The 57,671-nt window shown below is 53.6% G+C and carries 53 protein-coding genes and 1 other RNA gene; 47 read left to right on the top strand and 7 right to left on the bottom strand.

All coding sequences use genetic code 11. The features are described 5' to 3' along the window. Positions 1–117 precede the first annotated feature (117 nt). The 19 genes from H569_RS21355 (at position 118) to H569_RS0110470 (ending at position 19,436) form a co-directional block, all read left to right on the top strand. A complete protein-coding gene (locus H569_RS21355; protein WP_157833514.1) occupies positions 118–1,743 on the top strand; it encodes a GGDEF domain-containing protein in 1,626 nt (541 codons plus the stop codon). A gap of 112 nt (positions 1,744–1,855) precedes the next feature. After that, positions 1,856–2,653, top strand: coding sequence for a ComF family protein (locus tag H569_RS0110555; RefSeq protein WP_034630263.1), 798 nt, complete (start codon positions 1,856–1,858; stop codon positions 2,651–2,653). 344 nt (positions 2,654–2,997) lie between these two features. Beyond that, entirely contained in the window at positions 2,998–3,195 is a 198-nt protein-coding gene (locus H569_RS0110550) for a cold shock domain-containing protein (protein ID WP_027364975.1), read from the top strand. Between the two features lie 165 nt (positions 3,196–3,360). After that, positions 3,361–3,888, top strand: coding sequence for a ribosome hibernation-promoting factor, HPF/YfiA family (gene hpf / locus H569_RS0110545; RefSeq protein WP_027364974.1), 528 nt, complete (start codon positions 3,361–3,363; stop codon positions 3,886–3,888). A gap of 222 nt (positions 3,889–4,110) precedes the next feature. Continuing rightward, positions 4,111–6,735 carry a preprotein translocase subunit SecA gene (gene secA, locus H569_RS0110540; protein WP_027364973.1) on the top strand — a complete coding sequence of 875 codons (2,625 nt, stop codon included), beginning with the start codon at positions 4,111–4,113 and terminating at the stop codon, positions 6,733–6,735. Between the two features lie 107 nt (positions 6,736–6,842). Next, a protein-coding gene (gene prfB, locus H569_RS0110535; RefSeq protein ID WP_114679288.1) for a peptide chain release factor 2 occupies positions 6,843–7,944 on the top strand; the annotation gives its coding sequence in 2 pieces (ribosomal slippage) (positions 6,843–6,911 and positions 6,913–7,944; 1,101 coding nt in all). Between the two features lie 91 nt (positions 7,945–8,035). Further along, complete coding sequence (locus tag H569_RS22535; protein WP_157833513.1) at positions 8,036–8,188, top strand: hypothetical protein; 153 nt, start codon at positions 8,036–8,038, stop codon at positions 8,186–8,188. 241 nt (positions 8,189–8,429) lie between these two features. Continuing rightward, complete coding sequence (locus tag H569_RS0110525; protein ID WP_027364971.1) at positions 8,430–9,290, top strand: YitT family protein; 861 nt, start codon at positions 8,430–8,432, stop codon at positions 9,288–9,290. A 40-nt stretch (positions 9,291–9,330) separates the two neighbouring features. Beyond that, positions 9,331–10,152, top strand: coding sequence for a transketolase (locus H569_RS0110520; protein ID WP_027364970.1), 822 nt, complete (start codon positions 9,331–9,333; stop codon positions 10,150–10,152). Between the two features lie 32 nt (positions 10,153–10,184). Beyond that, positions 10,185–11,129, top strand: a complete 945-nt coding sequence (locus H569_RS0110515; protein ID WP_027364969.1) for a transketolase family protein — start codon at positions 10,185–10,187, stop codon at positions 11,127–11,129. A gap of 196 nt (positions 11,130–11,325) precedes the next feature. After that, positions 11,326–12,012, top strand: coding sequence for a cell division ATP-binding protein FtsE (ftsE, locus tag H569_RS0110510; protein ID WP_027364968.1), 687 nt, complete (start codon positions 11,326–11,328; stop codon positions 12,010–12,012). Further along, positions 12,002–12,889, top strand: a complete 888-nt coding sequence (gene ftsX, locus H569_RS0110505) for a permease-like cell division protein FtsX (protein ID WP_027364967.1) — start codon at positions 12,002–12,004, stop codon at positions 12,887–12,889. Before ftsE ends, ftsX begins: the two co-directional genes overlap by 11 nt. Positions 12,890–12,974: 85 nt before the next feature. After that, complete coding sequence (locus tag H569_RS0110500; RefSeq protein WP_034630261.1) at positions 12,975–14,099, top strand: murein hydrolase activator EnvC family protein; 1,125 nt, start codon at positions 12,975–12,977, stop codon at positions 14,097–14,099. 131 nt (positions 14,100–14,230) lie between these two features. Beyond that, the gene (locus tag H569_RS0110495) at positions 14,231–15,391 is read left to right on the top strand and encodes a S41 family peptidase (RefSeq protein ID WP_114679287.1); all 1,161 of its coding nucleotides are present in this window, start codon (positions 14,231–14,233) and stop codon (positions 15,389–15,391) included. Positions 15,392–15,453: 62 nt separating this feature from the next. After that, positions 15,454–16,716, top strand: a complete 1,263-nt coding sequence (locus H569_RS0110490) for a PDZ domain-containing protein (protein ID WP_309294784.1) — start codon at positions 15,454–15,456, stop codon at positions 16,714–16,716. Positions 16,717–16,913: 197 nt separating this feature from the next. Then, positions 16,914–17,105, top strand: coding sequence for a CooT family nickel-binding protein (locus tag H569_RS0110485; protein ID WP_027364963.1), 192 nt, complete (start codon positions 16,914–16,916; stop codon positions 17,103–17,105). A 374-nt stretch (positions 17,106–17,479) separates the two neighbouring features. After that, positions 17,480–18,043, top strand: coding sequence for a non-canonical purine NTP pyrophosphatase (locus H569_RS0110480; RefSeq protein WP_027364962.1), 564 nt, complete (start codon positions 17,480–17,482; stop codon positions 18,041–18,043). Next, positions 18,037–18,849 (top strand): SIR2 family protein, encoded by an 813-nt coding sequence (locus tag H569_RS20055; protein WP_051273577.1) that lies wholly within the window; start codon positions 18,037–18,039, stop codon positions 18,847–18,849. The genes H569_RS0110480 and H569_RS20055 overlap by 7 nt, the downstream gene beginning before the upstream one ends. Before the next feature lie 11 nt (positions 18,850–18,860). Further along, the gene (locus H569_RS0110470) at positions 18,861–19,436 is read left to right on the top strand and encodes a uracil-DNA glycosylase (protein ID WP_027364961.1); all 576 of its coding nucleotides are present in this window, start codon (positions 18,861–18,863) and stop codon (positions 19,434–19,436) included. Here the strand turns inward: H569_RS0110470 and H569_RS20050 are convergent, their stop codons facing one another. Then, complete coding sequence (locus H569_RS20050) at positions 19,437–19,742, bottom strand: DUF2508 family protein (RefSeq protein ID WP_034630258.1); 306 nt, start codon at positions 19,740–19,742, stop codon at positions 19,437–19,439. Positions 19,743–20,013: 271 nt separating this feature from the next. On the opposite strand from H569_RS20050, the gene H569_RS20045 reads away from it, so the two are divergent. From H569_RS20045 to H569_RS0110430, 8 genes are all read left to right on the top strand, one after another. Continuing rightward, positions 20,014–21,036, top strand: a complete 1,023-nt coding sequence (locus tag H569_RS20045) for a sugar ABC transporter substrate-binding protein (RefSeq protein ID WP_034630255.1) — start codon at positions 20,014–20,016, stop codon at positions 21,034–21,036. Positions 21,037–21,048: 12 nt separating this feature from the next. Further along, complete coding sequence (locus tag H569_RS22530) at positions 21,049–21,549, top strand: hypothetical protein (RefSeq protein WP_157833512.1); 501 nt, start codon at positions 21,049–21,051, stop codon at positions 21,547–21,549. Between the two features lie 446 nt (positions 21,550–21,995). Continuing rightward, positions 21,996–23,486, top strand: a complete 1,491-nt coding sequence (locus H569_RS0110455) for an S-layer homology domain-containing protein (RefSeq protein WP_027364960.1) — start codon at positions 21,996–21,998, stop codon at positions 23,484–23,486. Between the two features lie 191 nt (positions 23,487–23,677). Continuing rightward, on the top strand, positions 23,678–25,705 hold the full coding sequence (gene uvrB / locus H569_RS0110450; protein ID WP_027364959.1) for an excinuclease ABC subunit UvrB: 2,028 nt from the start codon (positions 23,678–23,680) through the stop codon (positions 25,703–25,705). A gap of 182 nt (positions 25,706–25,887) precedes the next feature. Further along, entirely contained in the window at positions 25,888–28,701 is a 2,814-nt protein-coding gene (uvrA, locus tag H569_RS20035) for an excinuclease ABC subunit UvrA (protein WP_034630253.1), read from the top strand. Next, entirely contained in the window at positions 28,697–30,550 is a 1,854-nt protein-coding gene (gene uvrC, locus H569_RS0110440) for an excinuclease ABC subunit UvrC (RefSeq protein ID WP_027364958.1), read from the top strand. Before uvrA ends, uvrC begins: the two co-directional genes overlap by 5 nt. Positions 30,551–30,581: 31 nt before the next feature. Continuing rightward, entirely contained in the window at positions 30,582–31,391 is an 810-nt protein-coding gene (locus H569_RS0110435; protein ID WP_027364957.1) for a Cof-type HAD-IIB family hydrolase, read from the top strand. 4 nt (positions 31,392–31,395) lie between these two features. Continuing rightward, a complete protein-coding gene (locus H569_RS0110430; RefSeq protein WP_027364956.1) occupies positions 31,396–32,382 on the top strand; it encodes an ROK family protein in 987 nt (328 codons plus the stop codon). Between the two features lie 27 nt (positions 32,383–32,409). On the opposite strand, the gene H569_RS0110425 is transcribed toward H569_RS0110430, so the two are convergent. Continuing rightward, positions 32,410–33,816, bottom strand: a complete 1,407-nt coding sequence (locus H569_RS0110425) for a hypothetical protein (RefSeq protein WP_027364955.1) — start codon at positions 33,814–33,816, stop codon at positions 32,410–32,412. 407 nt (positions 33,817–34,223) lie between these two features. Here H569_RS0110425 and H569_RS20030 point away from each other — a divergent pair, with 407 nt between their 5' ends. From H569_RS20030 to H569_RS0110350, 15 genes are all read left to right on the top strand, one after another. Then, positions 34,224–34,979, top strand: coding sequence for a PHP domain-containing protein (locus H569_RS20030; RefSeq protein ID WP_051273576.1), 756 nt, complete (start codon positions 34,224–34,226; stop codon positions 34,977–34,979). Positions 34,980–35,034: 55 nt separating this feature from the next. Continuing rightward, entirely contained in the window at positions 35,035–35,898 is an 864-nt protein-coding gene (gene rapZ / locus H569_RS0110415; protein ID WP_027364954.1) for an RNase adapter RapZ, read from the top strand. 77 nt (positions 35,899–35,975) lie between these two features. After that, a complete protein-coding gene (locus tag H569_RS0110410; protein WP_027364953.1) occupies positions 35,976–37,307 on the top strand; it encodes a gluconeogenesis factor YvcK family protein in 1,332 nt (443 codons plus the stop codon). A gap of 152 nt (positions 37,308–37,459) precedes the next feature. Beyond that, complete coding sequence (locus H569_RS22525) at positions 37,460–37,633, top strand: hypothetical protein (RefSeq protein WP_157833511.1); 174 nt, start codon at positions 37,460–37,462, stop codon at positions 37,631–37,633. 313 nt (positions 37,634–37,946) lie between these two features. Next, positions 37,947–39,119, top strand: a complete 1,173-nt coding sequence (locus tag H569_RS0110400) for a cysteine desulfurase family protein (RefSeq protein WP_027364952.1) — start codon at positions 37,947–37,949, stop codon at positions 39,117–39,119. Between the two features lie 91 nt (positions 39,120–39,210). Next, the gene (thiI, locus tag H569_RS0110395) at positions 39,211–40,395 is read left to right on the top strand and encodes a tRNA uracil 4-sulfurtransferase ThiI (RefSeq protein ID WP_027364951.1); all 1,185 of its coding nucleotides are present in this window, start codon (positions 39,211–39,213) and stop codon (positions 40,393–40,395) included. Positions 40,396–40,421: 26 nt separating this feature from the next. Then, positions 40,422–41,405 (top strand): DNA-binding protein WhiA, encoded by a 984-nt coding sequence (whiA, locus tag H569_RS0110390; RefSeq protein WP_027364950.1) that lies wholly within the window; start codon positions 40,422–40,424, stop codon positions 41,403–41,405. 189 nt (positions 41,406–41,594) lie between these two features. Further along, a complete protein-coding gene (gene rpoN / locus H569_RS0110385) occupies positions 41,595–43,001 on the top strand; it encodes an RNA polymerase factor sigma-54 (RefSeq protein ID WP_027364949.1) in 1,407 nt (468 codons plus the stop codon). Positions 43,002–43,281: 280 nt separating this feature from the next. Continuing rightward, positions 43,282–44,313 carry a type I glyceraldehyde-3-phosphate dehydrogenase gene (gene gap, locus H569_RS0110380; protein ID WP_027364948.1) on the top strand — a complete coding sequence of 344 codons (1,032 nt, stop codon included), beginning with the start codon at positions 43,282–43,284 and terminating at the stop codon, positions 44,311–44,313. 141 nt (positions 44,314–44,454) lie between these two features. Further along, positions 44,455–45,642, top strand: a complete 1,188-nt coding sequence (locus tag H569_RS0110375) for a phosphoglycerate kinase (protein WP_027364947.1) — start codon at positions 44,455–44,457, stop codon at positions 45,640–45,642. Positions 45,643–45,766: 124 nt separating this feature from the next. After that, positions 45,767–46,528: a triose-phosphate isomerase gene (gene tpiA, locus H569_RS0110370; protein ID WP_027364946.1), complete on the top strand. Its 762-nt coding sequence runs from the start codon at positions 45,767–45,769 to the stop codon at positions 46,526–46,528. A 1-nt stretch (position 46,529) separates the two neighbouring features. Further along, positions 46,530–48,077 (top strand): 2,3-bisphosphoglycerate-independent phosphoglycerate mutase, encoded by a 1,548-nt coding sequence (gene gpmI, locus H569_RS0110365; RefSeq protein WP_027364945.1) that lies wholly within the window; start codon positions 46,530–46,532, stop codon positions 48,075–48,077. A gap of 38 nt (positions 48,078–48,115) precedes the next feature. Next, complete coding sequence (eno, locus tag H569_RS0110360) at positions 48,116–49,402, top strand: phosphopyruvate hydratase (RefSeq protein ID WP_027364944.1); 1,287 nt, start codon at positions 48,116–48,118, stop codon at positions 49,400–49,402. Between the two features lie 83 nt (positions 49,403–49,485). Then, positions 49,486–49,722 carry a preprotein translocase subunit SecG gene (secG, locus tag H569_RS0110355; protein WP_027364943.1) on the top strand — a complete coding sequence of 79 codons (237 nt, stop codon included), beginning with the start codon at positions 49,486–49,488 and terminating at the stop codon, positions 49,720–49,722. A 241-nt stretch (positions 49,723–49,963) separates the two neighbouring features. Next, positions 49,964–52,042 carry a sodium-translocating pyrophosphatase gene (locus H569_RS0110350; protein ID WP_407638082.1) on the top strand — a complete coding sequence of 693 codons (2,079 nt, stop codon included), beginning with the start codon at positions 49,964–49,966 and terminating at the stop codon, positions 52,040–52,042. 118 nt (positions 52,043–52,160) lie between these two features. Here the strand turns inward: H569_RS0110350 and H569_RS0110345 are convergent, their stop codons facing one another. Continuing rightward, positions 52,161–52,340, bottom strand: coding sequence for a hypothetical protein (locus H569_RS0110345; protein ID WP_027364941.1), 180 nt, complete (start codon positions 52,338–52,340; stop codon positions 52,161–52,163). A gap of 146 nt (positions 52,341–52,486) precedes the next feature. Between H569_RS0110345 and H569_RS0110340 the strand changes: the two genes are divergently transcribed. The 5 genes from H569_RS0110340 (at position 52,487) to ssrA (ending at position 54,859) form a co-directional block, all read left to right on the top strand. Further along, entirely contained in the window at positions 52,487–52,717 is a 231-nt protein-coding gene (locus H569_RS0110340; RefSeq protein WP_027364940.1) for a hypothetical protein, read from the top strand. A 208-nt stretch (positions 52,718–52,925) separates the two neighbouring features. Then, the gene (locus H569_RS0110335) at positions 52,926–53,351 is read left to right on the top strand and encodes a PaaI family thioesterase (protein ID WP_238492524.1); all 426 of its coding nucleotides are present in this window, start codon (positions 52,926–52,928) and stop codon (positions 53,349–53,351) included. A 17-nt stretch (positions 53,352–53,368) separates the two neighbouring features. Continuing rightward, positions 53,369–53,920, top strand: a complete 552-nt coding sequence (locus H569_RS0110330; protein ID WP_027364938.1) for an HD domain-containing protein — start codon at positions 53,369–53,371, stop codon at positions 53,918–53,920. A gap of 117 nt (positions 53,921–54,037) precedes the next feature. Continuing rightward, on the top strand, positions 54,038–54,493 hold the full coding sequence (smpB, locus tag H569_RS0110325; RefSeq protein ID WP_027364937.1) for an SsrA-binding protein SmpB: 456 nt from the start codon (positions 54,038–54,040) through the stop codon (positions 54,491–54,493). A 10-nt stretch (positions 54,494–54,503) separates the two neighbouring features. Continuing rightward, positions 54,504–54,859, top strand: a transfer-messenger RNA (tmRNA) gene (ssrA, locus tag H569_RS21815). Here ssrA and H569_RS22520 read toward each other — a convergent pair. From H569_RS22520 to H569_RS0110305, 4 genes are all read right to left on the bottom strand, one after another. Next, positions 54,838–56,373, bottom strand: coding sequence for a recombinase family protein (locus H569_RS22520; protein WP_034630244.1), 1,536 nt, complete (start codon positions 56,371–56,373; stop codon positions 54,838–54,840). The two genes, ssrA and H569_RS22520, sit on opposite strands and share 22 nt — an antisense overlap. A 44-nt stretch (positions 56,374–56,417) precedes the next feature. Next, positions 56,418–56,840: an ImmA/IrrE family metallo-endopeptidase gene (locus tag H569_RS0110315; protein ID WP_027364936.1), complete on the bottom strand. Its 423-nt coding sequence runs from the start codon at positions 56,838–56,840 to the stop codon at positions 56,418–56,420. A gap of 132 nt (positions 56,841–56,972) precedes the next feature. Next, entirely contained in the window at positions 56,973–57,254 is a 282-nt protein-coding gene (locus tag H569_RS23630; protein WP_034630242.1) for a type II toxin-antitoxin system RelE family toxin, read from the bottom strand. Further along, the gene (locus H569_RS0110305) at positions 57,226–57,597 is read right to left on the bottom strand and encodes a hypothetical protein (RefSeq protein ID WP_027364934.1); all 372 of its coding nucleotides are present in this window, start codon (positions 57,595–57,597) and stop codon (positions 57,226–57,228) included. Before H569_RS0110305 ends, H569_RS23630 begins: the two co-directional genes overlap by 29 nt. Positions 57,598–57,671 lie beyond the last annotated feature (74 nt).

Below are 57,671 nucleotides of genomic sequence, written 5' to 3'. Positions count from 1 at the left end.
GCGGCCAGGTACAAAGGGTAACCCCTTTTTTTGTCGAAGTTACAAAAATGAGGTGAAACAAGTTTGCGCAAATCCAGGAGTTTTTCACACGTAATATATACCTGGCTGGTTATTTTTTTGGGTTTATGGCTCTTAAAATATACTTTTCCCGTGCTGGACCTGGATCACGGTGAGGAGCTGTTAATCATGGTTGCTCTGGCGGTATTGGCCGAGTGGCTGGCCGTGGTTTTCCCCCAGGGCCAGCTTTCCGGAGGCTTTGCCGTTATTATGGCCACCTACCTGATTTATGGTCCTGTGGCCACGGCATGGGTTAATTGCATTGCCACCGCCCTGGGGCAGGGGGTGGCCAACCGTGGCAATCCCATGCGCACAACGCTGTTTAACGCTTTTCAGTATGTGCCCGTGGTGCTGGGGGCAAACTTGCTGTACAGTGTCAGCGGTGGACTGGTTGAGCGCAAGGTGGTTCTGGTAAACGCTGTGCCCCTGGCGGTTTTTGTTTTGGGGTATTTTGCATTTAATCAAATAATGGTTTATATTTATACCCTTCCCGCCCGGAGGGGTTACCCCCTTTTTGACTGGTGGGATGCTTTGCGCTGGGACGGATTGACCTACCTGCCGGCTGTTCCCTTCGGCCTTTTAATGGGCCTGCTGTATGCCAAAACAGGTATTTACGGCACGGCGCTGCTCTTCCTGCCGGTGCTGGCGGTGCAGTTTGTGCTTCGCTTCTATGTACACTTGGAGCTGGCCAACCGCGAGCTGCGGATTTTGTACGAGGTGGCCAGGCGGCTGGGCGGCAGCCTTAATCTTAATGAAATACTGGAACTGGTGCTGCGGGAGACCAGAAAGGTGATCAATTACCACACAGGTGTTATTTACCTGTGGTCGGAAGAGAAAGGTTACTACCAGGCCGGGGCGGTTTGCGGGCCCCACTCCGACCTGATCGCGGGTTCCGCCGTGCGCCGGGGTGAAGGTTTTTTGGGATTGGCTGCTGAACACGGGGAGGCGCAGCTGGTTTACGACACCAGGGACGATGTCCGCACCGCCGGGGATATCGGCCTGACCCAGGTGCACCGCTCAATGGTGGTGGTCCCGCTGCCGGCGGAGACCGAGGTGCTGGGACTGCTGGTGTTGGGTGATAAGCGGCCCGGCTTTTTTGAAGAGAGACACCTGCACACGCTGACTATTATCGGCGGCCAGACGGCCGTGGCCATAGCCAACGCCCAGCTGTACCGCAAGCTGGAGCAGGCTTCGATAACCGACGGGCTGACCGGACTGTACAACTACAGGTACTTTTACCACCGGGCGGTGGTGGAACTGGAGCGGGCCGGCCGTTATGGCGAGAACCTTTCGCTGGTGATGCTGGATATTGATCATTTTAAGCAGGTTAACGACCGCTGCGGCCACCTGGCGGGAGACACGGTGCTGGCCGGGGTGGCCGGCATTATCCGTTCCGAGGTGCGGGGTTGCGATATACCTGCCAGGTATGGCGGGGAAGAGTTCGCTATTTTAATGCCCGAGACGGGCCCGGCCGGGGCCAAACATGTGGCGGAAAGAGTGCGGCTGGCCGTGCGGGAAAGTATCTTTGAGGAAAACGGCCAGCGGATCCAGGTGCGCATCAGCGGCGGGATCGCCACTTTCCCCGCCCACGCCGGTGAAATTTCAGAGCTGGTCAAGGCTGCTGATTCCGCCCTTTACCAAGCCAAGGAATCCGGTCGCGACCGGACGGTTGTATACGAAAAGTAGGAAAGAGGCCAGGGGACACACCTCCTCTTTGGGGTCATGGCCCCGGGGTCGGAGGTATGTCCCCAACTTATAGCCGGCGGCTCTCCGCAAGTGATGAATGAGGTGTTATCCCATGCTGAAAACCTTATTCGAGGCGGCACTGGATATTATTTACCCGCCCCGGCAGGCTTGCCCGGTTTGCGCCGGACACAGCCCCGGCTGTGCCGTATGCCCGTCCTGCCGGGACTTGCTGGATAAATATGCCGGGGAAATTATTTGCCCGGTGTGCGGCGCTTTTGGCGGCGCTGCCGGCGCCTTTCCCCGCCCCGCTTCCGGTGTCACTTCCGGCGGTACTGCCGTTAACCGCCGGCCGAAATATATTATCTGCCCGCAATGCCGCGGGGGCGGGCGGGCCTTTGACCTGGCCCGCTCGGTGGGCCCGTACGAGGGCCCGTTGCGGGAAGCGGTGCACCGTTTTAAATACCGCGGCGCCCGGGGGCTGGCCGGGCCGCTGGCCGCGCTGATGGCCGGTGTTGCCGGCCGCCACCCGCTGTTTGGCCAAACCCGGGCGCTGGTGCCCGTTCCTCTTTCCCCGGACCGGGAAAGGGAGCGCGGATTCAATCAGGCCCTTTTATTGGCCAGGGAACTGGAGCAGCATTTTAAGGTTCCCGTGTTGGAGCGGGCAGTGGTTAAAATACGGGAAACTCCTCCCCAGGCGGAGCTTTCCCGGCAGGAAAGATTGGTGAATTTAGCGAATGCGTTTATTGTGCCGGACCGGGATTTAATAAAAGGCAAGAAAATTACTATTATTGACGATGTAATCACCACAGGCAGCACTGTTTCCAAAATATCCCATATATTACGACAAGCCGGCGCAGAGGTAATTACGGTGCTGACCTTTGCCGGTACGAGAATTAACGTCAAGAGTTGACAAAGGCTATGACATTTAAATTTTATAGTTTGACAAAGATTTACTAAAATTTTAGTTAATTCACAGCCCAAACCCCTTATTTTACGGGTTATTAACAGACTTATACACATTATCCACAGGTTTTGGCCCTGAAACCAGCTTTCAACAGTAAGCTTATTCGACATAAAATGTGCGGGGACCGCCGGCCCTCAACTGCAATTTTTCTTCGTGGAGACCGGCATTTTTATGCTTGCGCCTCATTCAATACCGGCAATGGCATCTCTTGACAGCCCAGGGGCGATGTGATATATTAACTCCACGTGAGTTGCAAGACCGCGGTATTATCTTTTAGGAGGAATGTTTTGGTGTTAGGTAAGGTCAAGTGGTTTAGCAAGGAAAAAGGTTACGGTTTTATTGAAAGGGAGGATGGAGGCGACGTATTCGTTCATTTCTCTGCCATCCAGGAAGACGGGTTCAAAACCCTGCTGGAAGGTCAGGAAGTGGAATTTGATATAGTCGAAGGCGCACGTGGTCCGCAAGCCGCCAATGTTACCAAGCTTTGATGCAAGTTTGATGCAAGTTTGATGCAATGGAATAATAACCCCGGCAGCAGCCGGGGTTTTATTGATTAGTAGTAAAAAATTATCAAATTGGCAGGATTTATCTCGTTTTTAGGGAATAATACTATTATTACTCACATTACTACTCGCTCGAAAGGAGTTGGGAGTATGAAGGTGCTGGTCAGAGGCAGAAACGTTGATGTAACAAACGCCCTGAAAGAGTATGTTGAAAAACGGGTGGGTAAGCTGACAAAGTATCTGGACGATATTGAAGAGGCCACTGTTATTCTGGTTGTGGAAGGCGACTCACACAAGGTTGAGGTGACCGTTCCTTTTAACGGCATGATTCTACGCGGCGAAGAAGCCACCGGTGATATGTACGGTTCCATTGATCTTGTGGTGGATAAGCTGGAAAAGCAAATTGAAAGATATAAAGGTAAAATTAATCGCAGGCGGGTCCAAAACGATGTTAAAATGCCCGTGGACAACAACAAACATGCGGTAGAAGATGAAGGCCCCAGCGTGGTCAAAACCAAGCGTTTTGCCGTAAAACCGATGCCCGTGGAGGAGGCCGTGCTGCAGATGAACCTGCTGGGCCATAGTTTCTTTGTTTTTTCCAATGCAGAAACCGAACAGGTAAATGTGGTTTACAAACGCAAGGACGGTAATTACGGATTAATCGAGCCCGAGTTCTAATTATGAGTATGGGCTAACCGGACCGGGTTTTAGCTTCGAGCCCAACTCCCGCCGGGCGCGCCCTGTTGCGGGACGCGCCTTTTTAGTCCGACCGGTTGCAGGGTTTTGAGCTTAATGTTAAAATATAATATGGCATAACTGGCGGTAACGGGAACCGAAAGGTTCCTTGCTTTATTTTTGCGCTTTTAAGTTAAGCGCGCTTTTTGAGAAAGGTGATTAATTATGCTTAAATTTATACGCAACTGGTTGGATGATAACGCAAAAGAAGTCAAGAAGCTGCAAAAAATGGTTGATAAGATAAATCAAATGGAACCGGAAATCAGCGCTCTTTCCGACGCCGGGCTGCAGGCCATGACCCCGCGGCTGAAAGACCGGCTGGAGCAGGGCGCAACGCCGGACGACATTTTGCCCGAGGCCTTCGCGGCGGTGCGGGAAGCGTCGCGGCGGGTGCTGGGCATGCGTCACTTTGACGTGCAGCTCATGGGCGGCATGGTGCTGCACCAGGGGAAGATTGCCGAAATGCGCACCGGTGAAGGTAAAACCCTGGTGGCCACGCTGCCGGTGTACCTGAACGCACTGGAGGGGCGGGGGGTGCACGTGGTTACGGTTAACGACTACCTGGCCCGGCGCGACAGCGAGTGGATGGGCCGGCTGTACAAGTTCCTGGGGCTTTCCGTGGGCCTGATCGTGCACGGGCTGGACTGGAATGATCGCAAACTTGCCTATAACTGTGATGTCACTTACGGCACCAACAACGAATTTGGCTTTGACTACCTGCGCGACAATATGGCGGTGCGGGCCGACCAGTTGGTGCAGCGGGAGCTTAATTACGCCATTGTGGACGAGGTTGACAGCATCCTGATCGACGAGGCCAGGACCCCGCTGATTATTTCCGGCCAGGCCGACAAGGCCACCGACCTGTACTACACTTTTGCCCGGCTGGTGCCGAGGCTCAAAAAGGAAGACGACTATGTCGTGGATGAAAAGGCCCACACCGTTGTGCTGACCGAGGAGGGCGTGGCCCGGGTCGAGCAAATGCTGGGCGTGGAGAACCTGTACGATGATGTGAATATGGAGCTGACCCACCACCTGAACCAGGCGCTGAAGGCCCATGCCCTGATGAAGCGGGACCGGGACTACGTGGTCAAGGACGGCGAAGTGATCATTGTTGACGAGTTCACCGGCCGCCTCATGTTCGGCCGCCGCTACAGCGACGGTCTGCACCAGGCCATCGAGGCCAAGGAGGGCGTCAAAATTGAGCGGGAATCCCAGACCCTGGCCACCATAACGTTTCAGAACTACTTCCGCATGTTCAGAAAGCTGGCCGGCATGACCGGCACAGCCGAAACAGAGCAGGAGGAATTCCGCAAAATTTACAACCTGGATGTAATCGTGGTGCCCACCAATAAGCCGATGATCCGCAAGGACCTGCCCGACGTGGTGTACAAGACCGAGCGGGCCAAGTTCGAAGCGGTGGTGGAAGAAATTGCGCGGCGCCACGCTACCGGCCAGCCCGTGCTGGTGGGCACCATTTCCATTGAAAAATCGGAAGTGTTAAGCGATATGCTGCGCCGCAGGGGTGTGCCGCACCAGGTGCTGAACGCCAAGTTCCATGAGAAAGAGGCCGAAATCGTGGCCCAGGCCGGTCGCTTCGGCGCGGTGACCATAGCCACCAACATGGCCGGACGCGGCACCGACATCCTGCTGGGCGGCAACCCGGAATTTTTGGCCCAGGCGGAGTTGAAGGGCCGGGACGATTTCGACCCTGAAGATCCCGCCGGCGCCGAAAAGTATAAGCAGGTGCTGGAGAAATATAAAGGTTTATGCGCAGAGGAGTACCGCAAAGTGGTGGAGCTGGGCGGGCTGCATATAATCGGTACCGAGCGCCATGAGAGCCGCCGTATCGACAACCAGCTGCGGGGCCGCGCCGGCCGCCAGGGGGATCCCGGGTCCAGCCAGTTTTTCAGTTCGCTGGAGGACGACTTGATGCGGCTGTTCGGCTCTGATAATATTGCAGGAATAATGGATAAACTGGGGTTAGAGGAAGATGTGCCCATTGAGCACGCACTGATCACCAGATCGCTGGAAAGCGCCCAGAAACGGGTGGAAGGCCGCAATTTCAGTATTCGCAAACACGTGCTGGAATATGACGATGTGATGAACCAGCAGCGGGAAGTTATCTACCGGCAGCGGATGAAGGTTTTGCTTGAGGAGAGCCTGAAAGACGTGGTGCTGCAGATGATTGCCGATGCGGTGGACCGGTCGGTGGAGATTTACGCGCCTGAGGGCGTTATTCCCGAGGAGTGGGATCTGGAGGGCCTGCTTACCCATGCCGAGCAGCTGTTCCTGCCCGGGCACCGGCTACAACCCGAAGATATTGAAGACATGGGCCGGGATGCGCTGAAGGAATTCTTTACCGAGAAATCCACCGAGGCCTACGAGGCACGCGAGGCCGAGCTGGGCGCGGAAATGATGCGGGAGCTCGAGCGGGTGGTGCTGCTGCGCATGGTGGATGAAAAGTGGATGGACCACCTGGACGCTATGGACCAGCTGAGGGAAGGCATCGGCCTGCGGGCCTACGGCCAAAAAGACCCGCTCATCGAGTATAAATTTGAAAGCTACCAGATGTTCCAGAACATGGTGGAGTCCATCCAGGACGACGTGGTCCGCTATGTCTTCCGGGTGAACGTGGTGCAGGCGCCCGAGCAGCGCCGGACCGTCGAGAATAAGTACCAGGAAGAGGAGCCGGCCAAACCGGTGCGCCGGGAAAACAAAGTGGGGCGCAATGACCCCTGCCCCTGCGGCAGCGGCAAAAAGTACAAAAAATGCTGCGGCCGTGCCGGGTAAACGGCGGCAGTCCTTTGTCATTGCAAGCATGGCGTTAATGTCATTGTGAGCGAAGCGAAGCAAAGCAATCTCAAAGCAATCATAAGGTATATAAGGAGTGAATTTGCTTGTTCAGCGAGTTGCGCAGAGAACTGGAACCCTTGAAAAAACGGGTGGCGGATTTGAGGGTTTCTCTTTGACATCGACAACAAAAAACTTAAAATAGACGAACTGGAAAAAGAAATGGCCAAACCGGGCTTTTGGGACGACCAGGCCCGGGCCCAGGAAGTTGCCCAGACCGTTACCAACTTGAAGGAACGTATTGAAATCTTTAATGATCTTTTCAGCGCGCTGGAGGACCTTGAAGTATTACTGGACCTTGGCGAGGAAGAGGATGACGGTTCGCTGGCGGGCGAAGCCGAAGCAGCGCTGAAAGATCTGCGCAAGCGGGTGTCCGACCTGGAGCTCCAGGTTATGCTGAGCGGCCCCTACGACGGCAGCAACGCCATTATTTCCATGCACGCCGGGGCCGGTGGAACCGAGGCCCAGGACTGGGTGCAAATGCTGCTGCGGATGTATACCCGCTGGGCGGAAAACCGCCGGTTTAAAGTTACCATTATGGATTTGTTGCCCGGTGACGAGGCCGGTGTTAAGAGTGTCACCTTCGGGGTGGCGGGCAAGAACGCCTACGGGTACTTGAAGTCTGAAAAGGGTGTGCACCGGCTGGTGCGTATTTCCCCCTTTGACGCCGCGGGGCGGAGGCATACTTCCTTTGCCTCGGTGGATGTGCTGCCCGAAGTGCAAGATGACCTGGAAGTTGAAATCAATCCCGAGGACCTGAAAATAGACACTTACCGCTCCGGCGGCGCCGGCGGCCAGCATGTCAACAAAACCGACTCGGCGGTGCGCATCACCCACCTGCCCACCGGCATTGTGGTGCAGTGCCAGAACGAGCGCTCCCAGCTGTCCAACCGTAACACCGCCATGAAACTGCTGAAAGCCAAGCTGATTGATTTGGAAATGCAGAAGCGGGAATCCGAGTTGGCCGAGATGCGCGGCGACCAGCAGGACATCGCCTGGGGCAGCCAGATCAGGTCCTATGTATTCCACCCCTATTCCCTGGTCAAGGACCACCGCACCGGGGTGGAAATGGGCAACGTCGAAGCAGTCATGGACGGCGACATCGACGATTTTATAACCGCTTACCTGACAAAACAGGCCCACAAATAGGTTTTTTTGTAACACATTCCATCCTGGTGTCATATTATGTACCATTAAATCCCAAAAACCTACACAAATTTAATGAAGGAGGAATGTTAATATGGCATTTGGATGGGGTGGATCAGGAGCAGGTTGCGGAACGGGCATGGGTGCGTTTTTCCCCAGCTTCATCATCTTCTTGATTCTGATCCTCTTGGTGTTCGGCACAGGCTTCTGGGGATTTGGCGGCGTTGGTTACGAAGTTGAGAAGTAGTTTAATTTGAATAAGTGTTGATGCCAGAACTGTCAGAACTGTTAGAAGAGCCCTGCAAAGGGCTCTTCTGCATTGAAATGTAAGCGTATCTTCTGTGCCGAAGGGGATCATTATGCAAAGCTTGGGCTTAATTCGACAAACAGGAAGGATTTTCTGTGTTAAGCAAAGAAATATACGGTGGAATACGATACCTCAACAGGGACAAGCTAAAATAGTGAACGCCTGAAACGGGGAGTTTGCTATGTCCTGGAAAGTAATTTGGGAATTTGTCTGGGTAACCGCAGGGGTTGTCCTTACCGCCCTGGGGTTGGATATGTTTCTTATCCCCAATAAAATTGCCGCGGGTGGGGTTAGCGGCATTGCCACAATTATTCATTATGTAACCGGATCGCCGGTGGGCCTGACCATGCTGGCTTTAAACGTGCCGCTGTTTATTATGGGCATTTACCGGCTGGGCCTGACCTTTGGCTTCCGGTCCCTTTACGGGACCGTCAGCCTTTCGGCGGCGGTGGATTTATTTGAAGTATTTGCGCCTGTTCCCACCAGGGACCCTTTATTGGCCGCGCTGTTCGGCGGGGTGATGGTTGGTCTTGGGCTGGGGCTGGTTTTTAGATACAGGGGCACCACCGGCGGCACCGACCTGGCCGCAGCCGTGCTGCGCACCTATACCGGGGTTAACATCGGGCAGCTGCTGTTTATGGTGGATGCCACGGTGGTTCTGGCTGCGGGATTGGTTTTCAACTCCTGGGAATTGGCGCTGTATGCGCTGATAACCATTTTCGTGACTGCCTGGATGATCGACCTGGTGCAGGAAGGTATCAGTTATACCAAGGCATTTTACATCTTTTCCGACCGGGCGGGGGTAATTGCCTCCAAAGTGTTGCATGATCTGGGGCGGGGCGCCACCGCATTAAAGGCGCGGGGGCTGTTTACCGGCAGCGACCGGGAGGTGATCCTCACCGTGGTGAACAGGTCGGAGGTCGGCAGGCTGAAGGAAATGGTTTACCAGGTAGACCCGGGCGCGTTTATTATCATCGCCGATGTCAGGGAGGTCCTGGGGGAAGGGTTTAAGGAGCCCGAGCCGGGTGCGGGGGGCATTTAGTATATTTACTTCATTATAAAAGCAGCGCGGGAGGTTATATATGAACGCACAGGAAGAAAAACTGGCCAAATTGAAGGAACAGGCCAGGGTGATCAGGCGACACATTATAGCTATGGTGGGTGCGGCCGGCTCAGGCCACCCGGGAGGATCTTTGTCGGCGGCGGATATAGTCACCGCCCTGTATTTCGATGTGATGCGGGTGGATCCGCAGCGGCCGGACCGGCCGGACCGCGACCGGTTTGTTTTATCCAAAGGGCATGCCGCGCCCGTGCTTTACGCCGCGCTGGCCGAGAAGGGCTATTTCCCGGTCGAAAAACTGCAAACCCTGCGCAAGCTGGGCAGCCCGCTGCAGGGTCACCCCGATATGCGCAAGGTTCCCGGGGTGGAAATGTCCACCGGTTCCCTGGGGCAAGGTTTATCCGCGGCAATCGGCATGGCCCTGGCGGGGAGGCTGGATGGGCGTGATTACCGGGTTTACGTGCTGCTGGGCGACGGTGAGATCCAGGAAGGCCAGGTTTGGGAGGCGGCTATGGCCGCGGCCCACTACAAGCTGGGTAATATCATCGCCTTTCTCGATTATAACGGACTGCAGATCGACGGCCCCATCAGCCGGGTGATGTCGCCGGAGCCCGTGGCTGATAAATGGCGCGCCTTTGGCTGGTATGTGCAGGAAATTGACGGCCACGATCTTGGGCAAATACTGTCCGCCGTCGCCAAAGCGCAGGAAACGAAGGACAGGCCCTGCATGATCGTTGCCAGGACCGTTAAGGGCAAAGGTGTTTCCTTCATGGAAAACCAGGTGGGCTGGCACGGGTCGGCCCCGAAACCCGAGCAGGTGGAGCAGGCCCTGGCGGAGTTATAATATTTTCCAATTTTACCTACAGGAGGTTGAATATGGGCCAAAAAATTGCCACCCGGGAAGCCTACGGGGCGGCGCTGGTGGAATTGGGCAAGAAAAACCCGGACGTGGTGGTGCTGGACGCCGACTTGTCCAAATCCACCAAAACCGCAGATTTCGGCAAGGCCTTTCCGGAAAGGTTTTTCGATATGGGTATAGCCGAGCAGAATATGATGGGGACGGCCGCGGGTTTCGCTGCGGCGGGGAAAACGCCCTTCGCCAGCTCTTTTGCCGTGTTCGCCACGGGGCGGGTTTATGATCAAATCAGGAACAGTATCGCTTACCCCAGGTTGAACGTCAAAATCGGGGCCACCCATGCCGGAATCACGGTGGGTGAGGACGGGGCTTCGCACCAGGCCGTGGAGGACATCGCCTTGATGCGGTGCCTGCCCAACATGACTGTTTTTGTGCCGGCCGACGCTGTGGAAACCAGGGCCGCAGTTATGGCGGCCGCTGCCATCGACGGCCCGGTATACATCAGATTGGGGCGCTCGGGGGTCCCGGTGCTGCATGATGAAAACAGCTTTAACTTTGAACCAGGCCGGGCCATTGTGCTGCGGGAGGGCAAGGATGCGGCCGTGGTCGCCTGCGGCATTATGGTCGGCGCCGCCCTGGAGGCCGCGGAAATGCTGGCGGGCGAGGGCATTTCCGTGCTGGTGCTGGATATGCACACCATTAAGCCGCTGGACGAGCAGGCCCTGGTGGCGGCGGCCCGGGCCACCGGCGCGGTGGTTACCGCCGAGGAGCACAGCATTTTAGGCGGCCTGGGCGGGGCTGTGGCGGAAGTGTTGTCTGAGCAGTACCCGGTGCCGGTGCTCCGGGTGGGGGTGCGCGACACTTTCGGCGAGTCGGGCAAACCCCGGGAGTTGCTGGAGAAATACGGGCTTACCGCGGATGGTATTGTCAGGGCGGTTAAGCAGGTTATTGAAAAGAAAAAATAAAGCAGGTCCAAGTGCGACAGGGGGGACGGTTCTCTCCTGTCGCATTTTTTATTGCTTTTATTCGGGCGCGTTTTTTACTTTTTTTCAAAGATTTGCATGTTTTCGGATAAAGGTTCCTGAAACCAACAGGAAATATTAATTCTTTGTCGAACAATATATTTGTGTTCTGACTTCTAACCGTATTTGAGGTGCTGTTATGATTCAAATGTTTAATGTTTCCAAGATCTACAATAATGGTGTCAAGGCCCTCAATGATGTTACCTTGCATATAAAAAAAGGTGAATTTGTGTTTCTGGTGGGCCCCAGCGGGGCCGGAAAATCAACCTTGACCAAACTGATTTGCCGGGAGGAGATGCCCAGCAGGGGGCAGGTGGTCATTAACGGCCGCAGTTTGGCCAGGATGAAAAGCCGGGAGGTTCCTTTCCTGAGGCGCAAGATCGGCATGGTTTTTCAGGATTTCCGGCTTATTCCCACCAAGACCGTTTTTGAAAATGTGGCTTTTGCCCTGGAGATTACCGGGGCGTCAAATAAAGAGATCAAAAAGGTTGTGCCCATGGTTTTGCGCATGGTGGGGCTTGAAAAAAAGGCCAATATGCTGCCGGCGCATCTTTCGGGCGGCGAGCAGCAGCGCACCAGTGTAGCCCGGGCTATTGTCAACAACCCCATTCTGCTTCTGGCCGACGAGCCGACCGGCAACCTTGACCCCGACAATTCTTGGGAGTTGATGAAGCTGTTTCTGGACATTAACCGCCGGGGCACCACTATCGTCATGGCCACCCATGCCTGGGACATAGTGGACGAAATGAAAAGGCGGGTAATTGCCCTGAGCAACGGCACTGTAATCAGGGACGAAGAAGGCGGGGTTTACGGCTATGAATCTTAATGTCATCAGGTATTACTTTCGCGAAGCCGTCCGGTCCATAATACGCAACAGCTGGCTTTCCGCCGCTTCGGTGGGGACGATCATTATTTCGCTGCTTATCCTGGGCAGTACGGTGCTGCTGGTGATGAACGTTCGTTATGTGGCATCTTCGGTTGAGTCCAGCCTGGAAATAACGGTTTTTTTAAAGGACGATGTGGATGAGCAATCCCTGGCCCGGATGGAGGAGCAAATCAAGTTTGTGCCCGGGGTTTCCAGTGTGGAATTTATCAGCAAGGAGCAAGCCCTGGCAGACCTGAAGGAAAGCTTTGGGGACAAGGCGGATATTTTAAGCGGGCTTGAGCAAGACAACCCTTTGCCAAACTCTTTCAGGATTAAGACCACCAGTGCCGGTTTAGTACCGGAGGCAGCACGCCAGTTGGAAAAGCTGGACGGCGTGGAGCAGGTTCGCTACGGGCAGGGAGTTGTGGAAAAATTGCTCTCCCTCACGCACTGGGTGCGCATTTGGGGTTCGTTAACCATTGTTGTGCTGGGCGTTGCAGCCATATTCCTGATTGCCACAACCATTCGCATGTCGGTTTTTGCCAGGCGGAGGGAAATCGGCATTATGAAAATGCTGGGAGCAACCAACTTGTTCGTGCGGATGCCGTTTATGCTGGAAGGAATGATGCTGGGATCGGCGGGGGGGCTGGTGGCTGTGCTGATAATCAATTTCAGCTACCTGTCTTTGCTGAACAAAGTTATTGTGACGCTTCCTTTTATCCGGCTGGTTGACGATCCGGTTACTATTTATCAGGTGCTGGGCGGGCTTTTGGGCCTTGGTTTCGCTATTGGCGCTTTAGGGAGCGCCATATCTCTGCGCCGGTTTTTGAAGGTATAGTCCAATCGTTGTTGTGCTTTGCTATAAGTTTTTACAGGTCTTTAACAGTTGTTATCAGATTCTTGGAAACGGGGGTTTTGAGCGGTTGAGTTCGGAGTGGAAAAAGAAGGTGGCTGCAGCAGTGCTGGCCGCCGCCATGCTATCCGGCTACGGGACGGCTTACGGTGCAACCCTGCAGGAAATGCTGCAGCAGACCAGGCAGAAATTGCAGCAATCCAAGCAGAAGGCGGCCGGCAAAAAAAATGAAATTAAAAGTTATACCAATGAAGTGGCCGCCCTGGACAGGGAAATTAACCTGAAAAACCGTGAGATCAGCAATCTCAGTTCCCAGCTTGATTCAGCCCTGGCCAGGCTTGATCAAAACGAGCGGGAGCTGAAGCAAGCGGAAGATAAACTGCAGGCCTGTACCGAAGAATTGCACAAGCGGGTGCGGGGGATTTATGAAAACGGTACGGTCAATTATCTGGATGTGTTGCTGGCCTCACGCGATTTCGGAGATTTTTTAAACCGCTATGAGATGCTGAAGCGGGTGGTGTCCAGGGATACCCGGGTGGTCGGTGAAGTTGAGCAGTTAAAAAACGGACTGGAGCAAAAAAGAAAGTCTTTGCAGCAACAGAAGCAAACAATAGCTGCTCTGATGGAACGTCAACGAGCGGCCCGGATGGATCTGGCCTCCAGGAGCGAGGAAAAACGCCAGATGCTGGGAGAAGCCAAAAAAGATTTGACCGAATACCAGAAAGAAGTTGCGGAACTGGAAGCAAAAGAAGAGGCCATCGTCAGCGAGATCGCCCGGCAAAGGAGCGGGAACCGGCCGGCAGCCACCGGGGCCTACCTCTGGCCGCTGCCCGGGCATACCAGCATATCGTCTTCCTTTGGTTACCGCATCCACCCGATTTTGAAAACCAGCAAGTTACATACCGGGATTGATATTCCGGCTCCCACCGGTACTTCGGTAATAGCGACGCAGAGCGGTACGGTGATTAATGTAAGCTATATGAGCGGGTATGGCAACGTGGTGATGATTGACCACGGAGGCGGTATTGTTTCTCTTTATGGCCACCTTTCAGCCCAGCTGGTTGGTAACGGGCAAACGGTGGAAAAGGGTCAAACCATTGCCAGGGTAGGCAGCACGGGTATGTCCACCGGGCCGCACCTGCATTTTGAAATAAGGGTAAACGGTTCGCCGGTCAACCCCAGGAATTATGTATAAGTATTCAGGAGTCAGGAGTCAGGAGACGGGTTAAGACAAAATATGACCTGTCTCCTTTTTGTTAGCTATTGTAATTCAATACGCCATTATGTAGTATAATATGGTATGCACTCAAATTCAGGAGGTTTGGCATGTACGATTACAGCAGCTACGGTAACAGGCCCAATAAGATTACACGCCGGCTGACGGTGCTGGCTGTTATTTTTTTTGTTGTTATTGTTGCGGCGGGCGGGGTCCTGGCAAGTAACTTTAAACATGTGGGCAACTTAATCAAGGTGATTTCACTGGTAAGGTCCCAATATATAGAGCCGGTGGATACCACCTCGCTGGTGGACGGGGCCATCAGGGGCATGGTGGATTCACTGCATGATCCTTACTCGGTGTACCTGGACCCTGGTACCTATAAGCAGCTGCAGGAGCAGATCAGCGGCTCCTTCGGCGGTCTGGGCATTCTTGTGGGGGTTAAAGATGAACTGCTCACCGTGGCACGGGTTTATGAGGGGTCACCGGCTTATAAGCGAGGGATCAAAGAAGGCGACCGGATTGTCGGCATTAACGGCAAGGACGTCAGGGGTATCGACTTGGAAACCGCCATCGGGCTGATGCGCGGCCCGGTGGGTACCAAAGTTAAGCTTAGAATAGTCAGGGCAGGCTTTCCGGCGCCCCTGGAAAAGGAGATAACCAGGGAGGAGATCAGTGTTCCCACCGCGGAAGGCAAGATGATTCCCGGTACCAGGATCGGTTACATGGTCATCAGCCAGTTTAACGAAAAAACTCCCAGTGAGCTGGCCGGAGTTTTGAGTGATTTGCGTGAGCAGGGTATGCGGGGCGCCATTATGGATCTCAGGAACAATCCGGGCGGGGAGCTGATTTCCGCAACCCGGGTGGCGGATAATTTCGTGCCCAAAGGTCCCATTGTCTATATAGAGTACAGTTCCGGCAATACCGAAGTTAAGGAAGCGGACGGTAATTATCTGCATCTGCCGCTTGTTGTTTTAGTCAATGAAAACAGCGCCAGCGCCGCGGAGATTTTAGCCGGGGCCATTAAAGATACCAAAGCCGGCACGCTGGTGGGCACAAAAACTTTCGGCAAGGGGATTGTGCAAACGGTGTTCCCGCTGAATAACGGGGCCGGGCTGAAGCTGACCACGGCGCGTTACCTTACGCCGGGCAAGCATAATATTCATAAAAAGGGTATCAGCCCTGATGTTGTGGTTGAGGATCTGCCGGATGTCCCCGGGGATGAACAGCTGGAAAAGGCGGAGGAATTGATTAAAAGCAAGATCAAGTGACGCGGGGGCCGGTGGCCGCATGATAACCCCTAAAGACCAACCCCAAAGCGGAGAAGCAGGTGATGGTGTTGTTCCCATTTAATGATATCCTGCCCATGATACTGGTAAATATCGAATTAATGCTGCGGGAACCTGTATTCTGGGTGGTTGTGGTGCTGGTGGTGCTGCAGTACCGGCGCATGCACTCAATCCGGGAAAACTTTTACGGCGTTCCCATCAAGAGTAATTGGAGTGAGCCGGCTACCGCGATTGTCTTCGGGATGCTGGGGGGCATGCTGGGCAGCGTGATCATGGTTTTCACCGGGGTGACGTTAACCGGCTCAGGTTTGATCTTTATCTGGCCCCTGGCCATTCTTCTAATGTTAATCAACGCCAGGTTTATCTGCTTTGCTTATGCCGGCGGCATTATGGCTCTTTCACGGATAATTTTTGGTTTTCCCCAGGTCAATGTTTCCCAGGTGCTGGCCCTGGTGGCGGTGCTGCATATGGTGGAAAGCCTGCTGATCCTGTTCAGCGGCCACCTGGGGGCAATTCCCTCGTATTTCCGTGACCGGTCCGGCCGGGTGGTGGGGGGGTTTACCCTGCAAAAATTCTGGCCCATTCCCATTGCTGCGCTCGCTTTTATGACGGGTATGGCCGCTCCCCCGGGCAGCGTTAATATGCCTGACTGGTGGCCTTTGATTAAGCCGGGGGCGGCCAACCCCGAAAACATTGTCTACACCTTGATACCTGTGGTGGCAGCCCTGGGCTACGGGGATATGGCCATTGCCCGCAGCCCGGTGCAAAAGAGCAGGATTTCCGCCTGTTACCTGGCGCTGTACAGCCTGGTGCTGCTGTTGCTGGCTGTTTTGTCGGGCCGCTCCGTGCTGCTGGCCGTTTTAGCGGCTGTTTTTGCGCCAATGGGTCACGAGCTGGTTATTTATATCGGGCGCAAGACTGAAATGCAGGGCGAGCCAATCTACGTGCCCAGCGCCGGCGGCATGGCGCTGCTGGATGTTATACCAGACTCGCCGGCCTGGCGGGCCGGGATCAGGTCGGGCGACGTTATTGTTGCGGTAAACGGTTATCCGGTTCTTAGCAAGCCCGACTTTGCCGCCATTAGTTACGCTGTAAACCCTCCCCTGCAGGTGGAATTTTTCAGCAAGAGGAAAAAGCGCCTTTTAAAGGGAAAAATATCATTTAACGAGGGGGAAAAGCACCTGGGCATCCTCCCCGTGCCTGAAGGGGCGGAGGCGGTGGGTGTGGTGGATGTTAGCACCGCCGGCCCGCTGGGACGCTGGTTTTCGGATTTCTGGCAGCGGCTTAAGAGGAAAGGTTACACATAAGAGGAAAGGGGACACACCTCCCACAAATTATGCGTTGACACTGTTTCCGGGCGGGGGATATAATTAACATATACCGGGTCAGGGAGGCCCGCAGTGTTGAAGATGGACCACGGAGGTCAAGTGACACGCATGTGACCGAGGTGGTTTTTTGGCTTTATTGCGACTTTATGTGATTTTATTGGGAGGTGAATTCTAACATGTGTGAGGCTAACGCTTATCTGCGCCAGGATGGCAAAGATGAAATTTTAATGGAAATGGTCGATAAGGTCATACCTGAGGAAGACGGTCTGGTGCTGGAAGACATTTTTGGGCGTCGTAAAATGATTAAGGCCAGGATTAAAGAACTGGCCCTGGTGGACCATAAAATTATTTTAGAAAAAGAAGCCTGATGAAGTCCGAACCCTAATTGAACGTCCGGAATATGAAAGCCCCGGGGCGGAATTGCCGCTTACGGGCTTTTTAACTCACTTTAGGAAAGTATACCTGGTCATATACCTGGTCATATTTATGGCCAGAACTAAGGATTAAAGTATAAAAAAGCGCGCGCTAAGGGAACTGATTGAGCGCGCTTTTTTTATTAAAAGGATTTGTTTTACCGGTAGAGAAAATAATAGAGAAAATAAGATTGTAGCTACTCAGGGGTCAGTAGTCGGAAGTCAGGAGTCGGAAGCCGGCATGGGGGAACCGGCGGGAACATTTTCCCGGGGCATTTTGGAATTCTGACTACTGACTGCTGAATTCTAATTGATGACAGGTGAGAATTTTGAATAAACCAATGCGTTTTGTGACCAAAAACCAGCAAAAAATTAATGAATATGAGCTGCTGCTGGATCCGTTCAAGTTTATCCCGGTCCGGCTCAATATGCGTGAACCGCAGGGGGACGACCAGCGGGAAATTGTGCGGAGCAAAGTGCTGATTGCTTTTTCGGAAAAAAGGGCGCCTTTGTTTGTTGATCACACCGGCCTTAGCATCCAGGTCTACAATGATTTGCCCGGCGGCATGACCCCTGAGATTTGGAGCCGGCTGGGGGTTGAGGGGTTTTTGCGCTTAATGCAGTGTGAAACCAACCGCAAGGCCGTGGCCCGCACTATTATCGGCTACTGCTGCAGCAGGCGGATACATATTTTTGAAGCCGAACTACAGGGGCAAATAGCAGGAGAGCCCCAAGGTCCAACCGATACCTGGGAGTGCCTTTTTACCCCGGATGGGTATGACACATCTCTTGCCGCCCTGCCGGTGGAAGAAAAGAATAAAATTTCAGCCCGCGCCCGGGCGGCTCAGCAGTTCAAAAAATTTCTGGCCCGTCAGGCGGTGAAGTTATGGTAAGCTACGATAAACTTGTTGATGAACTGGCCCACGATATCAGGGGCAAAAAAATTATTCCCTTTGTCGGCGCCGGGCTGTCACGCAACCTTGGTTTGCCGGAGTGGGATGTTTTAATGGCCAAAGTGGCCGAGGATCTGGATATCGACCCCGATATTTTGGCGCTGCACGGTGATTTTCTGCAGATAGCCGAGTACCATATCATCTGCCACGGGGGCAGCAAAAACCGGATCAGCAAAATAATTGACCGCAATTTGCGCTCCATTGAGGTGGATATCGGAGCCTCGGTGGCGCACAAATGCCTTATCGACATGAAATTTCCCAAAATATATACCACAAATTTTGACGAAATGATTGAAATGGCCTTCCGTTATCACAAGGAGCCTCATTATACCATTGCCACCCTGGATGACATTTTGGAGGCGCCGGATAATGTGACCCAGATAGTCAAATTTCACGGCACCCTGGACCTTGATGAAACCCTGGTCATCAGCGAGACCGACTATCATAACCGGTTGGATATGGACGGGCCGCTGGATATTAAATTGCGCTCGGACCTGCTGGGCAAGACGGTGCTTTTTCTGGGGTACAGCTTCAGGGACCTGAATATCCGGTACATGTGGAGCAAATTGTTCCGGGTGATGCAGGAGAACTGCAAGGCTTATATGGTGACCATGAAGCCGAATTACGTGTTTGATACGGTATACGGGAAAAAGGGCATGAAAATTATCTGCCTTGATTCCGATAATTTTTGCGCGGACTTTACCGCTTTTATGGAGGATCTGCGGGACCGCGTGCTGCGAGATTAGGAGAGAATTAAATGGATACTGGCAAGCTCTCCAGATGGAACGAAGTCAAGCAGGTTTGCCTGCGCTGCCGGGCCTGCCCGCTGGCCGCCCGGCGCACCAATGTGGTGTTCGGCGAGGGAGTGCTGGAATCCCGGGTTATGTTTGTGGGCGAAGGGCCGGGGGAGCAGGAAGACCTGCAGGGGCGCCCGTTTGTCGGCCCGGCGGGTCAACTGCTGGACCGGATGCTGGCGGCCATTGGCCTGGACCGGGAGAAAAACGCCATGATTTGCAACATCGTCAAATGCCGCCCGCCGGGCAACCGTACCCCCACCATGGAAGAAGGCGAAAAATGCCTGCCCTTCCTGCGGGCGCAGGTGGATATCGTGCGGCCCCGGATCATCGTATGCCTTGGTGCCACGGCGGTACGCCATATTATCGGGCCGGAAGAGCGGATCACCAGGGTGCGGGGCAGCTGGACGGAGCGCAAAGGCTACTGGATTACCGCCACTTATCATCCCGCCGCCCTTTTGCGTGACGAATCGCGCAAGGCCGGGGCCTGGGCCGACCTGAAATCGATCAGGGCCAAAATGGACGAACTGGGCATTTAGCTAACCGGCCGGCGCCCTCCGGTTTCCAGCTTCATTTTGAGCCGGCCCGGCAGCGCAAACATGCTCCGGCCAGGCGCATACGCCTTCTTCTTTGGCCTTTCTCACCAGGGCCATGTAGCGTCGTTCCGAAGCTTTAATGTTGAGGATGGCGAAATCTATCAGATCCCTGTCGGTAATATGGTTAAAATCCATTAGGGCCTGTTTCCAGGTCCTTTTGGCTTCATTGACGGCATCCAGCAGCTTTGGTGGTTGCTTGGCCAGCGGTGACAACCAAATTAAAAAATTTTCAAGGTATCTCGTATTCATCAAATCACCTCAATTAATGTTATGCGCCGGCCGGAGTTTTTATGCCATTATCTGCCAGATTCAGGAATTCAGAATTCAGTAGTCAGTAGTCAGAATTCTAAAATGCCCCGAGAAAATGTTTTCACCGGTTCTCTCATTCTGACTTCTGATTTCTGACTTCTGATTTCTGACTCCTGAGTAACGTTATTTATTTGGAATAAAGATAATGCCCGGGGCAAAGCATAATTAAGACATGGTTTTACGAAATGCTAAACTGCCCGGGGGTGGTTTGATGAATAAGATAAGACCGGTTGTAATTGCACTGGTTTCAGTTTTGATGTTGCTGTTGGCGGCATCCGGCTGCGGCAAACGTGAGCCGCTGCGCAAACCTGCGGAACGGCCGGTTAAAATAGGGTTTGCACTGGCTGATTTGAACCGGGACGGAAATAAAACAATTAAAAAGACGGTGGACGGCAGTAAGAAAAAGGTGAATGCTGAGATTACCTGGCTGGATGCGGGCAATGACCCGGCCAAACAGCAAAAACAGCTGCAGCAGCTGGCCGGCAAGAAATTAAAGGCAGTTGTTTTCCAGCCGGTGGACCCCGCAGCTGCGCCGGCCATGGTGGAACAGTTGGCCAGGCGGGGCATCAAGGTGGTGGTGCTGGAGAACCTGCCGGTTAACACTCCGGTGGACGGGTACATTGCTTCCGACCATGACCTGGTGGGCCGCCTGCAGGCCCGGTTTTTAACGGAAGCGCTGCAGCGGGCGCAGGAAGCCCGAAAAGAACCGGTACCTCCCCCCACCGGCACGCCGGGACAGGGGGGCGGCGGGCAGCAGGGCGGCTCCCAAGGCAGCAGCCCCGGGGGCGGGACGCAAGGGTCGGCAGCCGGCGCTTCAAGTACGTCACCCGGTGGTGCCGGTGGTACCAGTGGCCAAATAACCGGCGCGGTGGATTACACCGTGGTTGCCCAGCTGCCCGGCCACCGGCCCCTGAATGTTTTAATCCTCAGGGGTGACCCGCGGGACCAGGCAGCCCGGGAAATTACCGCTGCACTGGAAGCGGCACTGCAGGGGCAAAAGGATATTAACATTATAGGCGTTTACGATCACCCGCTCTGGGATCCGGCTTCTGTGCCGGCCACCCTGGCCAAGCTGAAGAGCAGGAATGAAAAGGTGGACGCCATATTGGCCAACGACAGCGGCCTGGCGATGGCGGCGGTGGATTATCTGAAAATGGGCGGGTTTGATAAAAATGTGCTTACCGTGGGCGTGGGCGCCGATGAAAAAGCCTCCCAGGCCCTGGTAAAAGGCTAGCACGACGCCGAAGTGGACGTGCAGCCGGAAATGCTGGGGCTGTTTGCCCTGGAAGCCGCTGTGGATCTGGCCCAAACCGGGCACTGGCAGTACAGCGCGCGAGTAAATAACGGTGATTACAGTGTCCCGGCCAGGATAGTGCCCGCCCGCCTGATAACCTCCCAAAACGCTTATTTGCTGCAAGAACGCTGGAAGAAATTGAAGGAAGCGGGAGGTCGGCAGCAAGGCGGCCGGCAGGGGACCCGGGGCGGCGATCAGGACGGTGGAGGCAAGGGTGATCAAAGCCGGCAGGGTCAGCAAGGTCAACAAAGCGGGCAGGGCCAACAAGGTGGACAGGAGGGCGGCCAGAAGAAAACCATGCTGAAAATTACCACCATGGAAGGTAAAACCATGGAAGTGCAGATTGACGGTGAAGTGCAGAAGATTGAATCAACGGGCGGCCGGGGACAGGGTCAGCAGGAGGGCAAGGGTGGCAAAGGCGGCGCAGGCGGCACCGGCGGCGCCGGCCGGTAGGGACAGCAGCAGGGGCAATAAAGTTAATTTTGAATTTAGACGCCCCTGCCGCTGACGCGGCGCCGGCCAAAAGATGAAAAAGGGGTTGTCGTAGGGCGGACGACCCTGTCCGCCCGCCCCTGAGCCGGCTGTTGGTTATCTGGAGATAATGTAAAAGTTTTTTGGCATAGGCGAACTGGAAAGATTCAGCCCCTTATCATTTACGATGGGGGGTTTTTATTTATCCCTAAATTAGCCGTTTAAAAAAATCCAGGCAGGGAATTACGGCTTACTTAATGAATATTGACAGAAAATACAGTAGTACTACAGCGTAAATTAAAGGTAGCGGAGCCATGGGGACGGTTCGAGCGTCCCCGATGCGAAGCGAAGGGCCGAAGGGAAGACGATGGAACCGTTCCCGTGGCGTAGCGCGCTGTAGTAGTAGGAGGTTTTGGATATATACGGGTATGAAAAAAAGACAATCATTGATTAAAGGCATACTTATGGTCATACTTTTGACAATTGCCGGTTTTGCCTTTGTTTTGGAAGCTGAGGCGGCGGATGTCAGTATTAAAACGGTTTATTTTGATGATGGTTCGGGATTGAAGCGGGTGAGCGAGACGTCATTGTCCAACATCGTCGATGTTACTGTATTCACCAATTCAAGAGCGGACAAGGTTACCGTAAACGGTAAAGAAGCGGATGAAGCAGGGGGCGGGTGGGACGTTTATGGTCTGGAGTTGAAGACCGGAAAGAATACCATTCAGGTTGTCGCCACCGATACCGCCAATAATAAAAAAGTCACGGAAAAGTATGAAATAAATTATTTGGGCGGCAATGTCCCGGGAATAAATTATGTAATCAATGATCTAACCCTGGCAGGCAAAAAATTAAAATTGTTTGACGGTGCTCTTCAGGTAAGCCTGCCTAAACAAAATGCCGTTATGTTTAACGGGAAAGCGGCGCCTTACCAAAAAGTCAAATTTTCTGTGGCTGCTCCCTCCTTCAAGCCTTCTTCCGATGCAAATTATATCAGTAACATTTTTACCTTTACCGCGGATTACAGCACCAATTGCACTATCAACGGCGAAGCGGAACTTACTTTTGAATATGACCCGCAGGTAAGCGGTACGGATTCCTACCTGCTTACCGTGCTGCGACTGGAACCGTCTTATATTTCAAACGGGTTTTCATTTCCGCTGGTTCAAAATTTAGGAGGAGTGGTTGACACCAAATCCAATACCATTACGGTTAAAGTTAAAAATGCAGTTTTTGGTGCCTATGTCGTGGTGAAGAAAACAGGCGACTTTACGGATTTTTACCCGCAGGCCGGGAAGAAATCACCTGTTGCCTGGAGCCGTCCCTATGTGCTGGCACTGTGGGCAAAGGGGGTTATGGAACCCTTGGCGGTATATCCCAATGGCAACCGGGTCAAACAAGGTTATTTTGGGTTAATTGACAATAATAATGCAGAAACACCCATCACGAGGAGGGAAATGGCCGGTCTGGTCGTGAAGGCGCTCCATCTTCCCGGTAACATAGGGGATGCACTTGTTATGCCCACTTTTACCGACCTGTCCAAAATGAGCCTTTTTGAGCGGATGCCCATAGAAACCGCTGCCCGCAACGGGTTATTTTCCGGTTTTCCAGGAAAGAACGGAGGGCTGGAATTCCGCCCGGATGCACCAATGACCCGGGAGCAGGCGGGGATTGTACTGGCGAGAGCCACCGGGGCGGAATTGCCCGACCCGGCCAAGGCTTCGGCTTATTGCAAAGCTTATTTTAAGAACGACTATGCTGCTATTAATGAATGGGCCTGTCCATACATTCTGGTTGCAATGCAGCAGGGTTTGCTGCAGGTTACGGAACCCGGATATATGCGGCCAACAAAGCTGTTTTCCCGCGCTGACGCGGCCCGGGCGGTATACTTGTTAATGAAAACAAAAGGGAGTATATAAGGGAAATAAGTAATTACTCAGGAGTCAGGAGTCAGGATGGGAGAACGGTTTATCGTCTCAAATTATTCTGAATTCTGACTCCTGAATTCTGAATACCTGAACAGTAATGGAAATCGAGCTTGGAAGGGACTGGATTGGTGCGTTTTTTTACCATTGCTCGGTGTGATATAATTTAGCCGGGGTGAGCGAGTATGGAGCATAAATTTAAACTTAAGTCCGATTACGAGCCCAGGGGCGATCAGCCCAAGGCAATAGATCAACTGGTTGAGGGTCTCGAGGACGGGCTGAAGCACCAGACCCTGCTGGGTGTCACCGGCAGCGGCAAGACCTACACCATAGCCCAAGTGATCCAGCGGGTGCAGCGGCCGACGCTGGTGCTGGCCCACAATAAGACGCTGGCGGCACAGCTGTGCAGCGAGTTTAAGGAGTTTTTCCCGGACAACGCGGTGGAGTATTTTGTCAGCTATTATGACTACTATCAACCCGAGGCCTACATCCCCCACACCGACACCTACATCGAAAAGGATTCTTCCATCAACGATGAAATAGATAAACTGCGCCACTCGGCCACCTGCGCGCTGTTTGAGCGGCGGGACGTGATCATCGTGGCCAGTGTTTCCTGTATTTACGGTTTGGGCGACCCCGAGCAGTACAGCACCCTGGTGCTTTCGCTGCGCCGGGGGGGTGAGTACGACCGCGACGCGGTACTGCGGCGCCTGGTGGACATCCAGTACGAGCGCAACGACATGAACTTTACCCGGGGCAAGTTCCGGGTGCGGGGCGACGTGCTGGAGATATTTCCGGCGGGCAACTCGGAACGGGCCGTCCGGGTGGATTTTTTTGGCGACGAGGTGGAGCGGCTGCTGGAATTTGACGTGCTGACCGGTGAAATTACCGGTGAGCGGCAGCACGTGTCCATTTTCCCCGCCTCCCACTACGCCACCACCCGGGAGCGGATGCTGGGGGCCATCAGCAAAATAGAGGAAGAACTGGAGGAGCGGCTGTACGAGCTGCGGCAGCGGGATAAGCTGCTGGAGGCCCAGCGGCTGGAGCAGCGCACCCGGTATGATCTTGAAATGATGCAGGAGATGGGGTTCTGCAGCGGTATTGAAAACTATTCCCGGCACCTTACCGGGCGCCGGCCGGGCGAGCCGCCTTACACGCTGCTGGACTATTTTCCGGACGACTTTTTAATGGTAATTGACGAATCCCATGTCACTATACCCCAGGTGCGGGCCATGTACAACGGGGACCGCTCCCGCAAAGAGTCGCTGGTGGAGCACGGCTTTCGCCTGCCCTCGGCCTTCGACAACAGGCCGCTGACGTTTGAAGAGTTTGAGCGGCACCTGGGCCAGGTGATCTACGCCAGCGCCACCCCGGGGCCCTACGAATTGGAACTGAGCGACCGGGTAGTGGAGCAGATCATCCGGCCCACCGGGCTGGTCGACCCGGAACTGTCCGTGCGGCCTACCAGGGGTCAGATTGATGACCTGATCGGTGAAATATACAACCGGGTGGCCAGGAAAGAAAGGGTGCTGATCACCACACTGACCAAGAAAATGGCCGAGGACCTTACAGATTATTTGCGTGAAACCGGCATTAAGGTCCGCTATATGCACTCGGAAGTGCACACCATCGAGCGGATGGAAATTATCCGGGACCTGCGGCTGGGCACTTTTGACGTGCTGGTGGGGATCAACCTGCTGCGGGAGGGCCTGGACCTGCCCGAGGTGAGCCTGGTGGCCATCCTGGACGCCGACAAGGAAGGCTACCTGCGCTCCGAGCGCTCGCTGATCCAGACCATCGGCCGGGCCGCCCGGAACGTCAACGGGCGGGTGATTCTTTACGCCGATAAAATAACCGATTCCATGGCCAGGGCCATCGAAGAAACCGAGCGCCGCCGCAAAATTCAAACCGCGTTCAACCTGGAGCACGGCATCACCCCGCAGACCATCCGCAAGGCGGTGCACGAGGTGATTGAAGCCACCAAAGTGGCGGAAACACCGGCCATTTACGAGGCCGGGGACAAAAAGGGCAGGCTGACCAAGAAAGAAATCAAGCAAATGCTGGCCCGGCTGGAAAAAGAAATGCAGGACGCCGCCCGCCGGCTGGAATTCGAACAGGCCGCCCGGCTCAGGGACGCCATCATCGAGCTGCGCCTGGAACTCCGCGGCCGCGACAAACACATCACCCCCGCCGTCCCCGAAACCGCATATTGATTCCAAATTTTCCCTCTGATATAGTAAAGAGAAAAAGGGGGGGCTGGGGCGGTTGGACAGGGTCGTCCGCCTCTACAACGATTTGACCAAATAAAATAGATTTAATTTAACAATAATATGTGGTATATTGAAATAGAACGAATGTTTGGCAGGGATAACCTATTTGATTTTGGGAGGAAATAATGCAGGACAAAATTGTGGTCAGGGGCGCCCGGGCCCACAACCTTAAAAACATTAACGTGGAGATCCCCCGGGACAAGCTGGTTGTTATTACCGGGCTTTCCGGTTCGGGCAAGTCTTCCCTGGCCTTCGACACAATTTACGCCGAGGGCCAGCGCCGTTACGTGGAGTCTCTTTCTGCTTATGCCCGCCAGTTTCTAGGCCAGATGAACAAGCCCGACGTGGATTACATCGAGGGCCTGTCCCCGGCCATTTCCATCGATCAAAAAACAACCAGCCACAATCCCCGCTCCACCGTTGGTACGGTTACCGAGATATATGATTACCTGCGCCTGCTGTTTGCCAGGGTGGGGCGGCCCCACTGCCCGCAGTGCGGCAGGCCCATCACCCGCCAAACAGTGCAGCAAATCGTGGACCAGCTGCTGGAACTGCCGGAAGGCGCGCGTCTGCAGTTGCTGGCCCCGGTTGTGCGGGGCAAAAAGGGCGAGCATGTGAAGCTGGTGGAGGAAATCCGCCGCGAGGGCTTCGTCCGCGTTCGGGTGGACGGTGAAATTCTGGACATCAACGAAGAAATCAAGCTGGACAAAAATAAAAAGCACACCATTGAAATTGTGGTCGACCGGATTGTGATCCGACCGGGGTCGGCCAAGCGGATGGCCGATTCACTGGAAACCGCGCTGAAACACGGGGGCGGTGTGGCTATTGCCGCGGTGGCCGGCGGCGAGGAGATTGTTTACAGTGAAAATTTCGCCTGCGTTGATTGCGGCATCAGCATAACTGAAATTGCGCCCAGGCTGTTCTCCTTCAACAGTCCCTTCGGGGCCTGCCCGGAGTGCACGGGCCTTGGTTTTAAAATGGAGCTGGACCCCGAACTGGTCATTCCCGACAAAAGCATGACGGTGCGCCAGGGCGCCATCGAGCCGTGGCTTAAAAGCCTGAATGGCATGCGTTACCTGGAGGCCGTTGCCGGCCATTACGGGTTCGACCTGGATACGCCGGTGCGGGATATGGATCCCGCTCACCTGGACAAGCTGCTTTACGGCACCGGCCGGGAAATCATCAATGTCAATCTTATGGACAGCTATGGAAACAGGCACACCTACCGGGTGCCCTTTGAGGGTGTGATTAATAACCTGAGCAGGCGATACCGGGAGACAAATTCAGACTATATGCGGGAGGAAATAGAACAATACATGAGCACCCGCCCGTGCCCGGCCTGCCGTGGAGCCAGGCTCAAGCCTGAAGCGCTGGCGGTGAAGATCGGGGGCCGTTCGATCAATGAGGTGACCTCTTTATCGGTGCTGGAGGCGAAGCAGTTCCTGGAAGGTTTGGATTTAAACGAGCGGGAGCGGGTGATTGCCTGGCAGGTGCTGAAGGAAATAGACGCCCGGCTGGGGTTCCTGGTGAACGTGGGTTTGGACTACCTGACGCTGGACCGGGCTGCGGGAACGCTTTCCGGGGGCGAGGCCCAGCGGATTCGCCTGGCCACCCAGATCGGCAGCGGCCTGGTGGGGGTGCTGTACATTCTGGACGAGCCCAGCATCGGGCTGCACCAGCGGGACAACCGCCGCCTGCTGGAGACGCTGGAGCGGCTGAGGGATCTGGGCAACACCTTGATCGTGGTGGAGCATGATGAAGAAACTATCTTAAAGGCCGACCATGTGATCGATATCGGACCCGGCGCGGGGGTGCACGGCGGCCGCGTGGTGGCCAGCGGCACGGTGGAGGATATTATGGCCGTTCCCGAATCCATCACCGGCCAGTACCTCAGCGGGAAGAAGAAAATTCCGGTGCCGCCGGCGCGCCGCCGGCCGAACGGCAAAGTGGTTACCGTGGTGGGCGCTGCGGAACATAATTTAAAAAATATCGACGTGGACTTTCCCCTGGGACTGTTTATTTGTGTAACCGGGGTTTCCGGTTCGGGTAAAAGCACCCTGGTGAACGAAATATTGTATAAGAAACTGGCCCAGGAGCTGAACCGGGCCAGGACCAAGCCCGGCGCCTGCCGCGAAATCCGCGGCCTGGAATACCTGGACAAGGTGATTGACGTGAACCAGTCGCCCATCGGGCGCACGCCGCGGTCCAACCCGGCCACTTATACCGGGGTCTTCACTGATATCCGGGACCTGTTCACCCAGCTGCCCGAGGCCCGGGCCCGGGGCTACCGTCCAGGCCGGTTCAGCTTTAATGTCAAAGGCGGGCGTTGCGAAGCCTGCCACGGTGACGGCATCATTAAGATTGAGATGCATTTTCTGCCGGACGTTTATGTCCCGTGCGAGGTTTGCAAGGGCAAGCGCTATAACCGGGAAACGCTGGAGATCAAGTACAAGGGCAAAAGCATTTCCGACGTGCTGGATATGACGGTGGAGCAAGCGCTGGAGTTTTTCAAAAACCTGCCCAAAATACAGCGCAAGCTGCAGACGCTGTATGACGTCGGGCTCGGGTACATCAGGCTGGGCCAGCCCGCGCCTGAATTATCGGGGGGCGAAGCGCAGCGGGTTAAGCTGGCCACGGAGCTGTCCAGGCGTTCCAACGGCAAAACTATGTATATCTTGGACGAGCCCACCACCGGGCTGCACATTGCGGATATTCACCGCCTGCTGGACGTGCTGCACCGGCTGGTGGACGCCGGAGATACCGTGCTGGTAATCGAGCACAACCTGGACGTGATTAAAACCGCCGATTATATCATCGACCTGGGCCCGGAAGGCGGCGCCAGGGGCGGCGAGGTGCTGGCCACCGGCACCCCCGAAGAGGTCGCCCGGTCCCCCGTCTCCCACACCGCCCTCTTCCTCCGGTCCCTCAGGGGGGATTAATGTGAGGGAAAAGTTGGGTAAGCTGCCGGAAAAGCCGGGGGTTTATTTATTCCGGGATGGGGAAGGACAGATTATTTATGTCGGCAAGGCCGTATCGCTAAAGAACAGGGTGCGGTCTTATTTCGGCGCGTCTGCGGCGCGGGATCCCAAAGTTAAGGCGATGATGGACCGGGCCAGGGATTTTGAGTACATCAGCACCGATTCCGAGGTTGAGGCGCTGATTCTTGAAGCCAATTTGATTAAGGAGCACCGCCCCCGGTATAATGTGTTTTTAAAGGACGATAAAAGCTACCCTTACCTCAAGGTGACGATGGGTGAAAAGTTCCCCCGGGTTTTTATCACGCGCCGGGTGGTCAAGGACGGCTCGCGCTATTTCGGGCCCTATACCCAGGTCGGGGCGGTGCACGAAACGCTGCGCCTGTTAAAACGCATGTTTCCCCTCCGCACCTGCAAGCAAAAGTCTCTGCTGCCCAGGAGCAGGCCCTGCCTGAACCAGCACATTAAAAGATGCCTGGGGCCGTGCTGCGGTCTGGTGACACCGGAGGAGTACCGTAAAGTTGTGGACGGGGTGCTGCTGTTCCTGGAGGGCAAGCAGGAGGAACTGGTCAAGGCCCTGCGGGCACGGATGGAAAGCGCCGCCGGCAACCTGGAATTTGAGCGGGCTGCGGAATTAAGGGACCAGCTCCGGGCGGTGGAAAAAGTAATTGAAAGGCAAAAGGTGGTGTATGCCGACCGGGAAGACCGCGATGTTGTGGCGATGGCCCGGGGTGAGGACGAGTGCTGCGTGATGATTTTCTTTGTGCGCGGCGGCAAATTGATCGGGCGCGAGCGGTTTATTCTGGACGGTACCGGGATGATGAGCAGGGGCGAGGTGATTACCGCCTTTATCAAGCAGTATTACCTGCGGGCTGAATTTATCCCCCGGGAGATACTGGTGGAGGAAATCACAACCACTGAAACGGAGGTACTGGAACGCTGGCTGACCGAGAAGCGCGGCGCCAGGGTGCACATTACCAAACCATTGCGGGGGGAAAAGAAGCAGCTGGTGGACCTGGTGGGCAGGAACGCTTTGCTGGTCCTGGAAGAAGTCCGGTCGGACCGGGCCGCCCGCAGGGAGGATGCACAAAAAGCCCTGGGGGAATTGGCCGCCGCCCTTGGGCTGGAGGCGCCGCCCAACAGGCTGGAATGCTTTGATATATCCAATACCCAGGGTGCGGAATCCGTGGCTTCCATGGTGGTGTTTGAGGAAGGGAAACCGGCGCCGCACCAGTACCGGAGGTTTAAGATTAAAACCGTTGCCGGGCCGGATGACTTTGCCTCCATGCGGGAGGCGCTGGGCAGGCGCCTGGCCCGCGGCCGCGAGGAAAGGGAACTGATCAATACCGGCCGGCTGTCCGGCAGGAAGGCCAAATTCCACCGCCTGCCCGATTTGCTGGTGGTTGACGGCGGTAAGGGCCAGCTCTCCTCGGCACTGGCGGTGCTGGAGGAGCAGGGGTTGGCCGGCATTCCGGTTTGCGGCCTGGCCAAGGAAGAGGAGCTGATTTTCCTACCCGGCCGGCCGGACCCCGTCAGGCTTGCCCCGGATTCACCGGCGCTGCAGCTGATGCAGCGGCTCCGGGACGAGGCGCACCGGTTTGCTGTTACTTATCACCGGCAGCTGCGCGGCAAGCGCAACCTGAAATCCATGCTGGAAGAAATTGAGGGGATCGGGCCGGTCAGGCGCAGGGAACTGTTGATGCGCTTTGGGACGATTGAAAAAATCAAGGAGGCCACGCCGGAGGAGCTGGCCGCCGTCCCCGGCATGAACAGCCGGGCGGCCCGCGCCGTGTATGACTTTTTCAGTGAATAAAGCTACTACTTAATTCACGGGGGTATTTAATTTGAGCAGGTATAAGTTGCTGGCTTTGGATCTGGACGATACGCTTTTGGACGCACGGCTGAAGGTGCCGGAGCGGTCCCGCGCGGCCATTGAGGCGGCCAGGCAGGCGGGGGTGCGGGTAACGCTGGCCACCGGGCGGATGTTCCGGTCCGCTGTTCCCTTTGCCCGGGAATTGGGGGTGGACGATTACCTGATCACCTACCAGGGGGCGTTGGTGCGCCATGCCGTTACGGGCGAAACCCTGTTCCACCGCCCGGTTCCCCTGGAAGAGGCGCTGGAAGTGATTGCGCTGGTCAAGCCGTTCGGTTATCATATTAATATTTATCTTGACGACAACCTTTATGTCGCCGAACACACCAGGGAAAGCGAGCAATACGGCGCCATGTCCAGGATTCCGGTTGAGGCGGTGGGTGACCTGACAGCTTTTCTGGAAAAACGCCGCCGGGAACCCACCAAGGTGCTGGTGGTGGCCCAAGAGGCACAACTGGATGAACTGGCGCAGGCGGTACGCCCGGTTTTGGGCGACAGGCTGCACATCACCAAATCCAAGCCCCACTTTTTGGAATTTTCCCACCCCCTGGCCAACAAGGGCGATGCCCTGGCCTCCATTGCCGGCCGCTACGGGGTCGGGCGGGAGGAAATTATCGCCGTCGGGGACAGCTACAACGATGTGGAAATGATTGATTACGCCGGCCTGGGCGTGGTTGTGGGCAATGCGCGGCCGGAAATTAAGGAGCGGGCGGATTACGTCTGCTGCTCCAACGAAGAGTGCGGAGTGGCTGAAGTGGTTGAGAAGTTTATTTTGGGGTGATCGTTTGAGCTGCAAATATGTGGTGGGCGTCGACCTGGGCGGAACGAAAATTCTAACTGCGGCGGCAGATTGCCGGGGCGGCGTGCTCGGCAGAGTTAAGGTGCCGACCGGGGCGGACCTGGGTCTGGACCATGTTGTCAATGAGATTGTGCGGTCGGTTGAGCTGGCTTTGCAGCAAGCCGGGATAACGGCTGAAAATGTGGCGGCGGTCGGAGTCGGGGCCCCCGGGCCGCTTGATCCCCGGGTGGGGCTGGTCTATTTGGCCCCCAATCTGGGGTGGCGGAATGTGCCCCTGGGTGAAATACTGGGCAGGCGGCTTAACCTGCCTGTTTTTGTTGATAACGACGCCAATTTAGCCGCGCTGGGCGAGTGTGTTTACGGTGCCGGGCGGGGGGCGGATAATCTGGTATATATCACCGTCAGCACCGGGGTGGGCGGCGGGCTGATCCTGGGCGGGAAGATCTACCACGGTTTTTCCGGCGGGGCCGGGGAAATCGGCCATTTAACTGTGGCTGAGGATGGCCCGCTGTGCGGCTGCGGTAATTCCGGCTGCCTGGAAGCGGTGGCCTCCGGGACGGCCATAGCCAACCGCGCGAAGGCTTTAATTGAAGAGGGGCGCGGCCTGGGCATTTTATCCGAGGCGGGAGGGCATAAGGACGGGGTGTCCGCCCGGGCTGTCGCTGCAGCCGCCTCTCGTGGCGACGGGGAGGCAATTATGATTATGCGCGACGCCGGGCGGTACCTTGGTGTGGCGGTGGCGGGCATCATCAACCTGCTCAACCCCTCGGCGGTCGTTTTGGGGGGCGGCGTGATGCAGTCCGGCCGGATTCTCTGGGAAGCCATGCTGGATGAAACCCGCCGCCGCGCTCTTGGCCCGGCCCTGCAGGGGGTGGCCATTGTTCGCGCCGCCCTGGGCGGGGAGGCAGGGGTCATGGGCGCCCTGGCCTTGGCTGCCCAAAATAATATTAAAAAACCGGCTGATGATTTATAAACATCAACCGGTTTTTTTTATTTAACATTAATGGCGTAGGTGTAGATTAAAGTTTTTTCTTTCCTGTTCGTATCGCTCCACGGCCTGCCGGTATTCTTCCCGGCGGTGGCTGTAGTCCTGCCGGCCCATTAAAGAATAAGTTATGTTTTTCCCCTCTTCCACCCCGGGCTGGTCGTAAGGGTTGATGTTCCACAGCGCCGCGGTATAAACCACCAGCGCCTCGTAAAAGTAAAACAGTGCTCCCAGGCATGCTTCCGATATTTCGCTGACACCGATGCGGTAGCAGGGTTTTCCGGCCCCGGCCAGGCTCATTTCCGTTGACAACTGCTCGATATGGAGCTGCCCGTGCATGGTATGGCCGGCAAAGTAAGCGTATTCTTTTTCCCCTGTGAATTCGCCGGGCAGGGTGATGTCCCGGGGAACGTTTTCAATCCTGATAAAGCCAAATACCTTGTCATCGGGTCCTTCCTTGAAAAGCTGCAGGATGGAGTGCTGGTCGGTGGCGCCCAGGCTGGTGAGCGGTGTTGTCCCCGCCTGCACCACTTCTCCGGACAGCGACAGCCTTTTGCCGAGGCTTTCCGCCCATAACTGCACGAACCACAGCCCAAACTCATACAACAGGTTGCTGTAATTAAACAGGACATGGATGGACTTGCCCCGCAGGGACAGTTCGTGCAGGCAGGTGCCCAGGGTAAATAACGCGTTTTCGGCGGCGGGCGTGGTGGTGATATAATCGTGCACCGCCTTGGCGCCCGCCAGCAGCCCGCCGCTGTCGATTCCGGCCAGCTCCGCCGGCAGGAACCCCACCGAGGATAAAACGGAATATCTCCCGCCCAAATTGCGGGGAATGTGCAGCAGGTGGCAGTTTAAGCCCCCGGCAATCCGGTTGATTCCGTTGTCGCCGGGGTCGCAGCAGATTACGATATCGCGGGGGTCGCCTCCCGCCGAGCGGTATTTGTTGTAAAAATAAATGAACTGGGCCGCCGTTTCCGGTGTGGAACCTGATTTGCTGGTGTAAATGACGGCTGTTTTTTTAATATCGATTAACTCTTCCACCTTTCCGGTGATCACCGGGTCGATGTTGTCCAGCACGAAGATCCGCGGGTGTCCGTGGCTTTCCAGGTTATAAAAAGGGCCTTTCAGGAATTGCAAAACCGCCCTGGCCCCCAGGGCAGACCCTCCGATGCCCAGCAGCAGAATGTGTTCATACTTTGCGGCCAATTTCTTGGCTATAGCTTTTATTCCGGGCAGCTTGGGCTCCTCGTCCAGCGCAATGGTCATTTGAGAGCTTTTTGCTCTTAACGACGACTGTACTTTCTCAAATACGCCGCCATATTTCTCTGCAAACCGGCCGAATTCATCAGTGGAAATGAACCCGGCACGTCCTTCATGGCCTATTAGGTGGCCGGTATCGACATTGAGCAAGTTTTTCACTGGACCACATCCTTATAATATTTTTTATATGCGACACGGGGACGGTTCTCTTGTCGCGGTTTGTTTCTTACATGCGGCCATTCGCTGCGCTGCGGGGACGTTCGAACCGTTCCGAACCGCCCTTATGGCAGGGTCGCCCGGCAATTATTTAAAGTGCCCGGTAGGTAATTGGCCGCGGCCGGCGAATTAAAACAACAGCTTTGAGCAAAATTATTTGTAACCGCCAGGTGTATGATAATTGGGGAAAACTTAGTTACACCCAATAGTATATATTTGACATAAAATACCTATTCCTTTTAAATCAATAAAAATAAATAAAAATAATAAATTGCAGTAAAGTTAAAATTAGCCGGCAGTTGGACATCTGAAGATATTCCGTCAAAGTTTTTTCACGATAGGGGCGATGCATGTTGCAATTATACGCCGACTGGCATACGCACAGTTGTTACAGCGACGGCAGTATGACGCCCGAACAAATTGTGGCGGCGGCGGCCCGCCGTGGCCTGGATGAGGTTGCCATCACCGACCACGGCCCCCGCGGCATGTTCATCGGCGTCAGGGCGGCCCGGGTTTACCTGGAATTAAAGGAACAGGCGGCCCGGCTGGCCGAAAGGTATTCCATACGTGTGCTGGTGGGGGCCGAGGCCAATGTTGTCAGCCTGTCAGGTGATATTGACATCCCTGACGAGGTGGCCGGCAAGTTGGATATTTTGATTGCCGGTCTGCACCCCCAGGTGTGGTGCAAACCGGTTATGCAAACCCTGACTTGGATTTTGCCCGGTTGGTTGGGACGTTATTCCGGGCGGGTGCGGGCCATGATGCGCGGAGCCAACACCAAGGCCCTGGTGGCGGCGATATACAAAAACAGGCCGGCTTTTGTCAGCCATCCCGGCTTGATGATGGATGTGGATTTGGATGAAATTGCCCGGGCCTGTTCAAGCAGGGGGTGTGCCATGGAAATCAATGCGGGCCACCATTACGACCGGGACGGGGTGATCAAGGCGGCCCTCAAATGGGGCGCGCCCCTGGTGGTCAACAGTGATGCCCATTACCCGGAATCAGTTGGTGAGCTGGCTGAAGGATTGGCCCTGCTGGCAAAAAACCGGGTGCCGCCCGAACAGGTCCTCAACGCCCGCGAAGGGTTAAATTATTTAGCAAATTAGAGCATAAATGTTTAAAAATAACATAAATAGAGACTAAATAGGAAGGGATTTTTTAATGTCTGCACGAATGGTTATAGTAACCGGTCTTTCCGGGGCCGGCAAAACCCAGGCCATGCGCAGCCTGGAGGATTTAGGGTATTTTTGCGTGGACAATCTCCCGCCCACATTAATTCCCAAGTTTGCCGAGCTGTGTGCACAAACCGCCCGCCGGATTAATAATATAGCATTAGTCGTGGATATTCGCGGCGGGGAATTTTTCAGGGACCTTGCGGAAGTACTGAATGAATTGCACGCTAACAAGATAAATTTTGAAATTTTGTTCCTGGAAGCGGCCGATGACGTACTGATCCGCAGGTTTAAGGAATCCAGGCGCCGTCATCCCCTGGGTACCGGTGAGGTGCTGCCCAGCATTCAAGAAGAAAGGGCCATGCTGGAAGAGATCCGGGGTTGCGCCAACTTGATTATTGATACTTCCGATCTTTCTCCCCGGCAGCTCAAAGAAAAATTGACGGAACTGTTCAGCGGGGATGCCCAATCAATCAAATTACTGGTTTCGGTAATTTCTTTCGGCTTTAAATACGGGATTCCGCTGGACAGCGACCTGGTCATCGACGTTCGCTTTCTGCCCAATCCTTATTATGACCCGGTGATGCGGCCGCTTACGGGCAATGATCCTACGGTTGAGGAGTTTGTGTTTAATTCGCCGGTAACCGCTGAATTTATGCAAAAATTTACCGGATTGATCGAGTTCTTGATACCTTGCTACATTAATGAGGGCAAGACAACACTGATGATCTCAATCGGCTGCACGGGCGGGATGCACCGCTCGGTGGCCATTGCCAATCGTTTGGGGGATGCCTTAAATAAAAAAGATTACCGGGTTACCGTTCGCCACAGGGATATCGGCAAAAGCGGTTAATATCGCGTTACCGGTTTACGGTGACTGCTATGTCTGACAAATAATAATCAACTAATAATCGGCGGGGTGCTTGCCCAATGCTAATCAGATGGTTGTACCCGGGCATGAAGGTGAAGCGCTGGATTTTGCTTTTGTTACTGGGCGCTTTACTGGTTTGTGCCGGTGGGGTTCTTTTTACCGGTTCTGTGTTTTCCGGTTCCAGGATATTGATTGATCAGCTGTTCAATGATGCAGCCGGAAATTATATCTGGGCCTTGGGGCCGGTAATTATGCTTGCAGGCTTATGCCTGGGGGGATACGGCGCCTTCCGGGCCTTCCGGTCCCTGGTCGGACCGGTGCTGCCGGGCGGAAACAGCCTGCTCGACATCATTTACGCCAGGCGTTACCTTGAAAAGGGGCCGCGGATTGTGGTTATCGGCGGCGGTACGGGTATACCGGTTTTGCTCAGGGGGTTGAAGGAGTATACCTGCAATTTGACCGCCATAGTAACTGTGGCGGATGACGGCGGCAGTTCCGGAAGGTTGCGCGGGGATCTGGGTATTTTGCCGCCCGGCGATGTGCGCAATTGTCTTGTGGCCCTGGCCCACCGGGAACCGCTGATGGAGGAACTGCTGCAATACCGTTTCCCATCCGGGGAACTAAAAGGTCATAATATGGGGAATCTTTTGCTGGCGGCCCTTTGCGATATTGCCGGGGGCTTTGATGCGGCTGTGCGCGGCCTGAGCAGGGTTCTGGCGATACGGGGCCAGGTGCTTCCGGTGACGCTGGCGGATGTGCGATTGTGCGCCGAGCTGGAGGACGGCACCATTGTCAGGGGCGAATCAAAAATCCCCGGCGGGGGCGGCCGGATTAAACGGGTATTCCTGGAGCCGGACAATTGCCGGCCCACCGGAGAGGCTTTAAAAGCCATTCAGGAAGCTGACGCGATTATTATGGGCCCGGGCAGCGTTTACACCAGCATCCTGCCCAATTTGCTGGTGCCGGGTATACCGGAAGCCATTGCTGCTTCCCGGGCGATTAAAATTTATATCTGCAATGTAATGACCCAACCGGGAGAAACAGACGGTTATTCCGCTTCAAGGCACCTGCGTGCACTGGTTGATCACGCGGGAAACATCGTTGATTACATGATCATCAACACCGGCGTTGTCCCTTTGCGGCTGCTGGGGCGTTACCGCAGGGAGGGCGCTGTTCCCGTCGAGGCGGATTTACAGGCTGTGAAGGAAATGGGCGTCATTCCTGTAACTGGCAGGCTCTTGCAAAAAGGCAATGTGGCCAGACATCACCCGGGTAAGCTGGCCCGCCTGGTTATGCGCGTTGTATGCGAAGACCGTTACCCGGAAAGGGTTATTCCAATTAACAGTTATTTAGAAAATAAACAAATCAAAAAAGACAGTGCCGCCCTGTAAATGAAATTACGTCCCTGCTTTTGTCATTGCGAGGAGCGGAGCGACGTGGCAATCCCGGCCAGTTTGATCTGATTGCGGTTACAACACCATAAACTACACCGTATGATTGACTTGCTGCTCGGACATCACTATTTTTCAAGGAGGTGTCCGTTTTGTTTAAAAAAGAGATGGATCCCCATCACACCGGTATGCTGGCCCTGACACTTACTTCTGTGGTCTTAACCATCCCTTTTATCTGGTTTGCGAAAAGCATAGCTGATTCACTTCATACAATTGCGGTCAGACAATCCAACTCCGGAGTGGTAAAAAGGTACAAACTGCGCTAATTCCACTTTCATTGGGATGTTGTTTGGGACATACCTCCGGCCTATAAGCCATGACCCCAAAGGGGAGGTGTGTCCCCTTTCCTAAATCCCGGGCGTTGATCCCGGTGTTTTTTCACTTTAGGAAAGTATACCTTGCCGTATATATGGCAAGGGCTAAGGTATAAAGTATTAAAACGCGCGCTAAGGGAACTGATTAAGCGCGCGTTTTTTTATGCCAATTTGTGCATGCTTGACGCTCTCCAAATTAAGGTATACTATGAATTAATATCAAAACTAGTCCTTTTTTTAACGTTTTGCAGGAGGTTTTAGCGTTTTGCGGGAAGTTTATCTTGATAACAGCGCCACCACCCGGCCTTACCCTGAGGTCGTCAAGGCCGTGCTGGCGGCTATGGAGGATTATTACGGCAACCCTTCTTCGCTGCACCGCAAAGGGGTTGAGGCCGGGCGCGCGGTGGCCCGGGCCCGGGAAGCCGTGGCGGACAGCCTGGGGGTCGAAGCCTCGAACATTATCTTTACCGGGGCGGGCAGCGAGGCGATTAACCTGGCTGTTAAAGGACTGCAGCCGGGACGCAAGGGCAAACATGTAATTACTACGGCGGTGGAGCACCCGGCCGTGTTGAACGCCTGCGGGCAGCTGCGGGAGCGGGGTATGGAAATAACGGTATTGCCCGTAAATAATGTGGGTATGGTGGATCCCGAAGATTTGACGAGGGCTTTACGGGAAGATACCTACCTGGTTTCGATCATGCACGTTAACAATGAAGTGGGCGCGGTGCAGCCGCTGGCTGACATAAGCGCCGTGATCAAGGAGTTCCGCGGGGCCGGCCGGAAGCTTTTCTGGCATGTTGACGCGGTTCAGGCTTACGGCAAGTTGCCCCTGCGCCCGCCGGAGCTGGGCATCGACCTGCTGTCGGTCAGCGCCCACAAGGTGCACGGGCCCAAGGGGGTGGGGGCGCTGTACGCGGCGCCGGGCACGCCCCTGAAGCCGCTGGTGGCCGGCGGGGGCCAGGAATGGGGTTTGCGCTCGGGCACGGAGAATGTGCCCGGAATTGCCGGTTTTGGTGTCGCCGCAGGGATAATTGCACGGGAAGCGCGGGAAACGGCTCCCAAGTTGTTTAACTTGAAAAAGAAATTGGTGGACGGGATTCTTGCCGCCGTGCCGGGCGCGGTGTTGAACGGCCCGGCCTGCCGGGAGGATGAGCCCGGCTGCGCCCCCCAGATAGCCAATATTTCGTTTCCCGGCCTCAGGGGTGAAGTGCTGTTGCACGCACTGGAGGGGCGGGGTGTTTATGTTTCCACCGGCTCGGCCTGCTCTTCCAGGAAAAAGCCGGGCAGCCATGTGCTGAGGGCTATGGGTTTGGCTGAACAATTGGTGGAAGGGGCCGTGCGGTTCAGTATTTCGACGCTGAATACGGCTGCGGAGATAGATTACGCCGTGGAGGTCACCGCCGGGGTGGTGCATGAGTTAAGGGAGCTTTACGGTTAACGGTTGGAGTGGTACGGCCCGCCAACTTATAGCGTTTTTCAGAGAACGGATATAATTAAACCAAAATAACATACCGGGGGAACCACTAACCATGTACAATACATACCTGATACGTTACGGTGAAATCGGATTAAAGGGGAAAAACCGGCCGCAGTTTGAGCGGCGGTTAATGGAAAATATGAGGCGGGCGCTGGGTAAAACCGGCCCCGCCCGGGTGGAGCGCGTTTACGGCCGCCTGGTGGTGGAAAGTGAAGCCGAGCCGGCGCTGGTTTTGGACAGGCTGAGCAAGGTGTTCGGCATTGTCGGCGTCAGCCCGGCGCTGCGCCTGCCCTTGGACATGCAGGCCGTCAGCGGGGGGGCGCTGCAAACCTTAAAGGACGCCGCCGCCCTGGTGCAGCTGCCGCCGGGGACGCCTTTGACTTTTAAGGTGGAGGCCCGGCGCTCCAATAAAATGTTCCCGCTTACTTCGCCTGAAATTAACGGCCAAATCGGCGGCTACCTGTTGGAAAATTTTCCAGGCCTTCAGGTGGATGTGCACAAACCCATAATCAAGGTAAACGTTGAAATCAGAGAGAAAAATGCCTTTGTCTATGCTGCCGATATCCCGGGAGCGGGGGGCTTGCCCGTGGGGGCCTCCGGCAAAGCGCTGCTGCTGCTGTCCGGGGGCATCGACAGCCCGGTGGCGGGTTGGATGGCCATGAAGAGGGGCATTGAGATCGAGGCCGTTCATTTTTACAGCTTTCCTTTTACCGGGGAAAAATCGCTGGAGAAAGTCCGTGACCTGTGCAGGATACTGGCTGATTACACTTCGCGGGTCAAATTGCATGTGGTGCATTTTACGGAGATACAAAAAGAAATTCAGAAAAATTGCCCGGAGGAACTGAGGGTTACCCTGATGCGCAGAATGATGTTCCGCCTGGCGGAACGCATTGCCGGACAGCAGGGGGCGCTGGCCCTGGTTACCGGGGAAAGCGTGGGCCAGGTGGCCAGCCAGACCCTGGAAAGCATGCGGGTGATCAATTACGTGATTAATATCCCGGTGCTGCGCCCTTTGGTGGGTATGGACAAGGCGGAGATAATCAGCCGGGCCCAGGCCATCGGCACCTTTGCAACATCAGTGCTGCCCTATGAAGACTGCTGTACCCTGTTTTTACCCAAACACCCGGCGACAAGGCCCCGGCCGGAGCAAGCCCGGCAGGCCGAGGAGGCGCTGGAGGTGGAAGAGCTGCTTGCCGGCGCCCTGGACCGCACCGCGGTGGAAATAATCAAGAGTTAATATTTTAACTTTAACGTGGTGATCCCATGAGTTTTTCTTTGATAACCAAAAACGAGCTGGCCAGGGTGATCGGCCCGCGCCGGTGCTGCAAGACCAGCGAGCTGGCCGCGTTGATTAAAATGGACGGCACGCTGCAGATCAACGGCCGCAAAATTGCATTGAATATAACCAATCACAATGCGGCGGTGGCCCGCAAGGTGATCAAGCTGAGCAAAGACCTTTTCGGCATCCGGCCGGAAGTGCTGGTTAAAAAAAAGGTGCGGCTGCGCAAGAATAACGTCTACATGGTGCGGATACCGCCCCAGCCGGAGCTGCAGAAAATGCTGGTTGAGCTGGGCATGTTGAACGATAACGGTTCCCTGCAGGAGGGGCTGCCGGAGAAACTGTTGCAAAAAGAATGCTGCAGGCGCTCCTACCTGCGCGGAATTTTCCTGGGCGGGGGGTCTGTAAACAACCCCGGCGGCACCTACCATTTGGAAATTATTACCGGTGACGGCCGGCACGCCGGGGACATCTCCAATTTGCTGCAGCAATTCGGGTTGCCGGCCAGAATCAGCTCCCGCAAGCAATGGTATGTAGTGTACCTTAAAGACAGCGAGCAAATTGTGGAGTGCCTGAACATTATGGGGGCCCATACGGCCTTGCTGGAGTTTGAAAATACCAGAATTTACAAGGACATGCGCAACAAGATCAACCGGCTGGTGAACTGCGAAACTGCAAATTTGAATAAAACCGTTGACGCCGCAATGCGCCAGTCTGAAAATATAAGGGTTATCGCCGGGACAATGGGAATTGAAAAACTCCCCCGCCCGCTGCGGGAAGTGGCTGAGCTGCGGCTGCACTACCCGGATGCCAGCCTGAAAGAGCTTGGTGAAATGATGGACCCGCCCCTGGGCAAGTCGGGTGTTAACCACCGCTTGCGCAAGCTGGACAAAATTGCGGAAAAGTTGCACTCCGGCGGGCTGTTAAATATTCCGGCAAAGCACGGGGGCACGGGCGTTGAGAAATAAGCGGCGCCGGCTGCCGGATTGGACATAATGCCGGTAATAGCGCCGGTTTGCGCGCCGGCTGTAATCATTTACCTGTCAACTGAATATATTGGTTTTAAAAAACTGGGCAGGATTTTTGCATGTAGCTGCAGAATATTATTATTAAATTTTTTCAAAATAATTAAAATTTATAGTGGAGGATTTCTGGCTATGCGCATGGGTTACGGCCTTAATGTGATTCAGACCCAAAAGTTAATAATGACCCCGGAATTGCGCCAGGCCATTGCTGTTTTACAATTATCTACCCTTGAGCTGGGGATGTATATAGAGCAGCAGCTCCAGGAAAATCCCTTGCTCGAGGTGGGGGAGGAAGAAATTGAGCAGTTGGCGGCCGGGGAACAGACCGCGGCTGCGGAAGATACCGGGGAAAATGAATATGATATTGACTGGCAGGATTATTTCCATGACAGCAGTGATTTAGGATTGACCCGTTCCGAGGTGAGGCCTGAGCCCAATGAATTCAGTTATGAGAATTTCATCAGCCGCTCGCCGACATTATTGGAACACCTGATGTTCCAGCTTAGCCTGTCCAAATGTGAGGGGCCGCAGTACGCCATAGCTGAATATATCATTGGCAGTATTGATAATAACGGGTATCTCAATTGTTCAATTGATGAAATAGCCAGGCAGTTGGGTACAGGCCGTGACGCTGTTACGGATGCGCTGAAGGTTGTCCAGACCTTCGACCCCCCCGGCGTCGGGGCCCGTTCCTTGCAGGAATGCCTGCTGATCCAGCTTGCGCACCTGGGTATTGAAGATGAGCTGGTGATTAATGTGGTAACCAGGCATCTGACCGACCTGGCCGAAGGTAAGTATAATCGTTTGGCTCAATTATTCAGCGTGCCGGTTCAAGAATTACAGCGGGTGGCTGACTTGATTAAAACTTTGGACCCGAAGCCGGGCCGCAACTTTAGCGGGAATGGTGAAAACAGGTACATTGTACCGGATATTGTTTTAAACAAAGTTGAAGATGAGTATGTGATTATTATCAACGATGTAACTGTACCCAGGTTGACCATTAACAACACTTACCGTGCGTTTTTAAACCAGGATAAGGGTGATAACCAGACTAAAAAATTTGTTGAGCATAAACTAAACGCGGCCGCCTGGTTGATCAAGAGCATTGAGCAGCGGCGCCTGACCCTGTACAAAGTGACAAAGTGCCTGGTGGACCTGCAGCGGGACTTTCTTGAATATGGAGTTAAATATTTAAAGCCGCTCAACCTCAAAACTGTGGCTGATATTGTCGGGCTGCATGAATCCACGGTCTCCAGGGCCACGTCCAACAAGTATATCCAGACCCCGCAGGGTGTCTTTGAAATGAAGTATTTCTTTTCCTCCGGCCTGAGCAATACAGGAGGGTCGATGATTTCCGCCGAAAGCATTAAAAAAATAATGCAGGAAATTTTGGAGGTTGAAGATGCCAGGAACCCGCTGAATGACCAGCAAATTGCCGATATTTTCGGGCGCCGCGGCGTAAAAATATCCCGGCGCACAGTGGCCAAGTACCGGGATGAACTGGGCATCCCACCCATCAGAATCCGCAAGCGGTATTAAATGTCATTGCGAGCAAAGCGAAACAATCTCAACGCTTTACCAGTGAGGTGCCATTTTCAGGGTGCCTTTATTTTTTGACTACCATTCAGGAGCCAGAATGAAAGAGCGATTGATCGTCTCGAAGTATTCTGTATTCTGAATTCTGACTACTGACTTCATTTTTTATTAATCTTGTATACAAAAAAAGAGGAAACAATCCGTTAATTGAAGAATAAAGTATATCATAATTATAAAAATACCGGTGACTAAGGTATACTATTGAAAGGAGCGGGTAACAAAAATGGCGGTAAGAATTGGGATTAACGGCTTTGGTAGAATAGGGCGACTTGTTTTGCGTGTAGCTTTACGGCGTTCTGATATTGAGGTGGTGGCCGTTAATCATAAATCACGCAGGTTACCTATGGATGATGAGTTCGCCCCCAAGCTTGCCTATTCACTAAAATACGATTCTATTCACGGCAGGCTGGCAGAAGAAATAATTGGGTATAAAGATACCATATCAGTTAACGGCAAAGAAATAAAGTTATTATCTGAAGCTGATCCGGCTGCTTTACCGTGGGGGGACCTCGGTGTTGACCTGGTGGTGGAATCCACAGGCAAGTTCAATAGCCCGGATAAAGCAGCGGCCCACCTGAAAGGAGGGGCTAAAAAGGTGGTCATTTCAGCGCCGGCCAAGGGTGACTGCCTGACGGTGGTGATGGGGGTTAATGAGGAATTATACGACCCGTCCGTACATAATATTGTCAGCAACGCCTCCTGTACCACCAACTGCCTGGCTCCTGTCGCCAAGGTGCTGCATAAGAACTTTGGTATCGTCAAGGGTCTTATGACCACCGTTCACGCGGTGACCAACAACCAGCAAATTTTAGATATGCCCAGCAAGGATGTCCGGCGCGGGCGCGCCGCCACCATGTCGATTATTCCCACCACTACGGGGGCGGCCAAGGCTGTGGCGCTGGTGCTGCCGGAATTGAAGGGAAAATTGAACGGGATGGCCATGCGGGTGCCGACTCTGAATGTTTCCGTGGTGGATCTGGTGGCGCAATTACAGAAAAAGGCAACCAGGGAAGAGGTTAATGCAGCCCTCAAAGATGCATCCGAAAATGAATTAAAGGGTATACTGGCATACAGCGAAATGCCGCTGGTTTCCATGGATTATACCGGCGACCCGCATTCCTCCATCGTTGACGGGCTTGCCACAATGATTATGGATGATGATATGATCAAGGTCCTGGCCTGGTATGACAATGAATGGGGGTATTCCAACCGGGTTGTAGATCTTGTTGAATATATGGCCGAAAAAGGTATATAATTCGTACTTAAGGAGTCAGGAGTCGGCATAAGAGAGCGGTTTATCGCCTTGTAATATTCTGAATTCTGACTACTGAATTCTGACTTCCGAAGAATAATTATAATTCTATAATATCGAAGCGAATTTCATAGGGGGGATTGTATGGCCAAGAAAACCGTACGGGACATTGACGTCTCCGGCAAGCGGGTGTTGGTAAGAGTAGATTTCAACGTACCCCTGGACAAAGAAGGTAATGTAACCGATGATACCAGGATTGTTGCGGCACTGCCTACCATAAAATACCTGGTTGGGGAAAAGGCCAAGGTTATCCTGATGTCGCACCTGGGGCGTCCCAAAGGCAAGGTGGATGAAAGATACAGCATGGACCCCGTTGCCGGGCGCCTGCAGCAATTGCTGCCCGGGGTTTCAGTGCGCAAAGTTGATGATTGTGTGGGGGAAGAAGTTCAGCAGGCGGTGTCGGCAATGGCCGGCGGCGATGTGCTGCTGCTGGAGAATGTTCGCTTTTACCCCGGGGAAGAAAAAAACGACGAAAATTTTGCCCGGAAGTTGGCCGGGCTTGGCGATGTTTATGTAAACGATGCCTTTGGCACGGCCCACAGGGCCCATGCTTCCACAGCAGGCGTGGCTGAGTTCTTGCCCGCGGTGGCGGGTTTCTTAATGGAAAAAGAAATCCGGATGCTGGGCCGGGTTTTGGAATCTCCGGCCAAGCCTTTTGTGGCCATTATCGGCGGCGCCAAGGTTTCCGATAAAATAGCTGTGATTAATAATCTGTTGGACAAGGTAAGCGCCCTGCTTATTGGCGGTGGAATGGCCAATACTTTTTTAAAGGCCGGCGGCAAGGAGGTCGGCAAGTCGCTGCTTGAAGCCGACAAGGCAGACCTGGCCAAAGAGCTTGTGCGGAAGGCCGGGGATAAAGGCGTTGATCTGCTGCTGCCTGTTGACGTGGTTGTAGCCCCGGCGGCTACGCCCGGTGTTGAATCCAAGGTGGTGTCTGTCGATAGTATCCCCGGGGAATTCATGGCGCTGGATATAGGGCCCCAAACGGTTAACAATTTCAGCGACCGTATTAAGCAAGCCGCCACGATAGTTTGGAACGGGCCGATGGGAGTGTTTGAAATGGAGCCCTTTGCCGGCGGCACAATGGCAATAGCCAGGGCCGTCGCTGACAGTGACGCGGTTTCAGTTATCGGTGGGGGCGATTCCGTGTCGGCGGTGAAAAAGGCCGGGGTGGCGGACAAAGTGACCCATATTTCCACCGGTGGTGGCGCATCCCTGGAATTTTTGGAGGGTAAAGTGCTGCCCGGAGTGGCGGCGTTACAGGATAAGTAAGATGGAGTCAGGAGTCAGGAGTAAGAATACAGGAGTCAGAATAAGAAAAAGTTTATCGTCTAAAGTATTCTGAATTCTGACTACTCGGGTGTATTTTGTAAAACGGTTACCGGGGTGAATAAAAGTGCGAAAGCCAATTATAGCGGGAAACTGGAAAATGTATAAGACCGTCGGTGAGGCGGTCAATTTTGTTGCTTCTTTTAAAGGGCTGGTAACGGGTGTATCCGGGGTGGAGATCGTACTGTGCCCGCCCTTCACAGCCCTGGCTACGGTGGCTGAGCAGCTGGCCGGGACGGGCATAGAACTGGGGGCCCAGAACATGTACTGGGAGTCCGAGGGCGCCTATACCGGGGAAATCTCTCCCGGTATGCTCAAGGAAGCAGGGTGCAAGTATGTTATACTGGGCCATTCCGAGCGCCGGCAGTTTTTTGGTGAAACAGACGAAACGGTGAATAAGAAAGTGTTTGCCGCACTGGAACATGGCCTGGTGCCCATTGTGTGTGTAGGGGAGCGGTTGGAGGAGCGGGAAGCCGGCAGAACGGAAGAAGTGGTGCGCAAGCAGTTGGAGGGCTCGCTGGCCGGCTTGAGCGCGGACAGGGCAGCGGGTTTGGTGGTGGCTTACGAGCCGGTTTGGGCCATCGGTACCGGCCGCACGGCATCAAATGAAGATGCCCAGCAGGTTAACAGGTTTATCCGGGAAACCCTGGGCCGGCTGCTGGGAGCCGGTTTTGCCGCGGCCACCCGCATCCAGTACGGTGGTAGTGTTAAGCCGGGTAACGCCGCCGGCCTGATGGCCCAGCCCGATATCGACGGCGCGCTGGTTGGCGGGGCCAGCCTGGACGCTGAAAGTTTTGCGGGAATTATCAAAAATTTGGGAGGAAATTAACTTGGCACCAGTTAAAAAGCCCCTGGCACTGATAATACTGGACGGATGGGGTTTGAGCGAAAAGAAAGAGGGCAACGCCATAGCCAAGGCCCGCACGCCGAATATGGACGGGCTGCTGGCCAGGTATCCGCATACCATACTGGCCAGTTCGGGGGAGGAAGTGGGTTTGCCTCACGGCCAGATGGGTAATTCGGAAGTGGGGCACCTGAATATGGGTGCGGGGAGAGTTGTTTACCAGGAATTGACCAGAATCAGCCGCGCTATCCGTGACCGCAGTTTTTACGATAACCCGGTGCTGCTGGAGGCTGTTGAGAAAGCCCGGGAGCGGAAATCAGCGCTGCACCTGATGGGATTGCTGTCGGACGGCGGGGTGCACAGCCATATCCAGCACCTTTATGCCTTACTGGAACTGGCCAGGGACCAGGGGGTGGACCGCGTATTTGTGCATGCTTTTTTAGACGGGCGGGATGTGCCCCCGGCCAACGCCAAAGAGTACATAATTCCTTTAACCGAAAAGACGGAGCAAATGGAGTGCGGCCGGGTGGCCACGGTTATGGGCCGCTACTACGCCATGGACCGGGACCGGAGATGGGAAAGGGTAAAAGAGGCCTATAACGCCATGGTGCTGGGAGAGGGCTTTAAGGCCAAATCGGCGCTGGAAGCGGTGGAGCAGGCCTATGCCCGCCAAGAGACCGATGAATTTGTCAAGCCGACGGTGATCGTTGATGACCGGGGGGAACCTGTGGGCAGGGTTGCCGGCGGCGATGTGGTAATTTTCTTCAATTTCCGTCCCGACCGGGCCAGGGAAATCACCCGGGCCTTTGTTGATGAAAAGTTTGACGGCTTTGAACGGCCGCAGGGGCACCCCAAGGTGCATTACGTTTGCATGACCAGGTACGATAAGACCATTGAGGCGCCGGTGGCCTTCAGGCCCCAGGTGCTTGTGAATACGCTGGGGGAAGTGCTCAGCTATCGTAACTTGCGGCAGCTGCGCCTGGCCGAGACCGAAAAATACGCTCACGTGACTTTCTTTTTCAATGGCGGGGTGGAACAGCCCAACAAGGGTGAGGACCGCGTGCTGATTCCCTCGCCCAAGGTGGCAACCTATGATTTGAAGCCCGAGATGAGCGCCGGAGAGATTACCGATGCTCTGATCAACAAGCTGGGCGATAAGGTTTACGATGTTATCATAATGAATTACGCCAACCCGGACATGGTGGGGCATACCGGGGTGATGCAGGCTGCGGTCAAGGCGATTGAGTTTGTTGACCGGTGCATCGGCCGGGCGGTAAAGGCGGTAAAAGAAGCAGGGGGAATAACTATTATAACCGCCGACCACGGTAACGCTGAAGAGATGCAGGATGACGCCGGGCATCCCCATACCGCGCACACCACCGACCCGGTGCCGTTTATTTTGGTGGATGACGATTACACCGGGGCCGGGTTGAAAACCGGCTCGCTGCAGGACGTTGCTCCCACGGTGTTGGATTTGCTGGGGCTGGAAAAACCACCTGAAATGACGGGCAATAGTTTGCTGGAAAGAAAATAAAGTCAAATACTTAACAGCATCAAAGGAGGTATAGTAATATGTCAACAATTATAACTGATGTAACAGCCAGGGAAATACTTGATTCCCGGGGGAATCCCACGGTTGAAGTGGACGTGCTGCTGGAAGACGGCACCCTGGGGCGGGCCGCGGTGCCTTCCGGAGCGTCAACCGGGGCTTATGAAGCGGTGGAATTGAGGGATGAGGACGCCGCCCGGTACAAGGGCAAGGGCGTAACCAAGGCCGTGGATAACGTCAACGAAATCATTGCTGAGGAGATCGTCGGCTTTGACGCCGTTGACCAGGTGGGCATTGATTTGACCATGATCGACCTGGACGGCACCCCCAACAAGGGCAAACTGGGCGCCAACGCCGTTTTGGGCGTGTCTATGGCCGCCGCCCGGGCCGCTGCCAAAGCTCTGGGACTTCCTTTATACCGCTACCTGGGCGGTACCGGAAGCAGGCTGCTGCCGGTGCCGATGATGAATATTTTAAACGGCGGCAAACACGCCGACAACAATGTGGACATCCAGGAATTTATGGTCATGCCGGTGGGGGCGGAGGACTTTGCCGGGGCATTGCGGATGGGTGCGGAAGTTTTTCACACCCTGAAATCGGTATTAAAGAACAAGGGAATGAGCACGTCCGTTGGCGATGAAGGCGGGTTCGCCCCCAATTTGGGCTCCAACGAAGAGGCGCTGGCCGTAATTGTTGAGGCCATAGAAAAAGCGGGCTACCGGCCTGGTGAAGACGTGGCGCTGGCCATTGACGCGGCAGCCACGGAATTCTATAAAGACGGCAAGTATATGCTGGAAGGTGAGGGGCTGACCTATTCCTCCCGGGAAATGATTGAATTTTACGCCCGCCTGGTGGATAAGTATCCTATTATTTCTATAGAAGACGGTTTGTCCGAGGATGATTGGGATGGTTGGAAACTTCTCACTGATAAGCTCGGCGACAGAGCGCAGATTGTGGGCGACGATCTATTTGTGACTAATACAGAGAGGCTGGCCCGGGGCATTGAAGCCGGGGTGGCCAATTCCATTTTGATCAAACTGAACCAAATCGGGACCGTTACCGAAACCCTGGAGGCAATTGAAATGGCCAGGCAGGCCGGTTACACCGCAGTGGTTTCCCACCGTTCAGGCGAAACGGAAGACCCCTTTATTGCCGACCTGGTGGTTGCTGTAAATGCCGGGCAAATCAAGACCGGGGCTCCGTCCCGCACCGACCGGGTGGCCAAGTACAACCAGCTGCTGCGGATTGAGGAGGAACTGGCCGGAACTGCGCTGTTTAAAGGACGCAGGGTATTTTATAACTTGGGCTGATTCATTGTTGTCAGACAAAGACATGCTTGCTTTCTCCTCCCGGGTGTATTAAAATGTCATTAATTGATGAGGAGGAATAACTTGTGGTTTTAAAAGTAATACTTACCGTAATACACGTTATTCTGTGTATTGGATTGATTGCCGTTGTTTTGCTGCAATCAGGGAAGAGCGCGGGCTTGTCGGGAGCCATTGCCGGCGGCGCTGAAACATTTTTCGGCAAGAAAAAAGGCCTGGATGAATTTCTGGGTAAGATAACCGTGTATGTGGCGATTGCCTTTGCTGTTACGTCGGTGGTGCTGGTCATAATAACAGGTAAATAAAAATCCGGGGAAGCCCGGATTTTTTATTCGCCAAAATATAATATGTGTATAAATATTTACGCTTGATGCATAGTATTATTTATGCAATTGTCAAATTTTACTCCCTATGCTATAATTTTTTTGGACATGATGGGTTAGAGGAGGTGAGTTTTTATACCCTGGTAGCGTAGACGGAGTATTGAGTTGCTTGTGAAAAAATATTTATTTATGGGGAAGAGGAGGGTAAATTTAAGTGGAAAACATGACCTTGGCTTATTATGCCGCTGGGGCAGGCGCTTTTGCCTTGTTATTTGCTCTTTTTACAATGTCCCAGGTGCTTAAAGAAAGCATGGGTACCCCCAAAATGAAGCAGCTTTCCGAGGCTGTTCAAGAGGGTGCTATGGCGTACATGAACCGCCAGTACAAGACACTTGCACCTTTTGCAATCGTAGTTTTCATTATATTGTGGGGTCTCAAGTACGTTATTGTTGTTCCTGAAGGCGGGCACCTGCCCGTGGGTCCCGCATCTGCCATTTCATTCCTGGTTGGTGCCGTTTGCTCCGCCATTGCCGGTTATATCGGCATGAACAGTACCACCAAGTCCAATGCCCGTACTGCTGAAGCCGCTCGCAGCTCCGGCCTGGGCAAAGCTCTGCAGGTTTCCTTCCGCGCCGGCGCCGTTATGGGTCTGTCCGTTGCCGGTCTGGGCCTGCTGGGTGTTTCAGTGCTGTTCATTATTTTTAAGAGCCCTCTGATTATTAACAGCTTTGCTTTTGGTGCTTCCATGATCGCGTTCTTCGCCAGGGTTGGCGGCGGTATCTACACCAAGGCTGCCGACGTGGGCGCCGACCTTGTGGGTAAAGTCGAAGCCGGCATTCCGGAAGACGACCCGCGTAACCCAGCCACCATTGCTGACAACGTTGGTGACAACGTCGGTGACACTGCAGGTATGGGCGCCGACCTGTTCGAGTCTTATGGCGCTACTACCATTGCGGCTATGCTGATTGGTAACACCCTGTTCGGATTTCCCGGCATCATCTTCCCGCTGTTGGTAGGTGCGGCCGGTATTATCGCCGCCATTATCGGCACCTTTACCGTGCGTACCAGTGAAGGCGGTAACCCGCAGGCCGCATTGAACGTGGGCCTGTGGACCACCAACGTGCTTACCGCCATAGCCACCTGGTTCATTGCCAAGACTATTTTTGCCGATCCCAGCTTCGGCAGTGTTTCAACCGGTATCTTTATGGCTGTTTTAGCAGGTCTTATAGTTAACGTAGCCGTGGGCTACCTTACCGAGTACTACACCTCCAACCTGAAGCCTCCGGCGATCAAAATCGCCGAAGCTTCCAAGTCCGGCCCGGCTACCAACGTTATTCACGGTCTGGCGGTCGGTATGGAATCCACCTTTATTCCGATGCTGGTATTCGCCGGTGCCATTTACTTCGCATTCTGGTCCGTTCAGTCCAACGCTCCGGAAGGACAGGGTGCAGTGTGGGCCATCTATGGTATCGCCATGGCTGCCATGGGTATGCTTTCAACCGCCGGTATGGTTGTTGCCATGGACTCCTTTGGTCCTGTTGCCGACAACGCCGGTGGTATTGCTGAAATGGCCGAACTGCCTCCCGAAGTGCGTGAGAAAACTGACAAGCTGGATGCCGTGGGTAACACCACTGCCGCTATTGCTAAAGGTTTCGCCATCGGTTCCGCCGCTCTGACAGCTCTGGCTCTGTTCAGCGCTTATGTTGACGGCGTTAAGATTAAATTTGGTTTGGACGAGTTCATTGTTAACCTGACCGAGCCCATGGTTCTCGTGGGCGTGTTTATCGGCGGCGCGGTTCCGTTCCTGGTCGGCGCCCGCACCATGCGCGCCGTTGGTGAGGCTGCCTTCGGTATGGTGGAAGAGGTTCGCCGCCAGTTCCGGGAAATCCCCGGTATTATGGAAGGTACCGGCAAGCCTGACTACGCCCGCTGCGTGGACATTGCCACCAAGGCAGCTATTGGGAAAATGATTTTCCCCGGCATTATTGCCGTGTGTGTTCCTCCGATTGTTGGCTTCGGCCTTGGCGCCAAGGCTCTTGCCGGCTTCCTGGGCGGGCTGACCACCGTTGGTGTGCTGCTGGCCCTGTTCCTGGCCAACGCCGGCGGTGCCTGGGACAATGCTAAGAAATATATCGAAGCCGGTAACCTGGGCGGCAAGAAGAGCGAACCGCACAAGGCCGCCGTTATCGGTGACACCGTTGGTGACCCCTGTAAAGACACCTCCGGTCCTGCCATGAACCCGCTGATCAAGGTTGCGGGAACTATCTCCCTGATCCTTGGTCCACTGCTCACAAGACTCTAAAATATCACAAGCAACCCAAAAATGCCGGGTGGAAAAATTCCACCCGGCATTTTTTCGGGGTCAGTGTATTATTGTGATAATTGGATAAAAATAGATAAAGTAGTTCAATATAAAAGTATCAGTGTTTACTTAAGTTAGGAAAAATCATGGCTAACAGTGCGGCGACAAATAGAAGAGCCAGGGTTATTGTGCGCCATATCTGCACGCCTTTACCTTTCTTTTTCATTTTGGCCATAGGGATCATGCCGGCCGCGAAAATAAAGGCAATTACGGCTACAATTAGCTGGACATGCTCCAAAAAATCCCCTCCCGGTGCTTTTATCTGTTCTGTTTATTATAAACGGGCGGGACTGTTGAATCCAGTTTGATTTAGAACAATGGCGAATATTATTACCGCACCGGGGCATGATTTTAATAACATAATAGATCACGGGGGGATAGCATATGGATTACAGCGATCCTGAACAGCGCTATAAAAAAGGTATGACTTACGATGATAAAGTGAATTTTTCATATGAATTGGAACGTGAGATAGTTCAAAATAAGGAAGAATTGGCTGAAATCAAGCACGGGGCGGGTGACCCGGACAGGATCAAAGATCTGGAGGAAAGGATTATTAAAAGAGAGAAGCTGCTGCAGCAGGTGCAGAATGATATACATGGTATAGAATTATAAAGGTTTATAAGGAATTATTAATAATTTAAGCGTTTAAAGATTTTATGGACCGGCAGATGATGCCGGTTTTATTGTGTGTTTAATAAATGGGATCTGCCATACTAATGCAGAGAGGTAATAAGAAAAGCGCGCAACCCTGATTGATTCTGCTAATTAGTAGGTAGCACTTGCCATATTGGGTTATAATATGTAAAAATAGATTCCGGGGGTGAATTATCTGATAGGTGCTATTAGAAACGGTGACCACATGTGTTTTGGGTGTAGTGAGAGGAACCCCATCGGACTTAAATTGAAATTTACCATGGACGGGGACAAATGCCGCACTGAATTTACGGCCGGGGAAGAGCATCAAGGTTGGAACGGTTATATGCACGGGGGACTGATAGCAGCATTAATGGATGAAACCATGGCCTGGTGGCTTTGGTTTAAAGATATATCAATTATGACGGCGGAAATGACTACCAGATACAGCCTCGGTGTGCCGGTGAAAACAAAGCTGACGGTTGAGTCATGGTGTGAAGAAGAAAAAAGGGGCAGGCTGTTTTTTATGGCTGCCAGAATAATACTCCCCGACGGAAAAGTCCCCGCTACTGCAAAGGCCAAGTTTTTGCGGATAGAGCCTGAAAAACTATAAACCAGGGAGGATTTCAAATGACCAGGGACGAGGCAGATCAACTTTTAAAACAGCATATGAAAAATAAAAACTTGATTAAACACTCTTTGGCTGTTGAGGCTTGCATGCGCCGGCTGGCCCGCCGTTTTGGTGAAGATGAAGAAAAATGGGGGCTGGCGGGGCTGTTGCACGACATTGATTATGACCGCACCAAGGACGACCCGGACCGCCACAGCATTGAAGGCGCGCGACTGCTTGCTGAAGCCGGACTGCCGGAAGATGTTGTTTATGCCGTTAAAGTACACAATGAGGCGCACGGTTTCCCGCGCAAATCCCTGATGGACAAGTCCTTATACTGCATCGACCCGCTTACGGGCTTGATTGTAGCCGCGGCACTCATCAAGCCGGAGAAAAAACTGGCGGCCATAGACGTGGAATTTTTGCTGAAAAAGTTTGGGGAAAAATCTTTTGCCCGGGGGGCAAACAGGGAGATAATCGCTGCCTGTTCGGAAATTGGCCTGAGTCTGGAAGAATTTATTGCCCTCGGATTGGAAGCCATGCAGGGGATCGCCGGGGAAATGGGCCTTTAAGCCATTGACAAAAGCGCAGCCGGTGGTATAATTACATAGCAAGCAGATTAAGTTAGCGTAAAAGCCCTCGCCTAATCAGGTGGCAGGGCTTTGATTATCATTCAGGAGTGAATTGTTATGCCGGCCAGGACTATCGCCAACCGTAAGGCCCGACATGAATATCATATAGAAGAAACTTATGAGGCAGGTATTTCCTTGAAAGGCACGGAGGTAAAATCTATCAGGGCCGGCAAGGCCAACCTGCAGGACAGCTTTGCGCGAGTTGAAAACGGCGAACTGGTACTATATAATATGCATATAAGCCCGTATGAACAGGGTAACCAGTTCAACCACGAGCCAAAACGCCCGCGCAAGCTGCTGATGCACAAGCGCGAGATCATGCGGCTGTATGGCCAGACCAGGGAAAAAGGCTTTGCGCTGATTCCTTTGAAGGCATACTTTAAGGAAAACGGTAAGGTGAAAATTGAGCTTGCCCTGGCCCGGGGCAAAAAGAAATACGACAAACGTGAAGATATTGCTGCCCGTGATGCCAAGCGGGAAATGGACCGGGCCATGAAGAATAAGCAGCTGTAAATATGAATATGGGGGCGAAATGGTTTCGACGGGGGAAGTTAGTGGCAGGATAAGCGAGCCGGGGTCCCATCAGCCCGTTAAACGATGGACAGTTAATATAACTGCCAACGATAATTACGCACTGGCTGCTTAATTAAAGCGGCCCATCCCACCCGGGCTGGCCTGTGGCGCGGGACCGGGGTGTCAAATTAGCAGGCTTGCTCTTTAGCCAATTCTCGGAGGCTAACGGGGACATTCATCGAGATAGCTCCAAAGGAGCCTGGTTGTGGGCGCCGGCGGAGCGAAATCTAAAACACAACCTACGCTCGTAGAAGGTCTTGTGGCTCTTCTTTCGGACGGCGGGTTCAACTCCCCCCGCCTCCACCAGTCGTATGCACAGACACCATTAGATTAACTTCGATGGTGTCTGTATTGATCTTAACGTCTTTAACAAATCTTTCGATGACTTGCTTAACAACAAGCGGGTCATCACTGTTTAGTGCTTGTCTGTAGGTATTTAAAACCTCTAAAATCTTTTCTTTAGAAACAATTTCTTCCTGTTGTTTAAAAAGCCATTCCTGGTAGCGATTCTCCAGGGTGGCTTTTTCATTTTCCAGTGACTTGAGTTTTTCGGCGAAGGCCCGAATTACAACAGTTCCCTCGGCAATGGCGTCAACAATATTTTTAATCTGCCGGTCAACTTTATCCAATTCTTTTTTAAGATAATCGCCTTCGCCGGCGGTTTCCTTCTTAATGTTTGAATAATGGGCATATAGTTTTTCAGCCAGCCTGGGCATGGCCTCTTCACTGAATATCCCTTGCTCAAGCTTGTTTATTACATATTCTTCAATAGTGTGTTTATTAATCTTTTTATTGATACAGGTTTTTGTACGATCAGCGTTATTGCACAAGTAATAATGACGCTGTCTTGTTTCTTTTGTTACTCTGGTTTTATAAGTGCTGGACGAGCCCACCATTCTTTTACCACATACACCGCACCAGATTAAGCCTGAGAGTAAATAAACGACTTTTGCTTTGTGGCCACCAGTGGACCTGAGTTTCTTGTTTTGATTCATTTTATTTTGTACCTTCCAAAAGAGACTTTCGGGAATAATGGCCGGAATGGCGTTGGGTATCTCAATAACCTCTTCGGAACTTTTTGATAAATGATTATTCCTTTTCCCGTCAGGGGTTTTGCTGGTCGAACGATTGAAGACATATGTGCCAATATATTTTTTATTGCGCAGTATTTCATGAAGGCTGTTTTTGCCAAAAGGTTTTCCAAGTTTGGTTTTGTATCCTTGCTTATGTAAAGCATCCCGAATACTGTTATATCCATGACCGGCGTCACGCATTTCAAAAATCATACGCACGGCAGGTGCTTCGGATTCATTTATAATATAATTCTTATCTTTATCTACATCAAACCCCAATGGAGGGAGCCCCCCGGTATGTTTGGCCTTCAGGGCTGTTTCTCTCATGCCCTTCATAACTTCGCGGGCCAGGTTCTTACTGTAGTATTCAGCCATACCCTCCAATACAGACTCAAGAATAATGCTTTCCGGGCTGTCATCCAGGTGTTCAAGTACGGATTGAACCAAAACTCCGGCTTTGCGTAATTCTCGTTTATAAAAGGCGGAATCATACCGGTTACGGGCAAAGCGGTCAATTTTATGAACAATCAAAAAATCCGGTCTTACCAGGTTACCTTTGATTTCACTCATCATTTTAAGGAAACCCGGCCGATCGTCAGTTTGAGCCGACTTAGCTTCATCGGTATATATCTTGATGATTGAATATCCGTTTCTTTCGGCATATTCCGTACATGCCCGGATCTGCGCGGTAATGGATTCTTCGCGTTGGTTGTCGCTGCTATAGCGTGCGTAGATTACAGCTTTCAAATCATTACCTCCATGATATTGTCAATAAGCTTGAAGCTGAGTAATTATTTGATTATTTTATAACGCATCATTTCTTTTGGAAGCCCGACCCTGGCCGCAAAATGCTCCATGGATTCATCGGATTCCGGTTCTTCTCCCCAAGTGAGCAGTTCAACTGTGAACCTATTAGCTTCGTATTCAACCCGGGATTCCATAAATGTGTTTTCTATCATAAAGAAATATCCCATCCTCTGCGGGGACAATTGCTGGTGGCCCAATTCATGGGCCAAAACAACCCGTTTAAGCCATTCCGGGAGTTTTGAGTTGAGGACAATGGTTACATTTCCGGCTATTTCAAGTATTAAGCCCTTAATATGGCGAAAGGGGAATTCGTCCACATCAATGCCCATAGCTCGGGCCAGGCGGTAGGGGTCTTTGGTTTCATGTTTATTAATTAATTGCTGGACAGATTGTTTAATATAATCCATAAGAATCACCTGCTTGTCCGTAAAAAGGTGTCGAAATATGTCTAAATGCAAAGATAAAACTAAACCTGCTACTTTTGATTGTAGCAGGTTGTTATCCGCCAAGTGGGCTCGAAACCGGGTGTAAGTAAAGACTTATTTTTTATAAACATCTCCGCGTGGTCCCATGACTTCAATAATTACTAACCTCTTTTCTGCTTTTACATCATAAATAATCCGTAAGTCACCAACCCGGTACCTGAACTTCTGACTAAAGCCCCGCAATGGCTTTATATTTGGTCCGCTTATTGGGTTCGCGGAAATAGCCTCAATTGCAGTCGCAATGCGTTTTTGGGTGGCCCGATCAACGCGTTTAAGATAGCTCCGAGGTTGGGTTAATAGCTGCACTTTATATGTCGAGTTCTCGCTTAAATTCATCCCAGCTAACGCCTTCCTCTTGCCCTCCACTCAAGGCCGTTCTTTCGCTTTCAGGCCAGTCCAGGTAAATGTAGTCGCGACAGGCGGGGCAAATGAATTCGTCATGCCAGACAATATCCCATGGCGCATTGGGATCATCTAATAAATCTGCAAGCACAAGGACGGTGCCGCATTTTGGGCATGTGGGATCAATATAAAAAGGTTTGTTATGCGGTCGCGGCATGGCTGGGCTTTCTGGTTGTACGCTTTTTACCAGTCTTTCCAGGTACCTTTTGGCCCTTGCTACGCTTTGTTCCGGAATCCTGTCAATTAATCTGTGGAGTTCTTCTTTGGGTATGCTCATTAAAAATTACCCCTTCCCCTTTTCTCGTTTTTTCTTTTCCCGTTCCCACTTTACCTTCAAATAAGTAAGGATAT

It is taken from the genome of Desulfotruncus alcoholivorax DSM 16058 (assembly GCF_000430885.1).
GTDB classification, from domain to species: domain Bacteria; phylum Bacillota; class Desulfotomaculia; order Desulfotomaculales; family Desulfallaceae; genus Desulfotruncus; species Desulfotruncus alcoholivorax.
Note: the sequence above shows the minus strand (reverse complement) of the source record. Positions and strands in the feature narration are given on the sequence as shown.

Coding starts and splice junctions, on each gene's coding strand:
- H569_RS0110555 (WP_034630263.1), top strand. CDS start 1,856: ATGCTGAAAACCTTATTCGAGGCGGCACTGGATATTATTTACCCGCCC.
- hpf (WP_027364974.1), top strand. CDS start 3,361: ATGAAGGTGCTGGTCAGAGGCAGAAACGTTGATGTAACAAACGCCCTG.
- secA (WP_027364973.1), top strand. CDS start 4,111: ATGCTTAAATTTATACGCAACTGGTTGGATGATAACGCAAAAGAAGTC.
- H569_RS22535 (WP_157833513.1), top strand. CDS start 8,036: ATGGCATTTGGATGGGGTGGATCAGGAGCAGGTTGCGGAACGGGCATG.
- H569_RS0110525 (WP_027364971.1), top strand. CDS start 8,430: ATGTCCTGGAAAGTAATTTGGGAATTTGTCTGGGTAACCGCAGGGGTT.
- H569_RS0110520 (WP_027364970.1), top strand. CDS start 9,331: ATGAACGCACAGGAAGAAAAACTGGCCAAATTGAAGGAACAGGCCAGG.
- H569_RS0110515 (WP_027364969.1), top strand. CDS start 10,185: ATGGGCCAAAAAATTGCCACCCGGGAAGCCTACGGGGCGGCGCTGGTG.
- ftsE (WP_027364968.1), top strand. CDS start 11,326: ATGATTCAAATGTTTAATGTTTCCAAGATCTACAATAATGGTGTCAAG.
- ftsX (WP_027364967.1), top strand. CDS start 12,002: ATGAATCTTAATGTCATCAGGTATTACTTTCGCGAAGCCGTCCGGTCC.
- H569_RS0110495 (WP_114679287.1), top strand. CDS start 14,231: ATGTACGATTACAGCAGCTACGGTAACAGGCCCAATAAGATTACACGC.
- H569_RS0110490 (WP_309294784.1), top strand. CDS start 15,454: ATGGTGTTGTTCCCATTTAATGATATCCTGCCCATGATACTGGTAAAT.
- H569_RS0110485 (WP_027364963.1), top strand. CDS start 16,914: ATGTGTGAGGCTAACGCTTATCTGCGCCAGGATGGCAAAGATGAAATT.
- H569_RS20055 (WP_051273577.1), top strand. CDS start 18,037: ATGGTAAGCTACGATAAACTTGTTGATGAACTGGCCCACGATATCAGG.
- H569_RS0110470 (WP_027364961.1), top strand. CDS start 18,861: ATGGATACTGGCAAGCTCTCCAGATGGAACGAAGTCAAGCAGGTTTGC.
- H569_RS20050 (WP_034630258.1), bottom strand. CDS start 19,742: ATGAATACGAGATACCTTGAAAATTTTTTAATTTGGTTGTCACCGCTG.
- H569_RS20045 (WP_034630255.1), top strand. CDS start 20,014: ATGAATAAGATAAGACCGGTTGTAATTGCACTGGTTTCAGTTTTGATG.
- H569_RS0110455 (WP_027364960.1), top strand. CDS start 21,996: ATGAAAAAAAGACAATCATTGATTAAAGGCATACTTATGGTCATACTT.
- uvrB (WP_027364959.1), top strand. CDS start 23,678: ATGGAGCATAAATTTAAACTTAAGTCCGATTACGAGCCCAGGGGCGAT.
- uvrA (WP_034630253.1), top strand. CDS start 25,888: ATGCAGGACAAAATTGTGGTCAGGGGCGCCCGGGCCCACAACCTTAAA.
- H569_RS20030 (WP_051273576.1), top strand. CDS start 34,224: ATGTTGCAATTATACGCCGACTGGCATACGCACAGTTGTTACAGCGAC.
- rapZ (WP_027364954.1), top strand. CDS start 35,035: ATGTCTGCACGAATGGTTATAGTAACCGGTCTTTCCGGGGCCGGCAAA.
- H569_RS0110410 (WP_027364953.1), top strand. CDS start 35,976: ATGCTAATCAGATGGTTGTACCCGGGCATGAAGGTGAAGCGCTGGATT.
- thiI (WP_027364951.1), top strand. CDS start 39,211: ATGTACAATACATACCTGATACGTTACGGTGAAATCGGATTAAAGGGG.
- whiA (WP_027364950.1), top strand. CDS start 40,422: ATGAGTTTTTCTTTGATAACCAAAAACGAGCTGGCCAGGGTGATCGGC.
- rpoN (WP_027364949.1), top strand. CDS start 41,595: ATGCGCATGGGTTACGGCCTTAATGTGATTCAGACCCAAAAGTTAATA.
- gap (WP_027364948.1), top strand. CDS start 43,282: ATGGCGGTAAGAATTGGGATTAACGGCTTTGGTAGAATAGGGCGACTT.
- H569_RS0110375 (WP_027364947.1), top strand. CDS start 44,455: ATGGCCAAGAAAACCGTACGGGACATTGACGTCTCCGGCAAGCGGGTG.
- eno (WP_027364944.1), top strand. CDS start 48,116: ATGTCAACAATTATAACTGATGTAACAGCCAGGGAAATACTTGATTCC.
- H569_RS0110350 (WP_407638082.1), top strand. CDS start 49,964: ATGACCTTGGCTTATTATGCCGCTGGGGCAGGCGCTTTTGCCTTGTTA.
- H569_RS0110340 (WP_027364940.1), top strand. CDS start 52,487: ATGGATTACAGCGATCCTGAACAGCGCTATAAAAAAGGTATGACTTAC.
- H569_RS0110330 (WP_027364938.1), top strand. CDS start 53,369: ATGACCAGGGACGAGGCAGATCAACTTTTAAAACAGCATATGAAAAAT.
- smpB (WP_027364937.1), top strand. CDS start 54,038: ATGCCGGCCAGGACTATCGCCAACCGTAAGGCCCGACATGAATATCAT.
- H569_RS0110315 (WP_027364936.1), bottom strand. CDS start 56,840: ATGGATTATATTAAACAATCTGTCCAGCAATTAATTAATAAACATGAA.
- H569_RS23630 (WP_034630242.1), bottom strand. CDS start 57,254: ATGAATTTAAGCGAGAACTCGACATATAAAGTGCAGCTATTAACCCAA.
- H569_RS0110305 (WP_027364934.1), bottom strand. CDS start 57,597: ATGAGCATACCCAAAGAAGAACTCCACAGATTAATTGACAGGATTCCG.